This is a genomic window from Desulfitispora alkaliphila, from assembly GCF_050433185.1.
GTDB classification, from domain to species: Bacteria; Bacillota; Desulfitisporia; order Desulfitisporales; family Desulfitisporaceae; genus Desulfitispora; species Desulfitispora alkaliphila.
The window spans coordinates 1-50,590 of sequence record NZ_JBNPXS010000021.1 but is presented as its reverse complement, the minus strand read 5'-3'; the positions used below and the strand labels follow the sequence as shown (position 1 = coordinate 50,590).

Here is a 50,590-nt window from a genome sequence, read left to right as displayed (position 1 = left end):
AGGAGGGTAAGCGACCATGAAACTAGTGGAGACTATAAGCACGGTCATACCATTACTTCCAAACATAACCAGTTTGGCAGATAGGATGGACTTTACCCTGTAAAAAAATGATAGATATAAGATATCTATCCAGTTCCTGAGGCTGACCCACTGTTAGGTGATAATGAAATACTGAGAATGAGTGAGTATTAAAGAGAAATATTAACTTTATAGAAGGAGGATAAAATATGGAATACAATGAAACTCTAAATTTACCAAAAACTGAATTCCCTATGCGAGGCAATTTGCCTAAGCGAGAACCTGATATTGTGAAAAAGTGGGAAGAAATTGATATTTATCAGAGAGTGAAAGAAAACAATAGTGGTAAGCCAAAGTTTATTTTGCACGATGGTCCTCCCTATGCCAATGGTGATATCCACTTGGGTCATACCTTAAACAAAGTTTTAAAGGATATGGTTGTCAAGTATAAATCCATGGCTGGGTACGATTCGCCTTATGTACCTGGTTGGGATACCCATGGGTTGCCTATCGAACAGCAGGCTATAAAAAACTTAGGCTTAAATAGAGAGAAGGTAGATGTAGTCGAGTTTAGAAGGCAGTGTAGGGATTATGCCCTTAAATTTGTAGACTTGCAAAAGGACCAATTTAAACGACTAGGCATTCGAGGAGATTGGGACAATTCATATGTTACATTAGATCCTAAATTTGAAGCTGAGCAAATAAAAGTTTTTGGTGAAATGGCTAATAGAGGCTATATCTACAAGGGGCTAAAACCTGTGTATTGGTGTAGTGATTGCCAAACTGCATTAGCAGAAGCAGAAGTAGAATATGGTGAAAAGCGGTCACCATCAATTTATGTTAAATTTCCATTGAAAGACGGTAAAGGTATTGTATCAGAGACAAATACACACGTTGTAATTTGGACTACAACTCCATGGACGCTTCCTGCCAATGTGGGAATTTCCTTACACCCTGAATACAAATATACACTGGTGGAAGCTGATGGAGAAAACTTAATTTTAGCAGAAGAGCTTTATGAACAAGTCCTGGATAAATCAGGATATGAGAAGTGGAATGCAATAAAAGTGTTCACGGGCAGTGAACTTGAAGGTATTATTTGCACAAATCCGCTGTTTGAAAGAGATTCGCTAGTTATCCTAGGTGACCACGTAACATTAGAGCAAGGGACTGGCTGTGTTCACACAGCTCCTGGGCACGGACAAGAAGACTACGAAGTAGGAAAAAAATACGATTTACCAGTTGTTTCACCAGTAGATGACAAGGGTGTCTTCACTGAGGAGGGACATCAGTTTGAAGGGCTACAGTATGATAAAGCTAATAAAGCAATTACTGAAGAGTTAAAAGAAAATAATTATTTAATGCATTTAGAATTTACTAAACACTCATACCCTCATTGTTGGCGCTGTAAGGACCCAATTATTTTTAGAGCAACTGAACAATGGTTTGCTTCTATTGATGGATTTAGACAAAATGCATTAGAAGAGATTAACAAGGTTAAGTGGATTCCAGCATGGGGCAGAGACAGAATTTATAACATGATTGCTGATAGAGGAGATTGGTGTATATCAAGACAGCGGACATGGGGAGTGCCAATTCCTATTTTTTACTGTTTTGACTGTAATGAACCTATTATAAACCAGGACACTATAGAACATATATCCAATTTATTTAGAGAGCACGGTTCTGAGGTGTGGTTTGCAAAGGAGGCTAGTGAATTAGTACCGTCGGGACTTAAATGTAAGTGTGGGCATGCTGAGTTCAGAAAAGAAAAAGATATCATGGACGTATGGTTTGATTCTGGTTCTAGTCATGCAGCTGTATTAGAAACTAATCCAGAACTGCAATGGCCAGCGGACTTATATCTTGAAGGCAGCGATCAGCACAGAGGTTGGTTTAACTCGTCGCTATCAACAGCAGTTGCAACTAAAGGACAAGCCCCGTACAAAGCTGTTTTAACACACGGCTTTTTAGTGGATGACAAAGGTAGAAAAATGTCTAAATCAATGGGGAATGGAATAGATCCCCTAGATGTGATAAATAAAATGGGTGCTGATATATTGAGATTATGGGTGTCTTCAGCTGATTATAAAGTAGACGTGGCACTTTCTCAGGGTATTTTAAAGCAAATTACAGAGGCTTACAGAAAGATTAGAAATACATCAAGATACTTGCTTGGCAACCTATACGATTATGACAATGAGCAACATGCAGTGGCATATGAAGACCTTAATGAGTTGGATCGCTGGGCTCTTATACGGTTACACAAACTTATTGATAAGGTGACAAAAGCCTTTGAAAACTATGAATTTCACGTAGTATATCATGCCATTCATAATTTCTGTGTGGTAGACATAAGTGCTTTCTATTTAGATGTGGTCAAAGATAGATTATACACGCAACCTGCTGACTCCACAGACAGGAGAGGTGCTCAAACAGTCATCTATCAAATAATGGATGCTATGACTAAATTAATTGCACCGATTCTAACATTTACAGCAGAAGAAATTTGGCAACATATACCTAATACTAAAAAGGCTGAGAGTGTTCAGTTGAGCCAGTGGCCTAAAGTAAACAAAGATTACCTAGACGAACAATTAGAAGCTAAATGGAATAAACTATTAGACATCCGCGAAGAGGTTGCTAAAGTGCTAGAGGCAGCTAGACGGGATAAAGTAATAGGTCATTCCCTAAATGCGGAAGTTAAACTTTTTGTGGATCAGGACTTAAGAGATTTCTTTGAAGAGTTCAAGGTGGATTTGGCCACATTGCTAATTGTTTCTAAAGTAAGTATTCATGATTTGGGTAAAGCTACAGAGGGAGTAGGGGAAGTGGCAGGGTTAGATAACTTTAAAATAGCTGTGGCCTCAGCACCTGGTGACAAGTGCGAGCGCTGCTGGAAATACAGCGAAACCATAGGTCAAGCCAGTGACCACCCTACTATTTGTTCTTCATGTTATGAAGTAATAAAAAAATAATGGAATAAAAGCAAAGTAGTCAGAAAACTTTGCTGGCTACTTTGTGGTATAATACATAAAACAAACTAGAAAAAGGGTGAAATTGATATGAAGAAAAACAACAGGATTGTAGTTACAGTTTTAGGGAAAGACCGTGTGGGCATTATATCAGGTGTAGCGAATGTTTTAGCAGATGCAAATGCCAACATTGCAGACATTAGTCAAACTATCATGCAAGATTTCTTTACAATGATTATGATTGTGGATATTGCCGGGTGCAACATTGACTTTAATCATCTAAAGAGTAACCTACATAACTTAGGCGAAGAATTAGGTGTTAAGATAACTGCTCAAAATGAGCAAGTTTTCGACTATATGCATCGGATATAATTTGGAGGGAGAATAGAAATATGCCAGTTTATTCAGTTTCAAGTCAGGAAATATTAGAAACCATACGCATGGTTGAGATGGAAAACTTAGATATTAGAACAATAACAATGGGTATAAGCTTAAGAGATTGTGCCCATGCAAATGCTAAGGTTGCTCAAGAGAGAGTTTACGACAAAGTGACTAGATTAGCTTCTAACTTAGTCAAAGTAGGTAATAAAATTGAAGTGGACTATGGTATTCCCATAGTTAATAAACGTATATCTGTGACACCAGTTGCTATGATAGCGGAGAGTTCAGATGTGGAAGACTATGTTGGCTTTGCAGAAGCGTTAGATCGCGCTGCTAAAGAAGTTGGAGTTAACTTTATCGGTGGTTTCTCAGCACTTGTACACAAGGGCTTTACAAAAGGAGATCAAATCTTAATTGATTCAATTCCCGAGGCACTTAGCCGCACTGAAAGAGTATGTTCGTCTGTTAATGTGGGAACAACTAAGGCTGGAATTAACATGGATGCAGTACTAAAAATGGGACAAATTATTAAAAAGACTGCAGAAGCTTCAGCTGATCAAGATGGTCTAGGATGTGCGAAGCTAGTTGTCTTTTGCAATGTTCCTGAAGACAATCCATTTATGGCAGGTGCTTTTCATGGGGTCGGAGAACCTGAGTGTGTTATCAATGTAGGGGTTAGTGGTCCAGGAGTAGTACTGAACTCTATCAAAAAGAACCCTGATGTAGACTTTGGCCAGTTAGCTTCAATAATCAAGAAAACATCCTTTAAAATTACTAGGATGGGTGAATTAGTAGGTAGAGATGCATCAAATCGCCTTAATGTGCCCTTTGGGATTGTAGACCTATCCTTGGCACCTACACCAGCTATTGGAGATAGTGTGGCAGATATATTAGAAGCAATTGGACTTGAGCGGTGTGGAACTCACGGTACAACAGCTGCCCTAGCTATGCTAAATGATGCCGTGAAAAAAGGTGGAGTTATGGCATCTTCCTACGTAGGTGGGTTAAGTGGTGCATTTATCCCTGTAAGTGAAGATGCTGGAATGATTGAAGCCGTTGAGGTAGGTGCACTTAGTATTGACAAGCTAGAAGCTATGACTGCTGTGTGCTCTGTTGGACTAGACATGATTGCCGTTCCTGGAGATACTAGCGCAGAGACATTAGCCGCTATTATTGCCGATGAATCTGCAATAGGTATGATTAATAAAAAGACTACTGCCGTAAGAATAATCCCAGTTCCAGGAAAAGAAGTAGGAGAAATGGTTGAATTTGGTGGTTTACTTGGACGAGCACCAATAATGCCAGTTAATAAGTACAACTCAAATGTATTTGCAAGAAGAGGTGGTAGAATACCTGCACCACTTCAAGCATTTAATAACTAATAGAAAAAGCCTTCTTAAGAAGGCTTTTTTTGCATTTTGTGGAAGTCAATACGTATATTTTCATAAGAGTATCTGGGAAAATATAATAAAGAGAGGGGGAATAATTATGAAAGATGATAATCAAACTATAAAAGAGTTAAATAAAAAAATTGAAGATTTGGCGGTAAAAATAGAAAAAATGAAAATAGCTGAATATGTTGACCTATTGCATAGTCCTAGGAGATTGCTGCTAGTAAACTTTATGGCGGGTTTAGCTCGTGGATTAGGAATAGCAGTTGGTTTTACAATTTTAGGAGCTATACTTATTTATTTTCTACAAAGATTAGTGGTGCTTAACTTGCCCTTGATTGGGGACTTTATTGCAGAAATAATAAAAGTAGTTAATCAGCAGATGGGGACAGGAGTCAGATAACGCCGCCAAATCACAATATGTAGGAGGCTTCCCATGGATACTAAAAACAACAATCAAAAAATAAAAACTGAACTGGAAAAAGAAAGAAAAGAGCTAGAAGCTCAGCTCAAACACATGGAGGAATACAAAGAATTAGAAATGGGAGAATCAATTGCTGAGTTAGCAACCTATGATAATCACCCTGCAGATATAGGTAGCGAGTTATACGAACGGAGTAAAGACATTGCCCTTGCAGAAGGAATTAAACATAAGTTACAGCATGTAGGGAATGCTTTGGATAAAATTAATACCAACAACTATGGTATTTGTGATATGTGTGGTAAAGAAATTTCTGCTGATAGATTAGAAGCTATGCCTAGCACAACTTTGTGCTTAAAATGTAAAGAACTTAAAGAAAGTGAAACTGATAATAACAGGCCCGTTGAGGAAGAGGTTTTGAATATGGTACCTCAAAACTATAAAGGGCTAGATAACATGTATGATGGGGAAAACGTATGGAGGGATTTAGCTAGATATGGAACATCCGACACTCCTCAAGATAGCGAGAGGCCAGGTGAATATCAAGATCTGATTGAAGATAATGAGGATGATGGACTTGTAGAAAAAATTGAGGGAATACCTTATGTTTCAAAAAAGGATGGAATGTTTTATGAAGAAACATATGGTGTGGACGAAAAAGAAAAACTAGATGAGTAACTTGTTGAAACTTTGAGTGCTATGTGCTAAAATTATTTGGAAACTTTTATATATGGAGTTGAACAAATGATATTTTGGATTATAGCTTTTTCAATATTAGTAATAGATCAGTTAACCAAGCACATAGTAAAAGCAAAGATGGAATTATCTCAGTCTACCCCGATTATTGAGAATGTTTTTCACATTACCTATGTAGAAAACCCTGGAGCTGCTTTTGGTATTCTTGCTCATCGAACAGTGTTTTTTATAATTATAACGGCAGTAGTCGGTTTAGCTATAATATACTTCAATTCTAAGTTACCTAAAGACAAGTGGTTAGTTAAATCAGCTTTAGCTATGCAATTAGGTGGAGCAGTGGGTAACTTAATTGACCGAGTTAATACCGGGTACGTTGTGGATTTTTTAGATTTTCGTATATGGCCAGTATTTAACATAGCAGATATAGGAATTGTAGTGGGGGTCATCCTATTGGCCATATTGTTGTGGAACGATGAAAATGTTTTTATTACAGACAAATAGAGGATGAAGAGAAATGAGTACGGAAAATAGAGAATTTTTATTTCCTGTTGCTGAAACAGAATTGGACATTAGAATTGACAACTTTATTACAGAAAAATTAGATATATCTCGCACTAATGTCCAAAAATTAATTAAAAATCAGAATGTTACAGTAAACGGAAAAAAAGTAAAATCTAATTATAAAGTTAAACCTGACGAAATTGTTGAAGTCAGAATGCCTGAGCCAGAAATGCTTGATGTAGCTCCAGAAAAAATGGAATTAGATATAGTATTTGAAGATGATCATCTGATAGTTATTAATAAGCCTGCTGGCCTAGTGGTTCACCCGGCACCTGGTAATTACTCAGGTACGCTTGTAAATGGATTGCTTTATCATTGTGGTCACAATCTTTCAGGCATAAATGGAGTTATCAGGCCTGGAATTGTACATAGACTTGATAAAGATACATCTGGGCTAATAGTAGTTGCGAAATCAGACTTAGCGCATAACGATTTGGCACTTCAAATAAAGGAAAAACAGGCTAAAAGGGGTTATATGGCTTTAGTTCACGGTGTCATAAAGGAGCCTGCTGGGAGGATTGATGCTCCTATAGGTAGAGACACTGTAGACAGAAAGCGTATGGATGTAACGGACAAAAACTCAAAAGCAGCTGTGACAAAATATAAAGTAATTGAGCGCTTTAACCAGTATACACTTATAGAAGCGTGGCTGGAGACAGGTAGAACCCATCAAATTAGGGCTCATTTTAAATATCTATCCCATCCGGTAGTAGGAGACCCTCTTTACGGTCCACAAAAAGCACATTTTGATTTAAATCGACAGTTACTTCATGCAAAAGTATTAGCATTTAAACATCCGATTACTAAAGAGAAGATGGAGTTTAGCTCACCTTTACCTTCAGTATTCGTCAAAGTGATAAATAAATTGCAAGACTAATGTCTGGGAATAATATGTTGACAAGAGTTGAAATTTAGGTTAAACTTACAATAATAAAAAATGGAACCTTTAAAATAGTCCCGTGAGACTATAAAGGGTTTGGTGTTCGAATAAGCTTCCGAATACATGTTTACCTGCACTCACGGAAGGCAGGTTTTTTTATTAGGGGGGGGTGAATTTTTTGACCAAATACAAAGAGAAAGCGCTAATAATGGATCAAGACAAAATTAGAAGAGCCTTAACTCGTATTGCTCATGAAATAATAGAGAAAAATAGAGTAATTGAAGATATAGCTTTAGTGGGAATTAGAACTAGAGGCGTACCCCTAGCAAAGCGCTTAGCTGAAAAAATCAATGAAATTGAAGGTAAGGAAATTAAAATAGGAGTACTGGATATTACTCTTTATAGAGATGACTTGACAACGTTATCACACCAACCAGTGTTACACAAAACTGAAGTTCCTTTTTCTGTTGAGGGCAAAAATGTAATCCTGGTAGATGACGTTCTTTATACGGGAAGAACTGTTAGAGCTGCATTAGATGCCTTGATAGATTTAGGACGACCCCAAAAAATACAATTGGCAGTTTTAGTAGATAGGGGGCATCGTGAATTGCCAATTCGCGCAGACTATATTGGTAAAAATGTACCCACTTCAGGAAAAGAAGTTGTATCAGTTTACTTAAATGAAACTGATAAGAGTAATGAAGACAGGGTTGTAATAAAAGAGAAAACTGAATAAGAAATACCCTTTAACTTAGTCCTGTGAGGCTAAAAAGGGAGCAACTTCTAGTTAGTATCTAGAGGTCTACCTTCCTATGGCTTTCACAGGCATGGGAAGGTTTTTTTATACTTATAAAAGGAGGATTATTCAATGAGCTTAAAGAGAAAAGATTTACTTGGCTTAAGGGATATGAATAGTGAGGAAATTGAACTTATTTTACATTCATCAGAAAGCATGAAAGAGTTTATAAAACGCAAAGTAAAAAAATTACCTACTTTGAGGGGTAGATCAATAGTAAACCTATTTTACGAGTCCAGTACTAGGACAAGAACATCATTTGAGTTAGCGGGAAAGTACTTAGGAGCAGACACGGTTAATGTAGCTACCTCCACTAGTAGTGTGACAAAAGGAGAGAGCTTAATAGATACAGGTAAAACAATTGAAGCCATGGGAGTAAATACTATTGTTATTAGGCATCCCATGGCTGGTTCAGCAGATTTATTAGCAAGGAACGTTAGCTCATCTGTAATTAATGGCGGCGATGGTATCCATGAACATCCTACCCAAGCACTTTTAGACATGTTTACCATTAAGCAAGTAAAAGGGAGTCTAGAGGGATTAAAAATAGTCATAGTTGGCGATGTCCTCCACAGTAGAGTAGCTCGCTCTAATGTATGGGGTATGACTAAGCTGGGAGCGGAAGTAACTTTAGTAGGTCCCCCAACCCTTTTGCCAGAGAGGCTTTTTGGAAATTTAGGAGTAAAGTACAGTTATAACCTAACAGAGGCCTTAAAAGATGCAGATGTAGTTGTGGCTTTGCGTATTCAAAAAGAGAGACAAGAAGCCGGATTAGTTCCTAGTATGAGGGAGTACGCTCAACAGTATGGAATAACTCAAGACAAGATTAAGTTAGCAAAACCAAATGCACTTGTGCTACACCCAGGTCCTATGAATAGGGGAATAGAAATAGACAATGAAGTTGCTGATGGTGTTGCATCCCTTATTCAGGAACAAGTTACAAATGGGGTAGCCGTAAGAATGGCAATTCTCTATCTACTCAACGGAGGTGAAGACAGTGAATATATCAATTAAAGGAAGCAAGATTTTTTATAATGGGAAGTTTCAAGAGGGAAATTTATTGGTAAAGGATGGTACTGTAGAAACCTTGCAGCCTAAGGACTATAAAATCTCAGAGAAATACAAAGTGATAGAAGTAGGAGATAATTTAGTTGTACCAGGACTTGTGGACATGCATGTTCACTTAAGAGAGCCGGGATTTGAAGCTAAGGAAACAATTGCTACGGGTACTAGAAGTGCTGCTGCAGGTGGCTTTACCAGTGTAGCTTGTATGCCTAACACTAACCCAGCCATAGATAATAAAGGTATAGTGGATACAGTGATAAATAAAGCAAAGCGAGAAGGAGTTGTTCGCACATACCCTGTGGGTGCAATAACGATACAGAGAGCTGGGAAAAAACTAGTGGAAATGGTAGACATGAAGCAGGGAGGAGCGGTAGCTTTTTCTGATGATGGTAATACCCTAATGAATGCAAACTTAATGAGAATGGCATTGGAATACAGCAAGGCTATTGATGTTCCTATAATTGCTCATTGCGAAGAAGAAAGCATGCTAAGTGGAGGAGTCATGAACGAGGGGCATAACTCTTGTATCTTAGGTTTACCCGGTATCTCAAACCAGGTGGAAGATATAATTGTAGCTCGAGACCTTATGTTAGCTGAAATGACTAATGCAAAACTTCATATAGCACATGTTAGCACAAAAGGAGCGGTCGAGTTGATACGTCAAGCCAAGGTAAGGGGCGTGAAAGTAACAGCTGAAGTTGCTCCTCATCACTTAACTTTAACTGATAGTTCTGTGATAGGGTATGATACCAACACTAAGGTAAACCCACCACTGAGAACTCAGGAAGATATAGAGGCATTGATTTCTGGATTAAAAGAAGGGGTAATTGATTGTATAGCTACAGATCATGCACCCCATACTAAAGACGAGAAAAATGTGGAGTATGCAAATGCACCCTTTGGAATGGTTGGGTTGGAAACAGTGCTTTCCATTGTTGCTACCAAATTAGTTGAACCAGGTCATTTAACCTGGGAAGAAGTTATAGAAAAGATGTCCACTAAGCCATGTGAGGTTTTAAACATTCCAGGTGGAAAGCTTGAGAATGGTACAAATGCCGATATAACAATTATTGACCCTAATCATGAGTGGACAATAAATAAAGATGAATTTATTTCCAAAGGCAAAAATACCCCCTTTGACGGTTGGAAAGTTAAAGGGAAAGCAATTATGACAATAGTAGCAGGTCAGATTGTAATGGAAAAGGGAAAAATTATTGAGTAAAAAGGGGGATTTAAATGCGAGCTAGATTAATTTTAGAAGACGGAAACCAATTTGTTGGGACAGCTATAGGTAGCAAGAAGAGCTGTGAAGGAGAAGTTGTTTTCACTACAGGAATGACAGGATATCAGGAGACTATAACAGATCCTTCTTATTGTAAGCAGTTAGTTGCATTTACTTATCCATTGATAGGAAATTACGGTATAAACTTAGATGATATGGAAGCAATTAGACCATACTTATATGGAGTAATCACTAGCGAGATTTGTACTGACCCTAGTAACTGGAGGAAGCGTGTTTCATTAGACCAATACTTAAGTGACTGTGATATTACAGGAATTTCTGGGATAGACACGCGTAAGCTCACTAAATTAATTAGGCAAAAGGGGACAATGCGCGGAAAAATTTCAACTGGAAATGAAGACTTTTCAGATATTTATAAGGACTTGGGAGTTGTAGAGGCGGTAACTACAAAGCAAACCTATATTATACCTGGAGGAGAAAAACGTATAGTAGTAATTGACCTGGGTATAAAAAGAGGAATTTTGGAACAGTTAGCAGTTAAAGGGATCACGGTGATAGTGGTGCCTGCGTTTAGTTCTGCTGAAAAAATTCTTAGCTATAAACCCCATGGAGTATTAGTTTCTAATGGACCTGGAGATCCCAAGGATGTAGGACAAATAGTAAAAAATATAGACAAACTAATAGGAGAGGTGCCTCTTTACGGGATTTGCCTAGGACACCAAATCTTGGGTCTAGCTATGGGAATGGAAACATTTAAAATGAAGGTTGGTCACCGAGGTGGCAATCATCCTGTTAAAGATCTAGAAAACGGCCGGGTCTATATCACATCTCAAAATCACGGATATGTACTAAATAACAACAATATTCCTCAAGATGTTGCAGTAACCCATGTCAACCTGAATGACAATACTGTTGAGGGAATTAAACATAAGAGCTTGCCTATATTCTCTACTCAATACTATCCAAAGGCAAACCTAGAATTGCGAGAGAGTAGAGATTTACTTGATAAGTTTATTGTAAACATTGATAACTGGCAGAAAGGGAGGGTGAGCTAAATGGCATTAGATCGAGAGTTGAAAAAAGTAATGGTGATTGGTTCCGGTCCAATAATAATAGGACAAGCTGCTGAGTTTGATTACGCGGGAACGCAAGCCTGTGCTGCTCTGAAGGAAGAAGGCTTAGAAGTTGTTCTAATTAATTCAAATCCAGCTACGATTATGACAGACAGAGATACTGCGGATAAAGTTTACCTTGAGCCATTAACTTTAGAGTTTGTGTTAAAAGTCATTGAGAAGGAGAAGCCAGATGGTATTTTACCCACATTAGGAGGACAAGTTGGTCTAAATATGGCTTTGAAATTAGCTGAAGGGGGGTACTTAGAGAAGCTTGGAGTTAAGCTTCTGGGAACCTCTTTAGAGACAATAAAAAAAGCAGAAGACAGAGAGTTATTTAGAAGTACTATGTTAGAAATTGGAGAGCCAATTCCTGAAAGTACTATTGTTTCATCGGTAGAGCATGCAGAAGCATTTGCTGAAAAAATAGGTTATCCAGTAATTGTGAGACCAGCTTATACTTTAGGTGGCACAGGTGGTGGTGTTGCATCTAACAGAGATGAACTGAAAGCAATAGCAGCAAATGGAATTCGTAGCTCTTTGATAGAACAGATATTGGTGGAACGTTGTGTTTCTGGGTGGAAGGAAGTAGAGTACGAAGTTATTAGGGATGCAGCAGATAACTGTATAACCATTTGTAATATGGAAAACATCGACCCTGTAGGAATTCACACTGGTGATAGTGTGGTTGTAGCCCCCACACAAACACTGACTGATAAAGAACACCAAATGCTTAGGAATGCCTCACTAAAGATTATCAGGGAATTAAAAATTGCTGGAGGCTGTAATGTACAATTTGCATTAGACCCTGATAGCTATCAATATTATGTTATTGAAGTTAATCCTCGCGTCAGCAGATCTAGTGCTCTGGCATCAAAGGCTACTGGATATCCCATTGCAAAAATAGCCTCTAAAATTGCCATAGGATACACACTAGACGAATTGAAAAATCAAGTAACAGGTAAAACTTCAGCCTGCTTTGAACCTACGCTCGATTATGTAGTAGTAAAAATGCCCCGTTTCCCCTTTGATAAGTTCAACATGGCAGATAGAAAATTGGGTACTCAGATGAAAGCCACTGGTGAAATAATGTCAATTGCTAGAAGCTTTGAAAATGCATTTATGAAGGCTCTGAGGTCAATGGAAATGGATATAGAAGACTATCTAGAAACTGATCTTACCCGAGCTGAATTACTAGAGAGAATCTCTCAGGTAACTGATGAGAGAATTATGTATTTGCTACCTGCAATGGAAAAGGGAGCGAAGGTTGATGAACTAGCTAAATTAACAAAAATAGATAAATTTTTCTTGAATAAATTACAAAACATTGTTCAAATAAAAGCTGAACTGAGAAACAACCCTGTAACCACAGAGTTACTTGATAAAGCTAAGAGGATAGGATTAGATACACAGACCATAAATAAGCTTTCTGGTTTAACAGAGAACGAGCAAAAGGAAATGCTTCAAAGCAGTAACTTTAGTACCGTTTTTAAAATAGTTGATACTTGTGCCGCTGAATTTGAAGCTGCTACCCCATACTACTACTCTAGCTATGGAGAAGAGGATGAGGTTAGAATAGACCAACAAAAGAAAAAAGTTGTGGTCTTGGGATCTGGCCCTATTAGAATTGGACAAGGGGTTGAGTTTGATTACTGTTCTGTTCACTCAGTGCAAGCTATTAAGGAACTGGGATACGAAGCAGTTATTATCAACAACAACCCTGAAACTGTAAGTACCGATTTTAATATCTCCGATAGACTTTACTTTGAGCCCTTGACCGAAGAAGATGTACTTGAAGTTGTGAAAAGAGAGGATCCAATTGGTGTAATAGCTCAATTTGGAGGGCAGACTGCAATAAACTTAGCACAACCATTAGCTAATAGAGGCATAGAGATAATCGGAACATCAGTTGATAACATGGATCAAGCAGAGGATAGAGACAAATTTGAAGAACTTATGGAGCGAATGAATGTAAAAAGACCTAAGGGCAAGACTGCTATCAGCGTAAACGAAGCAATAGCCATCGCAGAAGATATAGGATATCCAGTACTGGTTAGGCCCTCATACGTTTTAGGTGGCAGAGCCATGGAGATTGTTCATTCACAAATCGATTTGGAGAATTACATGAGTTGGGCTGTAAAAGTTTCTCCTAAGCATCCGGTGTTAATTGATAAGTTCTTAGTTGGCACTGAAATAGAGGTGGATGCAGTATCCGATGGAGAGAATGTATTAATACCTGGCATAATGGAGCATATAGAGAAAGCTGGAGTTCACTCAGGAGACAGTATGGCATTGTACCCTGCTAAATCACTAGGTAAAGAAATGATAGCAGAGATAGAGACTAAAACTACACAGTTGGCGCAAGCACTAAATATAGTGGGAATGTTAAATATTCAATATTTAATTCACGAAGGGGAACTTTATATAATTGAAGTAAATCCAAGATCTTCGCGAACAGTACCCTTTATGAGTAAAGTCACAGGTTTACCCTTAGTAAAGATTGCTACAAAGGCAATGTTAGGACAATCTATTACTGCACAAGGATATAAGGTGGGGTTAGTTCAAAAGCCTGACTTTTACGCTGTTAAAGCTCCTGTATTCTCCTTTGCTAAATTGACGAAAGTAGACACTACCTTGGGTCCAGAGATGAAATCAACTGGTGAGGTAATGGGAATTGATAATAGCTTAACCAAAGCCCTTTATAAAGGTATACTGGCCTCAGGACTAGAATTAAACAAGAACGGAAAGGTATTAGTTACAGTTGCGGATAAAGATAAGCTAGAAGTACTGGAATATATGAAGAGATTTGCCAGCCTAGGCAGAGAAATTATAGCTACAGAGGGGACAGCTGCTTATCTCAAAGAGAAAGGATTAAACGTTACTGCCATAGCTAAAATTGGTCAAGAAACCCCAGATATCTTGGATTATATAAAGAGAGGGGAAATTAGCTTAGTAATTAATACTTTCACCAGGGGGAAGGAGCCAGCTAGAGACGGCTTTAAGATAAGGCGTGCAGCTGTAGAAAACGGTGTTCCCTGTTTAACTTCACTAGATACTGTTAGGGCTCTGTTGCAAGCAGAAGAATTGCTTGCTGCAGGAGAAGAGAGTACCGTAAAAGCACTACAGGAATACGTTCCAGAGGGGGAATAATAATGTGGCATGAAACAGTAGGGACTATTATAACTAATGAACAACTAACAGCAGAAGATTACCTAATGGAACTGCATTGTAAAGATATTGCTACAAATGCAAAGCCGGGACAGTTTGTCAATGTGGCTTGCACCAGTGGTTTAGATCCATTACTTCGGAGACCTATCAGTATTCACCAGGTGGATAAAGTTAAAGGAACTATCAGCCTACTATTCAAGGCGGTGGGAAAGGGTACAAAGCTTTTGACAGCTAAAGCTAATGAACAGGCTGTCAAGCTAACTGGCCCTCTGGGAAAAGGCTTTCATATTCCTAGCGGAGAAAAAACCTTAGTTGTAGGTGGTGGTATGGGTGTTGCTCCACTCTACTTTCTTATAAATCAATTATGTGATGCGGGAAATGATGTAACTGTGGTACTGGGAGTTAAAGACGGAACTTGGCAGCCCATATGCAATTTGTTTGAAAACAGAAATTGTTCTTTATACTTTGCCAGTGAAGATGGGAGCATTGGACAAAAAGGTCTAGTAACTGATGTAGTTAAAGAGATAATAGAAAAAGAAAGCATAACTCACTTATACACCTGTGGACCGGAACCAATGATGAAAAATGTAGTTTTATTAGCCGAAGGGAAAAATATAAAAACACAAGTATCTATGGAAAGAACAATGGCGTGTGGAGTAGGTGCTTGCTTAGGTTGTACTTGTGAGAAAAAAGCAGGGGATCAAGTTGTTTTTAAGAGAGTATGCACTGATGGACCTGTCTTTTCTGGAGATGAGGTGATATGGAATGGTTAATATGGCAGTCGACTTTGCTGGCATAAAGATGAAAAACCCCGTAACTACAGCTTCGGGCACTTTCGGTTTTGGTTTTGAATATGCCCCAGTTGTAGATCCAACAGAGCTAGGTGCAGTTGTGGTAAAGGGAACTACATTAAAACCTCGACAGGGGAATCCAGGTGTCAGATTAGTAGAAACTTCAGGTGGTATGTTAAATTCAATTGGTTTACAAAACCCAGGAGTAGATTATTTTATAGATCAGATACTTCCTACCCTAAAGGATAAAGGTGTAACGGTAATTGTTAATATATCTGGAAGCACAACCGATGAATACGCTGAGTTGGCAGAAAAACTTTCCCAAACAAAAGCTGTTAGTGGCCTAGAAATCAATATCTCTTGCCCAAATGTTAAAGAGGGTGGAATCGCATTTGGAACAGATCCGGAGCAATCTTATAAGGTTGTATCTGCAGTAGTCAAACACTCTCAAATTCCAGTTATTACAAAACTTAGCCCTAATGTAACTGACATAAGGGAAATTGCTTTGTCTGCAAAAGAAGCTGGAACTGATGGGTTGTCCTTAATTAATACTGTTACAGGCATGGCTATCGATATCAATAGTTGTGACCCAAAGTTAGGAAATAAAATAGGTGGTTTAAGTGGACCTGCAGTTAAACCCATAGCAGTAAAGGCTATTTGGGATGTGGCCCAGGCTGTGGACTTACCAATAATGGGGATGGGTGGAATTGTTCATTGGAGTGATGCGGTAGAAATGATGTTAGCAGGCGCTACAGTGGTAGCTGTAGGTACAGGAAACTTCATCAACCCCAAAGCTACCTTAGAAGTTATTGAAGGTATAGAAAAGTATTGTCAGGATAAAGGAGTAGCTAGTGTAAGTGAATTGATAGGCTTGAGTTGGAGGCGAGATAAATGAGTGGTAAGGAAAAAATAATTATTGCATTAGATGTGGAGGATAGTCAAAAGGCTCTTAGTGCAGTTGAGCAACTAGGAGACTGGGTTGAATACTACAAAGTGGGAATGCAACTATACAATAGTGCCGGGCCAGATTTAATAAAAAGGTTAGTAGAAAAAAATAAGAATGTTTTTCTGGATCTCAAGTTTCACGACATCCCCAATACGGTGGCAGAAGCTGGGAAGGTAATGGTACGACTAGGGGTTCAAATGTTTAATGTCCATGTTTCTGGCGGATATGACATGATGGTCAAGACAGTTACATCAGTTAAGGAAGAGGCAGAAAAATTAAATGTACCGACGCCCCTAATATTAGGAGTAACAGTGCTAACAAGCATCAATCAAGAGCAATTTAATAAAGAAATTGGTTATCCAGGTTTGATTGCTGATAAGGTGCGAGACTGGGCTATTTTAGCTGAAAGGTCGGGGTTAGATGGTGTGGTCGCTTCAGCTCAAGAAGCAAAGATTATAAGAGAAGCATGTAGTGATAACTTTGCTATTGTAACACCGGGAATTAGGCCAGAGTGGTCTAGTACCGATGACCAAAAGCGAATTACTACACCAGCAGATGCTTTTAGCAATGGAGCTAGTCACATAGTAGTTGGGAGACCGGTGTTAAAGAGTGAAAATAAAGTTGAAGCCATCAAGAAGATAATATCAGAAGTGGAGGGTATAAGATAATGGATAGAGAAGAAGTTCTTAATATATTAAAAGAATCAGGAGCTTTGTTAACAGGACACTTTTTATTAACCTCAGGAAAGCACAGTGACAAATATATTCAGTGTGCTCAAGTATTAAAGTACCCAGAATATACTGAAAGATTAGTTGCGGGGGTCGTTAAGCAGTTAAAGGGAAACTACGATTTAGTAGTAGGACCGGCCATAGGGGGAATTATTGTAGCTTATGAGTTTGCCCGACAACTAAAAGTTCCCGCCTTATTTACTGAGCGAGAAAATGGTGAAATGGCCTTACGCAGAGGATTTGAAATACCTGAAGGGGCAAACACACTAGTTGTTGAGGATGTAATAACGACTGGTGGGTCTGTTAAAGAGGTAATTGATATAGTTCGAGCTAATGGAGCTGTGGTTAATGATGTGGCTGTGTTAGTGGATAGAAGTGCTGGAAAAGCCAAGTTTGATGGTGCTAACTTGACTTCACTTCTACAAACTAACATTCAGACTTATGAAACTGATAAATGCCCATTATGTAAAGGAGATGTGTCAATTATTAAGCCTGGTAGCCGAAGTAAAAAATAAGCTTAAGGGTTTTCCTTTGGGCTTACATAGAGGTTATGAGTGCCATCCAAGCTTGCTAATAATACGCTATCATAACTATCATAGCCTTGTCTAAGAAGCTCTTTTTGAAGCCATTCTTCGGTTATACTTGAATTTTCGAGGTTTTCCCTGTCAAGTTGGCCATCTACTATTAAAGCAAGAGGTAATCCAGGATATTCTGTGTTCAGGTTTAAATCTTCCGGAGTAACTGGGCGTTTATTGGATTTGGGGATAACGCTTAATTTTCCCGATATCTCCAAAATAGCGTATTCAACATCAGCAATATTGCTGATGTTTTTTTCTCTGAGCTGAGATAATAAATCATTTATATTTAAACGTAGCTTGCGCATTTCATTCTCAATAATAAGACCTTTTTCTATTACTATACTAGGTCTACCATTAACAAAAGCTCTTACTTTTTTACTTTTTAAACTTACAAAAGAAAAGATAATTTCTAAAATCACTATAGTGAAAATAGGTACTAATCCCATTATCAGAGGAATAGAGGTGTCCTCCATGGGGATAGCTGCCAATTCTGCTATCATAATTGCTACAACTAAGTCAAAAGCAGATAGTTTTCCTACTTCTCTTTTACCCATGACACGGATAAAAAAAAGTACAGTTAGGTACAAAATTGTTGTACGGTACAGTGTTTCTAAAATTTCCGTTGACATTTTACATAACCTCCAAAAAAATCCTTAAAATTGCAGGGTTTTGCCACCATTATGTCGAAGAATTCCTTATTAGTACTTAAGGTGGTGATTATTTGAATAAACATAATAATCCGGCGTGTAATGGATGCACTTACGATAATGGTAATCAATGTCTTTCAAAAGTAAAAGATAAGAAGTTAAACTTTAAAAAAGTTCTTGATGGAGATACAGTACACTTTATTTTAATTGAATGTGACCAAAGGTCTGTTAAAATTGCAACCAGTTAAACCTTGTTATATAAGACAAGGTTTTTCTTTTTGATCATTTTCTATGCATCAAACCTCTAATACAAGCATAGCTTTAAAATAAAGAGGTGATAAGTAATGACCAAGAAACTATTATTTTTATTTCCATTTTTATTTGCTTTTATAATAGTTAGCATTAACCATACCTTCGATTATTATAACGTCCGTTCAGTAACTGGAGGCATGGTTACTCAAACCGTAATTATTGACCCTGGACACGGGGGGAGAGATCCAGGTGCAGTTCATGAAAACATTCATGAAAAGGAAATTGTTTTAGATATCAGTTTAAGAGTTCGGGATAATCTTGAAAAAAGAGGAATCACTGCAAATATGACTAGAGATATTGATACAGATTTGGTTTCAGAAGAAATGAAAGGATCTACTCGTCAGCAGTCCTCTTTACTTGAGAGGTTAGATATTAGTAGCAGTAGTGAGGGTGAAGTATTAGTAAGTGTTCACACAAACAGTAGTGAAGACGAAAGATTTTTTGGCACACAAACGTATTTCAAAGAGGGAGACTCACAAGGAAAGCTTCTTGCTGAGTGTATTCAAGCTGAGTTGAAAAAAGTAAGAATGTCTTCGCGAGAGGCCATTCCAGGTTCCTTTTATCTATTAGACCACAGTGATAAGCCAGCTGTAATTGTAGAGGTAGGGTTTGTATCAAACGAAGAAGATAGGAGGCTATTAGCTCAAGAAAAGTTTCGGATTCTGTTAAGTGAAGCAATAGCCAATGGAATAGAGCAATATATAACTGCCAGGTAATCACCTGGCAGTAGCATTATTCTAGATTAAATTTTTTAAGGAAGTCCTCAGAAGGTGAGGCGAAGATTGTTTTTTGATTTGTATAAATAACCATGCCTGGTTTTGCACCAGAAGGCTTATGGACATACTTTATTTGGGTAAAATCAACAGGTACTTGATTTGAATACTTTGCTTTGCTGAAATATGCTGCAAACATAGCAGCTTCATTTACAGATTCCTGATCAATATCCTCTTGGCCTTGTCGTGTGATTACTACGTGAGCACCTGGAATATCCTTTGTGTGGAACCATAAATCTTCTTTATTACTAGCTTTTAAAGTGAGCCAATCATTTTGTTTATTATTTTTGCCTACTTTGATTTCTAGACCACTAGACGAAAAAAATTGATAGGGAGAGTACTCGATTTTTTTCTTTTTTACATTAGTTTTTTCACTAATAGGATTATAAAGTTTTTGTTCTCTCATCTCAAGTTCGATTTCGCTTAAGTCTGTTAAATTTTCTGCTTGGTCAAGTGAGTGCTTAAGAGATTCCAAATAATTAAAATGACTTTCGATAATGTTTTTTTGTTGGGCTGCCATGTGTGCAGCCTTCTTTTTTTTGTTGTAGGTTTTAAAATATTGTTGAGCATTTGCTGAAGGAGTTAATTCAGGCTTTAATTCTATTTCCATTTCACCCTGTTCTGGATCATAGAAGTTAGTTACATTAATTTTTTTTGTTCCAGGTTTAATTTGATATATATTAGAAGTGATCAATTCACCCATGATTCTATATTTGTCTGCTGTTTTTGAATTTGATATAACCTCGTTTTGTATTGACAACTTCTTTTTAGACTTATCCAACTCAGATTTTACTATCTGACTAAGTTTATGGTGAAAGCTATTAAACTTGCTTTGTCTTTTCTTAAGGAAATAAACTTCACTTAACAATTCATTGGTGCTATTAAATTGCTCTACTTGATATGAAGGATTTAAGTGAGTTAAAGCTATACAAGAAAAAGCTTTTGGTTCCTTTCGCTTAAGCGCAATAGTTGGTGTATATTGCTGTTTTTCAACGATACTCTTTAAAGCAAGTAACTGTTGATACAATTTTGAAATTTCAATTTGGCCACACTTATCCATTGGCGTATGAATATATAGGCCAGCACGATATACTACCTCGGTTGCCAATAGGGGGCTAAAACCTTCAAAAATATTTACTAGACATTTGCTTAAGGGTGTATCTATGGGTAGCTCTAGCAACCTTGTACTAAACTCTTCCTCTGAAAAAAAACTAGTCAGCAACAACTTTGCTTCTTTTTGGGGGGCAGTATAGGTCACCCCTGGCAATATTTGACGTCTGCTACTAATACTTGGTGGAATACGCTTGATACTATCGATTATGGTATTTTTACTTTTATCAGCCAAGATTATGTTGCTATGTTTCCCCATAAATTCGCATATGAGCTCCACATATTTTGTATGTCCCATTTCGTCGTGAGCTTCAATTGATATAATTAAAACCCTATCTAAATATAATTGCTTGAAATCGACAATTTTACCACCCTGAAGGTGTTTTCGCAAAACCATACAAAATAAGGGAGGGGATAAAGGATTGTCAGTTTTTTTATTTGTAGTAAATAATCCAGAGTTTTGGGGGGAGATAGATATCATCAAGTTATTTCCAGCCCCCCGTTGTCTTAGCTGTAAGATTACTTCTGAATTATTAGGCTGATAAATTTTATCTATTTTGCTATTAACCTGTTTTTTTAATTCTGATGTTAATGTGTGAAGAACAATTCCATCAAAAGCCATGTTTTTCCCTCCTCTGCACAACAAGTATAGCACAAGATAAATGTCATCTCAAAGTGGTCATTTTTTTTAATTTATTGAATATGTTTTAAACAAGCATAACAAGCCTGCGAGGAGGAGTAAAATGAGTAGTGATAAATGGTATCGGTTTTCAAATGACAAAGTTATGGAAAAAATGAAAACTACAGAACGAGGTCTCGACAAAATAGAAGTAGATAAAAGGCTGAATAAGTACGGTTTAAATCAGCTAGAAGAGCAAAAAAAGAAGTCAGCTATCCAAATGTTCCTAGCTCAATTTAAAGATTTTATGGTTGGAGTACTAATTGCGGCAACACTTATTTCAGGTCTCTTGGGAGAGTATGCTGATGCAGTGACTATTATGGCAATCATATTTATAAACGCAATATTAGGTTTTATTCAAGAGCGAAGAGCAGAAAAATCCATGGAAGCCTTAAAGCAACTTACAGCTCCAGAAGCTTTAGTGATTCGTGATGGAGAAGAGGTCTATATTCCAGCAAAAGAGATAGTACCCGGTGATATTGTTATTCTGGAAGCAGGGACTAGGGTACCAGCTGATTTACGAATATTAGAAGCAAATAATATGGAGATAGACGAAGCATTGCTAACTGGTGAGTCCATGCCAGTAAAAAAGATAAACAAAGAACTAGACAAAGGAACCACTGAATTAGGACTTGGAGATAGAGTTAATATGGCTTTTTCTGGAACTGTGGTTACTAGAGGTAGGGGCAGGGGAGTAGTAGTCGCTACAGGTATGAAATCTGAGATGGGGCAAATTGCTGGCTTAATGCAAGGTGTAGTGGAAGAAGATACACCTTTACAAAAGAGGCTAGAGCAGCTGGGAAAAGTATTAGTGGCAGTGTGTTTACTTATAAGTGCCACTGTAGTGGGGCTGGGAATATATCAGGGTAAACCAGCTTTTCAAATGTTCTTAGCAGGAGTGAGCTTAGCCGTAGCTGCAATTCCTGAAGGGTTACCTGCTGTAGTTACTATAGCACTGGCAATTGGCGTTCAAAAAATGATAAAGCGAAATGCCATTATTAGAAAACTACCGGCAGTTGAAACTTTAGGTTGTGCCACAGTAATTTGTTCAGATAAAACAGGTACACTAACGCAAAATCAAATGACTGTGAGGCAAGTAGTTACTGGAAAAATGCAGTTAGATGTGACTGGGCAGGGATATGATCCAAGAGGAGATTTTATCCAAACTGATTCCGGAGAATTGATTAGAGGCGATGGAGATTTAGAAGAACTTTTGAAAATATTCTCCTTGTGCAATAATGCTGTTTTAAAGAAAGGCAATATGGCAGTAGGAGGGATGTTTAGAGGAGAAAAGGATAATAAAGGCTGGGAAATTAGTGGAGACCCTACAGAAGGAGCATTATCAGTTTTGGCGGCAAAAGGTGGCTTCTGGAAGGAACAGATAGAGCGTAAGGCTAAAAGAATTCAGGAATTTCCTTTCGACTCAGAACGAAAGATGATGAGTGTTGTTTATCAGGAAAGTGGGGAAAAACATGCCTATGTCAAAGGAGCAGCAGATGTAATTATTAAGCAGTGTAAATATATTTTAATGGATGGTAAAACAACAGTGTTGACAGAGGCGATTAAGGATGATTTGATTAAACAAACCGACCAAATGGCAAAAAATGCATTGAGAGTATTAGCAGGTGCTATTAAGCCCATAAATAGTCAAGGAGAATTATCTCAGGAAGATGCAGAAAGCGATATGGTTTTTGTGGGACTGGCAGGAATGATTGATCCTCCTAGGCCTGACGCCAAAACGGCTGTGACAAATTGTTCAAAAGCGGGAATCAGAACAGTTATGATTACAGGGGATCATCAGGTTACAGCTGCTGCTGTAGCTAAGGAGTTAGGTATAATTTCAGGGAATGAAAGAGTACTAACTGGCGTTCAGTTAGATGAGTTAGATGACAAAAAGTTAGAGAATAGTATTGATGATGTAGCAGTTTTTGCTAGGGTTTCACCAAAGCATAAGTTGAGGATAGTAAAAGCACTTAAAAATAAAGGTCATGTGGTTGGAATGACTGGGGATGGAGTGAATGATGCACCAGCTGTAAAGGAAGCTGATATAGGAATTGCCATGGGAATAACGGGAACTGATGTAACAAAGGAAGCATCGGCTATGGTATTGAGTGACGATAATTTTTCAACTATTGTAGCTGCAATTGAGGAAGGTAGGGGTATCTATGATAACATCCGGAAATTCATTCGCTACTTACTCTCGTGTAATGTAGGCGAAGTGCTTACTATGTTTTTAGCTGCACTGGCGGGTTTACCCTTACCATTGCTACCTATACAAATATTATGGGTTAACCTGGTTACAGATGGTTTACCTGCTATGGCATTAGGTGTTGATAACAAAGACCCAGATGTTATGTCCAGAAAGCCCCGAAATCCAAGGGAGAGTGTGTTTAGTAGAGGTCTTTCTCGCAAAATAATTGTTCGTGGGTTGCAAATAGGAATAGGAACATTGATCGTATTTGTTTTAGGCATGATGATAAGCGATGGGAATTTAGACTATGCTAGAACAATGGCATTCACAACATTGGTTTTTTCTCAACTGTTTCATGTTTTTGAGTGTAAATCAGAGCGCTACTCTGTTTTTCAAGTAGGGGTATTCTCTAACCCTTATCTCATAGTAGCTGTTGCTATCTCAACTTTGATGCAACTAACGGTTATATATACACCATTTTTCCAAAATGTGTTTAGCACAGTGGCGCTAGATGCAATAGATTGGGGTATTATTTTAATAGTTGCTGGCTGGAAGACTATGATAGCAGCGGTAGTACATTTCTTAATAAAACCCATATGGAAAAGAATAACTTTCAGAAACGCATAAAGAAAAAGTGGGATCAAAGTTGATCCCACTTTTTTAAAACCAATAAAAGGGTTTGGAAAATATTAATAGAATATTTATTTTTGATGCTATTGGTAAACAATAAAGTGGAATAAAGCTAGGAGGATTTACAAATGATTAGGAGCATGACCGGTTTTGGTAGAGCGGAAATAAGCAATGAGAATATAAGCTTAAGGTTAGAACTTAAAGCTGTTAATCATCGCTATGGTGAGGTTAATGTGCGGATGCCTAGACAATTGTCTAGTGTAGAGGATAAAATAAGGTCATCGGTCTTAAAAAAATTATCCCGAGGCAGAATTGAAATTTATATAAATTTAGAGGAAACGGGCGATAGACAGCGTATAGTTAAGGTTGACAAAGAATTAGCATTAGCTTATCATAATAGTTTGAAAGATTTAGCTAATATGCTAAATTTGGACTATAAATCAAACTTAGAGCAATTGACAGCATATCCAGAAGTGCTATCTGTTAAAGAACAGGAACTTAATGTAGAGCAAGCCGAATTATTAATTGAAGAAGCCCTAGCTGAGGCATTAAAGCAAGTTGAAAAGATGAGAATATTAGAAGGACAGAAGCTAGCTGAGGACTTAATGAACCGAATTAAATTAATAGAAGAGCTATTGGGAAAAGTAGAAGCAAAAGCCCCGGAAGTAGTAAAAAATTATAGAGAAAAATTAAGTAAACGTTTATCAGAGTTAGTAGATCAAACTGTAGATGAGAACAGACTGGCTTTAGAAATAGCGATTTTTGCTGATAAGGCAAGCATAGATGAAGAAGTAGTTCGCCTTTACAGCCATATAGCACAATTTAAAGAAAGCTTAGGAGAAAATGTTCCTATAGGCAGAAAATTAGATTTCTTAATTCAAGAAATGAACAGAGAAGTTAACACAATAGGATCAAAAGCAAATGATTTAGATATTTCCCATGTAGTAGTTGACTTAAAAAGTGAACTGGAAAAGGTAAGAGAGCAAATTCAAAATATAGAATGATATAAAGGGGGCAGAATGATGATCAAACTTATAAACATTGGTTTTGGAAATATAGTTTCAGCAAACCGAATTGTATCAATTGTAAGTCCAGAATCAGCACCAATAAAGAGAATTGTACAAGAAGCAAGAGATAGAGGAATGCTAATCGATGCTACCTATGGTAGAAGGACTAGAGCGGTAATAATTACTGATAGTGATCATGTTATCCTATCTGCGGTGCAACCAGAAACAGTAGCACAAAGACTTATTGCTAAGGAACCACAACTAGAGGAATCAGGAGAATAGATTGGAGCGATAAATATATGACAGACACAGGGTTACTCATAGTAATTTCAGGCCCATCAGGGGCTGGGAAGGGAACAATCTGTAGTGAGTTGCGAGCCCAAAGTCCACAACTGCGATATTCAGTGTCGGCAACTACTAGAGATCCTAGACCAAGTGAAAAAGAGGGAGTTAATTATTACTTCACAAAAAAGGAGAAGTTCCTTAAAATGATTGAAGATGATGAACTCTTAGAATGGGCACAAGTTTATGACAATTACTATGGAACTCCACTAAGAAAAGTACAAGAAAATTTAGCAAATGGATATGATGTTATTCTTGAGATTGATATTCAAGGTGCCCTGCAGGTAAAGGAAAAATATAAAGATGGTGTATTTGTATTTATTCTACCGCCTTCTTTAGAGGAATTGTGTAGTAGGATAACTGGAAGGGGAACTGAGACTGAAGATGCTATGGCTAAAAGGCTCAATAGTGCCAAAGGTGAGATAACCTATGCAGATAAATACGATTATATCATAATAAATGACAACTTAGAAAAAGCTGTAGAGAACTTTAAGGCCATAATTAAGGCCGAAAAGTGCAGAGCACATAGAAATGTACCAAAACTAAACCAGATAATAATGGAGGGATAGAGATGAAGCAACCATCATTAGATAAGATGATGGAACTAGTTGATAGTAAGTACACTCTTGTAGTTGCATCAGCTAGAAGAGCAAGAATTATAACAGAAACTAAAGAGTCACTTGTGGAGGGGGATTTTGTAAAGCCTGTTACTAGTGCTATGCATGAGTTAGTTAATAAAAAAGTTATATGCAAGCAACTAGAGGGCAGCCCTGAAAACACCTCAGACCACACAGAAATTGAACAAGAACAGGTGGAAGATGGTGAGTAAGGCAAAAAGCATAGTTGTTGGGGTTACTGGTGGCATAGCCTGCTACAAGGCTGCTGACTTAGTAAGTAGTTTAACAAAAGCTGGTATGGATGTACATGTTATTATGACTGAGGCAGCAACTAAGTTTATAAAACCACTGACCTTTCAGACATTGTCAAACAACAGGGTGATTGTAGACATGTTCGCAGAGCCAGACTACTGGGATGTAAAGCACATTTCTTTGGCTACAAAGGCGGACTTATTTTTAATTGCACCTGCAACAGCTAATTTTTTAGGTAAGGCCGCAAATGGTATTGCTGATGACATGTTGACCACAACTATTTTAGCTACAAAAGCACCTATTGTAGCTGTTCCTGCTATGAACAACAATATGTACCTTAATAAAATGGTGCAAGATAATATTCAAAAGTTGAAAGCCTATGGATTTCAATTTGTCGAGCCAGGTGAAGGTAGACTGGCTTGTGGAACAGTAGGTAAAGGAAGGTACCCTGATAATGAAGTAATAATTAATAAAGTAGAAGAACTGTTAAACGGAAAGCCTCAAGACATGCAAGGCAAAAGGGTTTTGGTAACTGCGGGGGGAACTAGAGAGCCTATTGATGCTGTTAGATACATAACTAATAAGAGTTCTGGAAAAATGGGATATAAAGTAGCAGCTGCAGCTAAAGCAAGAGGGGCAGATGTAACGCTAATATCAGCCCCCACATCTCTAGAGCCTTTGCCTGGAATATATACAATTAAAGTGGAGACAGCAGCAAAAATGCACCAAAAATGCCTAGAATTATTTCCTCAAAGTGATGTAATAATTAAAGCAGCAGCTGTTTCGGACTTCAAGCCTAACAAAGCAGCAGAGAATAAAATTAAAAAAGAACAGGGTTTAACTATTAACTTGGAAAAAAATCCAGATATACTAGCTGAAATGGGAAAAATGAAAAAAAATCAAATATTAGTGGGCTTTGCAGCTGAGACTGAGGAATTGCACAAAAATGCGCTAAAAAAAATACACAACAAAAATTTAGACCTTATAGTGGCCAATGATGTAAGTCACCCTCAAGCGGGTTTTGATGTAGATACAAATATAGCCACCTTGTTTTTTAGGGACGGAAAAAAAGTTGATTTGCCATTGCTTACAAAAGCTGAGTTAGGGGAAAGAATAATAGAAGAAGTATCAAAACTCTTATATGATGGAGTGAAAGGTAGAACAAATTAATAATCTTTTATAAAAGTCAAGGTTAAAAAATTACCTTGGCTTCTTAATTTTATCACATTTTTTTGCTATAATAACCATAGCAAAAGGGAGGAAGGCGGTGTTTAGTTGGCAAGAGCAATATATGCAGAAGTAATTGTTGATATAAGCCACTATAAAGTAGATCAAATTTTTCATTATAACATCCCTCCCAAACTAGAAAAAGAGATAAAGGTAGGAATTCGAGTAAAAGTACCCTTTGGGAATAGTCATGTAGTAGGGTACTTAGTTGGCATATCTAGTACATCACCTGTGGATAGAACTAAGGATATTATAGAAGTTCTAGACCAGGAACCTATAATTAGTAATGAGCTTATTGAGTTGACAGAATGGTTATCATACTACTATTTGTGCAATAGAGTACAGGCCTTAAAGTGTGTTTTGCCTAATAAAATCAAGCAATTTAAGGGTAATACTCAAAAAAAATATAGATTACTGGATAGTATTGAAGTAGAATATGAGAAGATTAAAAAAAGGGCTCCTAAACAAGCTCAAATAATTGAACTATTAAAATCCAAAGGCTTACTTTCTACTGCTGAAATGAAAAAGATAATCCCTTTGTCCCAGAGTTCTCTTAAAGCACTTTTGGAAAAAGGACTAATAGAGGTAGTTGATACTAGTGTGGATTGTGATCCATACAAAAGTAGGTCATTTAAGGAAGATAGACCTCCTGAGCTAACAGCGGATCAAAAAAATGCCCTTGCAGAAGTCTCTAAACCCATAGCTAAAGGTGAACACGATGCATTTCTCTTGCACGGTGTAACAGGTAGCGGGAAAACAGAAATATACTTAAATGCCATACAGAAAGTGCTCGAAAATGAAAAGCAAGCTATAGTTTTAGTGCCAGAAATTGCATTAACCCCTCAGATTGTTGAGAGATTTAAAGCTAGGTTTGGTGACAAAGTAGCTGTAATGCACAGTAGACTTTCTGATAGTGAAAAGTATGATCAGTGGTGGAGAATTAACAAAGGTCTAGCCAGTGTGGTGATTGGTGCTAGGTCAGCGGTATTTGCTCCTTTTAAGAAATTAGGTCTGATAATTATAGATGAAGAACATGAAAACTCATACAAACAAGAGGAGAGTCCCAAGTACCATGTGCGAGAGGTAGCCTTAAAGCGTGCTGAAATGACTAATTCGGTATTAATAATGGGTTCTGCAACCCCTGCTATAGAAACATACTGGAAGGCTAGCAGAGGGAAATTTAAAATACTTCAACTACCAAATAGAGTTCAACAGGCGGAGATGCCTGAAGTAACAATTATTGATATGAGAAATGAATTGAAAAAGGGTAATAAGAGTATTTTTAGTAGTGTTTTATACCATCAGATTATGGATAAAATAGCTAAAAGACAGCAAGTTATTCTGTTTCTAAATAGGCGTGGGTACAGTACTTTCGTTATGTGCCGACAGTGTGGGTTTGTTGCAAAATGTGATCATTGCTCTATTTCTCTTACTTATCATCAAAATAAAGATAGGCTTAAGTGTCATTACTGTAACTATAGTATTGGCTCTCCTAAGCTGTGTCCTTCGTGTAATAGTAAATACATCAGGTACTTTGGAATTGGTACCCAGAAAGTCGAGGAGGAAGTTAAAAGAACCTTTCCTCATAGTCGCATACTGAGAATGGATGTGGACACAACAACCAAAAAGGGAAGTCACGAGAAAATTTTTAATTTGTTTAAAAGTGGTAGAGCTGATATATTGATAGGCACTCAAATGATTGCAAAAGGACTGGATTTTCCTAATGTGACATTAGTAGGTGTGCTAGCAGCAGATTCATCACTTAATCTTCCTGACTTTAGAGGGTGTGAGCGTACATTCCAATTATTAACACAGGTTTCAGGGAGAGCAGGAAGAAGTATTTTAAAGGGAGAAGTAATAGTCCAGACATATGAGCCAAATAATTATGCCATTAAAGCTGCTAGTAATCACGATTATGAGTCATTCTTCAACCGAGAAATAGAAGAGAGAAATATGCTTAAGAACCCACCCTTTTCAAGTTTAATTAGGGTAGTTATTACTGGTACTTCTCAAAGTCAGGTTGAGCTAAGAGCAAAGCAAGTAAAAGAGCTATTTAAACCCAACTCATACGTTAGCATTTTAGGTCCAGTTGTGGCTCCCTTGGGAAGGATAAAAGATCGTTTTAGATGGCAGATAATACTGAAAGGAAATCTTTCTAATCTCCATAAAATGGTGAGAGACAATTACAAATCTATTTTAGAATTACAAAATGAAGTTTCAATTAACATAGATGTTGAACCATATAATATGATGTGAATGGAGGCAGAGAAAAATGGCAGTATACAATATTTTAAAATCAAATGATCCATTGTTAAGAGAAAAATCAGTAAAGGTAAATAAGATTAATAGTAGTATAACAAAGCTACTGGATAATATGGCTGATACAATGTATGATGCTGAGGGTGTAGGCTTGGCAGCACCACAAATAGGTGTTTCAAAAAGAGTTATAGTTGTAGATGTAGGTGAGGGACTAATCGAACTGATAAACCCTGAAATTATTAAAACCGATGGACAGCAAAATGGTATTGAAGGCTGCCTCAGTGTACCTGGAGTCCAAGGAGAAGTGGTCAGACCTGATACTGTTGAAGTGGAGGGGGTAGACAGAAATGGTAAAAAGATTAATATAATGGGTAGTGGATTATTGGCTAGGGCTTTATTACATGAGATAGATCATTTAAATGGTGTGCTCTTTGTAGACAAAGCTGATAAAATTAATAAGGAGTGATTAAGTGCGAGTAGTATTTATGGGAACTCCTGAGTTTGCTGTTCCCAGTTTAAAAGAGACAATTAAATCACAAGAAGTTGTAGCAGTTTATACGCAACCTGATAGACCTAGGGGAAGGGGAAAAAAGGTCACGTACTCTCCAGTAAAGGAATGTGCCTTGAGTAATAATATTCAAGTAGAACAACCAATCAGCCTTAAGTCTAATGAAGAGTTAGAGAGATTAAAAAAGTACGCCCCGGATGTTATTGTAGTGGTTGCTTATGGCAAGTTGCTACCTAAAGATATTTTAGAATTACCCAAGAATGGCTGTATCAATGTTCACGCTTCCCTCCTTCCAAAGTATAGAGGAGCAGCTCCTATCCATTGGGCTGTAATGAATGGGGAGTCTAAAACAGGTGTAACAATAATGAACATGGTAGAAAAGTTAGATGCAGGGCCTATGTTATTAAAAAGTGAGATTCCTATCCAACCACAAGATACTACCGGCGAGATTCATGATAAGCTTATGGATTTAGGTGCAGAAGCTTTGAGTGAAGTTCTTAAAAAGCTTGAGACAAATGACTTAAAGCCTGTAATGCAGGAGGAAATGGAAGCGACGTATGCTCCTATGATAGAGCAAAAACATGAAAGAGTCAGTTGGGATAATGATGCTCAGCTTATAGTAAATCAAATTCGCGGGTTAAACCCTTGGCCTGGAGCTTATACCATGTACAGAGGTAAGAGAATGAAGCTATGGCAAGCAAAGCTGGGAAATAATTTTAATACAGAAATGGAGCCAGGAAAAATTGTAGATGTAAATGCATCTGGAGTTGTAGTACAAGCAGTTAGCAATCAGGTAATTATTACAGAATTACAACTAGCAGGTAAGAAGAAAATGAATGCCACTGAATTTGTCAAAGGATATCAGGTGAAAAAAGGAGAAATTTTAGATATTGGGTGTGATTAAATGGAAGTAGAATCCTACACCAGAAAGAGAATTTTTATTGGCCTAATTGGATTGAGCTTATTATTTCTTTTGGGAATGATAGTTGCCTTATGGCTAGTAATTACTAATAAGTTACCTGCACTGCAGACATTTTTTCTTGTTGCAGTGGGGGGGATTAGTGCAATTTTCATTTTAGTAGTAGGACTGGGCTTGTTTTTTCTAGTATGGAGCCTATGGCATGGCAAGTCTTTTCCAAAGTTACAGAGCTTAATGCAAACTTCTACCGAATGGCTATTTCCTATCGCCTTACGATTAGGTGTCCTTATGGGGATTGATGAGGATAAAATAAAAAGTTCTTTTATAAAAGTTAATAATCAGCTGGTGGAAGCGAATAAGATAAGTGTAGAAGCAAATCAAATATTAATCTTAGCCCCCCACTGCCTTCAGAACAGTCAATGTCCCCATAAAATCACCATGGATGTAGATAACTGCAAGCGTTGTGGGAAATGTACTGTGGATGATCTAATAAATATTGCAAATAAATACGGTGCAAAATTTGTAGTAGCTACTGGTGGAACCTTTGCCAGGAAGTTCATAAAGGAGTATCGTCCCAGGGCAATAGTAGCTATTGCATGTGAAAGAGACCTCACGTCGGGAATTCAAGATACTAATAAATTACCTGTAATTGGTGTTTTAAATGACAGACCAGAGGGGCCATGCTTAAATACTCTTGTAGATGCTAAAAATGTAGAAAAGGCAATTCAAAATTTAGTACATTAAATTATCAGACAAAAAGAGGAGGAGAACAAATGACATTAATTTTATTGATTATTGCTATTCTTTTGCCGTTATATGCACAGTTTAAGGTTAAGTCTACTTTTAACAAGTATGTTAACGTAGCTTCTGAGAAAGGTTATAATGGAGCGCAGGTTGCCAGATCTATACTAAATGAGCAAGGACTTCACACTGTAAATATTGAGATGACTAACGGGGAGTTAGATGATCATTATGACCCCAAAAGTCAAACGGTAAGATTGTCACCAAAAGTATATCAGGGAACATCTTTAGCTTCATTAGGTGTTGCTGCCCATGAGGTAGGTCATGCAATTCAACATGCCGATGGATATTTCCCACTAGAAATTAGAAGCACACTAGTTCCAGTTGCAAATATTGGCTCAAAAGCAGCATTCCCTTTGATTTTATTAGGTATATTTATGAGTCAGCCAGCTTTACTACAGTTTGGCATTTACGCTTTCACAGCAATAGTGTTATTTCAATTAGTTACACTACCAGTAGAATTTAATGCATCTAGTAGAGCAATGGGCATATTAGAGGGCAGTGGTTTCTTAAACAGGAATGAAGTTAAGCCTACTAAAAAGGTTTTAGATGCAGCTGCTTTCACATATGTTGCAGCAGCACTTGTGGGAATCCTTGAGTTAGTTAGACTAGTTCTTATTTCGAGAATGCTTGGAGATGACTAATTTTGACTATCAACACAAGAGAATTAGCTTATCGAATTTTACACAAGATAGATGTAGATAAAGGGTATGCAAATATAACTGTTAACAAATTTTTGGAGCGGAAAGATATAAGCAAGGCTGACCGCTCCTTTATAACACAAATAGTATATGGTGTATTGCGCCATAAAGGAACTTTGGATTGGGTTATTCATCAGTTTACAAAAAACAAGTTTAAAAAAATTAAGCCCAATGTATTAATTATACTGCGTATAGGGCTTTATCAGATTATGTTTATGGATAGGGTTCCAGTTAGTGCAGCTTGTAACGAAAGTGCTAAGCTCGCCCGGAGTTTTGCTCACGAAGGGATTGTAAAGTTTGTTAATGGAGTCCTAAGGAATATTTCTAGGAATATAGGCGATATAAAATGGCCTGACTATGACCAAGACCCAGCTTCCTATATTGCAGTAAAATTCTCTCACCCAAAATGGTTGGTAGAGAAATGGATAAAGCAATTTGGGGTTGAGGCAACAAAGGGTATCTGTGAAGAAAACAACAAACCAGCTACTACTTGGATTAGATGCAATACTATGAAAACAAATAGGGTCCAGTTGTTTGAGTGTCTAGAAGCTAATGGGGTCAAGTGCATTGAGAGTGAACTTGTGCCAGAGGGGATAGCAATTTCTGGATACGATTCACTGGGGAGAATAGATCAATTTAAAGAGGGCCTGTTTACTGCTCAAGATGAAAGTTCAATGATAGTAGGTCATGTTTTGGCGCCTAAACCCGAAACAGTTGTCATTGATGCTTGTAGTGCGCCTGGTGGAAAGACTACTCATTTAGCTCAGTTAATGCAAGACAAGGGGAGTATCCTGGCGTATGACATTCATCCTCATAAAATAGATTTAGTAAACCAGAATGCTCAAAGGCTGGGATTATCGTCAATTAAAGTTGAAGTGGCAGATGCTACAGAGTTACACAATAAGGTTACTAATCAAGTAGATTATGTTTTAGTAGATGTACCTTGTAGTGGTACCGGAGTAATAGGGCGAAGGGCTGATGCTCGATGGAACAAAACTCTAGATTCAATTACAGAAGTAACCAAACTGCAATATAATATCATTACCTCTGCTAGTAAATGTGTTAAACCTGGAGGTGTACTAGTTTATAGTACCTGCAGCATAGAACCTGAAGAGAACTTAGAGCTGGTAGAAAGATTTTTAAGAGAGAATAAAAACTTTAAAATGGAAAACATAATAGAGCTATTAACATTTAATCCTAAAGAAGAAGACAAAATAATGGCTAAAAAAGGTTACTTTCAGTTTTTGCCACATAAACATAAGACTGATGGCTTTTTTGTCTGTAGACTTAGGAAAATATAATTTAAGAGCAGACTTCCTGTCTGTTCTTTTTGATGTTGGGATATATTAAAAAGAGGAAATAATGAAAAATGATAGAATAAAAGGAGTAGAATTTATTGTGAAAACTGTGGAAAGCATCTGTGATTTTACTGTTTCTGAACTTTCAAGAAAATTAAAGAGCATAGGCTCTCAACCCTTTAGAGCTAAGCAAATATATAATTGGGTCTATAAACATGGATCTGAATCCTTTGAGGACATGCTCAATCTGCCTAAGGAAATGAGAAAAAAGCTAGCTAACCACTTTATCGTTAACAGCATGAAAATAGAAAAGGTGCAAAGCTCTAAAGATGGTACAAAAAAATATTTGTTTAGACTACATGATAATGAGACTATAGAAACTGTATTAATGCAGTACGACAAAAGTAGTGGTAATAAAAGATTTACAGTATGCGTTTCCACCCAAGTTGGTTGTAATATTGGGTGTAGTTTTTGTGCTACTGCAAAAGGTGGGTTTAAACGAAATTTAAGTTCAGCAGAAGTTGTAGAACAGGTCTTACTGATACAACGGGAATTGTGGAAACAGAATGACCAGCACCGTGTTAGTAATGTGGTTTTTATGGGTATGGGTGAACCCCTAGCTAATTATGAAAATGTATTTAAGGCTATTGATATTTTTACGACTGAAGCGGGTTTAAATATCTCTTTGAGAAAAATTACGGTTTCTACTAGTGGATTAATTCCACAAATAAAAAGGCTTTCAGAGGAGAACACTCCAATAGTTTTGGCATTATCACTTCATGCTTCAAATGACTCATTAAGAGACAAGCTGGTTCCAATAAATAAAGTGTACCCATTAAATGATTTAATGGATGCTTGTAAAGATTATATAGAAGAGACTAACCGACGTATTACCATAGAATACATTATGTTGAGGGATGTGAATGACAGTAAAGAAGATGCTGTGCAATTAGCAACACTACTAAAAGGAATGTTAGTAAACGTTAATCTAATTCCCTATAACTCTGTTGACTTGACTGAGTTTGCAAGAAGTGGTAAAGGAAGAATAAGGGCATTTCAAGAGGTACTTACTAGGAATGGAGTTGAAGCAGTAGTCAGAGAAGAAAAGGGAACAGATATACTAGCTGCATGTGGTCAATTAAGGCAAAAAAACAGCGACTTATAACGAGGTGAAGTATGAAAGCATACGGCTTAACTAATAAGGGTTTAGTGAGAAAAGGGAATGAAGATGATTATTTATGCTGTCAAGATAGAGGGTTATTTGTAGTTGCTGACGGTATGGGTGGACATGCTGCTGGAGAAGTAGCAAGTTCTTTGGCAATCCAAGAAGTCAAAAAATATATTTGCACTGATAAGGAATTAATTATACCTGAAGACTTAGAAAGAGCTGTATTAAAGGCGAATGAGGCCATATACAATAAATCAAAGGAAGAAGAAGAATGCAACGGAATGGGTACTACGCTAACTGTGGCAAAGATACACCAAGCTAAGCTCTGGGTTACTCACGTGGGAGACAGTAGGATTTATCTGGTTAGGAATAATGAAATAAAGCTTTTGACTGAAGACCACTCTTTAGTGGCAGAATTAGTAAAAAAGGGTAAAATAACAGAATCAGAAGCTAAGCTCCATCCCCAAAAAAATATGTTAACTAGAGCTATTGGAACTCAAGCAATAGTAAATGTGGATGTTTTTAGTCATGAAATCCAAAAAGAAGATTTAATCATATTGTGCACAGATGGCCTTTCCAATCTAGTGGACTCTCAGCAAATGATGGAAACTCTTTTAAATCAGTCAATCGAAAAAGGTGTTAAAAAGCTTGTAGATAAAGCCCTAGATAGAGGTGGGCATGACAATATCACTCTTATAGCAGTAGAATATTAATGACGGCTCAGGAAAGAGAGGTGCATTAAGTGCTTGGAAAAAAGCTTGGAAATAGATATGAAATTCAAGAAAAACTGGGTGGAGGAGGTATGGCTTTAGTCTATAAGGCTAGGGATACACTTCTAAATAGGGTTGTAACTATAAAAATGTTGCGAGATGAGTATGCCCATGATGAGGAGTTTGTAAGGCGATTTCGACACGAGGCTCAAGCCGTAGCTAGTTTATCTCACCCAAATATAGTAAATATTTTTGATGTGGGTTATCAGGATGAGACACATTATATAGTTATGGAATATGTAGAAGGAAAAAATCTTAAAGAAATCATAAAAGAGAAAGCTCCTATGGACACTAGTAATGTAGTGGATATAGTTAAACAAATATGTGATGGAATTGAACATGCCCATGAAAATGGCATTATTCATAGGGATATAAAGCCCCATAATATTCTCATTACAGAGACGGGAAGAATAAAGGTAGCCGATTTTGGATTAGCTCGGGTTATAAGTACTGCTACAGTAACGCATACAAAAACAGTAATGGGATCCGTTCACTACTTTTCACCTGAACAAGCTAAAGGTGAATTAACTGACGAAAAATCCGACATATACTCTTTAGGAGTAGTTATGTACGAAATGTTAACAGGGCAAGTTCCTTTTGCAGGAGGAGAAAGCCCCATTTCAATTGCACTAAAGCATATTGAAACTAATCCGGAGCCTCCTAGGAGTCTCAATCCTGAAATGCCAGAATACATGGAAACCATAATACTACGAGCTATGGCAAAAAATATTGTAGATCGGTATGCAAGTATTAGTGACTTAAAGCAGGATTTAGAAAAAAGAGAATCAGAGCCTTTCATACCGACGAAGAAATTAGACAATCAGAATGATAAAAACGAAGAGACAATTGTGATTGAGCCTGTAAAAGAGACAGAGGAATATGATAAGAACAAGAAAAATAGGAAGTTAAAACCAATTGCATATGTTCTTATAGCATTAGCTTTGATAGGAGTTATTGGAATTGGGTTCTTAGGTGCTAGAGCTATATTAACTGTGGAAGAAGTAGAAGTGCCAGATGTAGCTGGACTACCACTATTCGAAGCTAGTCAGAAGTTAAGTCAACAAGGGCTGAAAATGGAAGTGGGAGTTCGCAGAAATCATCCAGAGATTGAAAAAGATCGTATTATTAGCCAAAGGCCAGAAGCGGGAAGTGTGGTTAAAGAAAATAGAGTGATAACTGTGGACGTAAGCGAAGGGCCGGTATTAAAAAGTGTTCCTGATGTTGTGGGAGGTACTGGTTTAGAGGCCACCATTAAGTTGCAAAACATGGGTTTTGAAGTGATAGAAGAGAAGGTATATAGTAACACTGTGGAGCGAGGAAAGGTAAGAAGACAAACGCCGAGACAGGGCACCATGCTTTCTCAAGGATCAGAGGTTATTATTGAAGTTAGTCAAGGAATTGAGCCTCAATATATTCCAATGCCAGATTTAACTGGATTACAACTTAGTGAAGCAGAAGAAAGGTTAACAGAGCTGCATCTCGAATTGGGGTCGGTGTCATATGAAAGTAGCAGAAGTGCTTTTGAAGGACAAGTTATTAGACAAGACAAGGCTGCAAATAACCTTATCCTACAGGGAGAAGATGTGAACCTGACAATCAGCTCGGGACCTGGACCAGCTCCTTCTGGAGCAGATGTGAGAATACCTCTTCCCAGAGGAGAGGATGAATATGAAGTTAAAATAGTGGTAAATGATATCAAGGGTGAAAGAGTAGTATACCAGGAGAACCATCCGGGAGGCCGGAGTATTAGACAGCGAGTTGAATTTTATGAAGAGGGAATTATTAGCATATACAGAGATGGCGAGCTAGTTTTAGAGCAAGAAGTTCCATAGGAGGTCGATGAATGGAAAAAGGTAAAATTCTTAAAGGCTTTAGTGGTTTTTATTATGTTGATATAAAGGGAGAAGAAATTGAATGCAGTTTGCGTGGTAAATACAGAAGAAAAAAACAAGACTTTTTGCCAGGAGATGAGGTTGAAATTTCAATTATTGCTGATAACAAAGGTGTTATTGAAAAAGTAATACCAAGGAAGAATCAACTAGTAAGACCTCCAATTGCAAATATAGATCAGGTTATTATTGTAATGGCTGTTAAAGAGCCAGAGTTACAATTAACTTTTTTAAATAGGCTTTTGGTTTTAGCTGAATACAAAGAAATTAGGCCAATTATATGTTTAAATAAAGCTGACTTGCTTGATGAGAACGAGCAAGAAGAAGTTAAAGATATAATAAGGGACTATGAAACTATTGGCTACAAAGTTATTTTAGTAAGTGCAAAACAAAACTTGGGTATTGAAGAATTTAGGGAAGAACTCCAAAACAAGACTACTGTTTTTGCCGGACTATCAGGAGCAGGAAAATCTAGTCTACTTAATAAGATCCACCCTGGACTATCCCTTAAGGTGGGGGAAGTAAGCAAGAAAATAAAAAGGGGAAGACATACAACTAGGCATGTAGAACTTATGCCCCTATCTACTGGGGGAATAGTTGCTGATACACCGGGTTTTAGCAATTTGGAATTAAGCGAAATTCCCAGTAATTACCTAAGCTATTGCTTTCCGGAGATTGAAAGAAAGCAAGTGGACTGTAAATTTACTGGTTGCAGGCATATAAAAGAAAAAAGCTGTGCAATTAGAGATGCGCTAGAAAAAAATGAAATTTTAGAAAGTAGATATAATGATTATATGCATTTTTTAGAGGAAATTGAGGAGACTGAAAGGAGATACAAATAATATGACAGCTATAGCACCATCTATTTTATCAGCAGACTTTAGTCAATTAAAACAGCAAATAGAAATTGTAGAAAGCGCAGGTGCTGAATACTTGCACATCGATGTAATGGACGGTCATTTTGTTCCAAACATCACAATCGGGGCTCCAGTGGTTAAAGCCATCAGGCCTCATTCTCAGATGAAATTTGATGTCCACTTAATGATAGAGAATCCGGATAACTACATCAAAGACTTTGCCGATGCAGGTGCTGATTTAATTACCGTTCACGTAGAGGCATGCCCACATTTACATCGAACACTACAAAATATAAAGCAAAACAATAAATTAGCTGGGGTAGCTCTAAACCCCAGTACACCCTTAGAAACTATTAAGTACGTATTAGGTGAAATTGACTTAATATTATTGATGACAGTAAACCCTGGTTTTGGAGGGCAAGCATTTATACCTGAAGTTATTACAAAGATAAATGATTTAAAGAAATTAATGGAGAGTAACAACCTTTCTATTCCAATTCAAGTGGATGGGGGTATAAATAAAGAAACCGGTGCTAAAGTAGTGGCAGCAGGAGCAGAAATATTAGTAGCCGGTTCTGCAATCTTTAAAGCTGAAGATATTGCTAATGCAGTAAATGAATTAAAAAATATAAAATAAAAAATTTGAAATACCTAAGGGGTGTGATTAGTGCATAAGGTTGGTTTGATTACATCAAGTGATTATCTCTTACATGACACACAAGTGCATCCAGAAAGCAAGAAGAGGATTATTGAGATTGAAAAGCACGCAAAAGAAAATAACTTGTGGGATAGGTTTGTCTTTTTTGAACCGGAGAAAATAACTTTGGATCAGTTAACCAAAATACATACCCCAGAATATGTATCATGTTTAGAAAGGTTTGCTGCTAGTGGAGGGGGAAGATGGGATCCAGATACAGTTGTCTGTGATAAATCCTATGAAATTGCCCTATTATCCTGTGGAGGTGCTGTAAAGGCTGTAGACCTATTATTAGAAGGAGAGGTTTCAAAGGCTTTTGCTTTAATTCGTCCTCCAGGACATCATGCCGAAAGAGATAGGGGGATGGGATACTGTCTTTTTAACAATACAGCCATGTCTGCAGTTTCTGCAAAAAATTATGATGACATAGAAAAGGTTGCTATTATAGACATAGATGCTCATCATGGCAACGGAATTGAAAAAATATTTTACGAAGATGCAACAACCTTATACCTTTCAATTCACCAGAGTCCTCTTTTTCCTGGGACTGGCTTTATTAGGAATTCAGGCAGTGGTGATGGAGAGGGGTACAATATAAACATACCAATTCTTAAACAAACTGGCTACTCGGGTTACTATTTCGCTGTTAAAAAAATAATTGAGCCTATTTTAAATCAATATAAACCTAATCTGATTATAGTAGCTTTAGGTTTAGATGCCTATTACATGGATCCACTTACCAACCTTTCATTGGACGCAAAGGGATATGAAATGCTTACAGATGAAATTTTAGCTATATCTGAAAAATTGTGTGATGGGAAAGCCGCTTTTATTTTGGAGGGAGGCTATAGCATTCCAGGTGTTGGAAAACCTGCAGCAGCTGTCATGAGCAGATTAATGAATGTTAAGCTTAAAGATGCTTTTTATGAAGAGAAATGTGATAATAGCTTTAGTCCAGAAGCAAGAGAAAGGCTAGATAGTGTTATTAAATGGCAAAAAAGGTATTGGCAGTTATAAAAAAATTATGATATAATAAATTTACATTTCCTTCGGGGTTAGGTGAAATTCCTTACCGGCGGTAGAGCCCGCGAGCCACTTATGTGGTTGATCTGGTGTGATTCCAGAGCCGACAGTAAAGTCTGGATGAGAGAAGGGGGGCATAAGGGGTTATTGTGTCTTTTTAGCCTGGGGGATGTATAACATCTTTCAGGCTTTTTTGTATTTAAAGGGGGCATAAATACTTTGGAAGAACAATTAATGAAAAGAACAATTAAACTTGCAGTGAAAGCAAAGGGAAGAACCTCACCAAACCCCTTGGTAGGAGCTATAATTGTCAACAATGGTAAAATAGTAGGTGAAGGGTACCACAAAAAAGCTGGTACACCCCATGCAGAGGTTAATGCTCTAAAGGAAGCAGGTACTAAAGCTAAAGGAAGTACTGTTTATGTTAATTTAGAGCCTTGTTCTCATTTTGGAAAAACATCTCCCTGCGCTGACGCATTAATAAAAGCAGGTGTAAAAAAAGTAGTCGTGGCTATGGTCGATCCAAATCCTAAAGTTGCCGGCAGGGGAATAGAAAAGTTAAGAGCAAATGGAGTGGAAGTAGAGGTTGGCCTACTTGAGGCTGAAGCAAAAGCATTGAATAAATATTTCATTAAGCGGCAAGTGACTAATATTCCTTATATAATTTATAAAACAGCTATGACATTAGATGGTAAAATTGCCACAGAAACAGGGGATTCAAAGTGGGTCACAGGCAGTGAAGCAAGGCATAGGGTACATCAACTGCGGGATGAAGTGGATGGCATCCTAGTAGGAATAAATACGGTGCTTCAAGATGATCCCCAACTGAATACTAGACTTCCCGAAGGTGGAGAGAATCCTGTAAAAATTATTTTAGATTCATATTTAAAATTACCCATTAATAGTAAAGTGGTTACCTTAAATTCAAAATCTGACACGATAGTTTTTTGCAACCGAGAAGTGAGCAAAGTTAAGTTAAAAGAACTAACCGACGCTGGAGTTAAAGCGGTACCAGTTTCTGGGAGCGGAGAAGTGAAGTCAGAATTAGACTGGGTACTTAAATGGCTTGCAAATCATGGTTTAAATAGTATACTAGTTGAAGGTGGCGCAACAATTGCTGCATCCTTTGTGACAGAAGGTTTTGTAGATGAAATATGGTGGTTTATAGCCCCGAAACTAGTAGGCGGAAGTAAGGCCTTTTCCCCAATTGGAGATATGGGTATAACTAAAATGGAACAAGCTGTACCAGTGGAAGTTGTTTCTACTGAGGTATTAGGAAAAGATATTTTAATTAAAGGCAATATTAAACGAGGAGAGAACAAACCATGTTTACAGGTTTAGTTGAGGAGTTAGGTAAGGTTGAAAACTTAAAAAAAGGTGCCAAATCTGCCAAGTTAACACTCAAAGCGGATAAAGTCTTAACAGATGTTAAGTTAGGTGACAGTATTGCCGTTAATGGCATTTGTTTAACTGTTGTGGAATACAGTAGAGAATTTTTTGCTGTAGAAGTTATGTCTGAAACTTTACAAAAGACAGGGCTGGAAAAATTGAAAAGGGGAAGTGTAGTTAATCTAGAAAGGGCTTTACGAGTTGGGGACAGGCTTGGTGGACATCTAGTTACAGGACACATTGATGGAACGGGGAAGATAATCAATAAAGAGCAACTTGATATTGCGATTTTAATAGAGATTGAAGCGCCTGAAGCTGTAATGAAATACATACTACCGAAAGGATCAATCGCCATAGACGGTATAAGCTTGACTATAGTAGAGCACAAAGAAAACAGCTTTACAGTTTCCATTATTCCTCATACTGCCAAGGAGACGACTTTAGGACACAAAGACACTGGAGAGGTAGTTAATTTAGAAGGGGATTTAATTGGAAAATATGTGGAGAAATTTACTTTAAATAAAGAAGAAACTAAAAATACTCAGAGTAAAGTTAATAGAAACTTTCTAATGGAACACGGATTCTATTAAAAAGAAGGGGTGATGGGCGTGGTTTTTAATACAATCGATGAAGCGTTAGCTGATATAGAAATGGGTAAAATGATAATAGTTGTAGATGATGAGGATCGAGAAAATGAAGGCGATCTACTGATGGCGGCAGAAAAAGTAACTTCGGATCATGTTAATTTTATGGCTACATATGGTAGGGGATTAATCTGCATGCCAGTGACTGGAGATAGGTTAGACCAATTAAAGATCGAACCTATGGTTACAAATAATACAGACAATATGGAAACAGCATTTACTGTATCTGTAGATGCTGTAGAAACTACTACAGGTATTTCTGCTCAAGAAAGGGCTCTTACAATCAAGAAAATACTAGATGATAAAACAAAACCTGAGGACTTAAGAAGACCAGGTCATATTTTTCCGTTGAGAGCTAAAGAAGGTGGAGTACTGAGGAGAGCTGGACATACAGAAGCCGCAGTAGACTTTGCCAAAATGGCAGGGCTATATCCAGCAGGAGTTATATGTGAAATCATGAATGATGATGGTACTATGGCCAGGGTAGAGCAGTTAATTCCATTTGCTAAAAAGCATGATCTAAAAATAGTTACTATTGCTGATCTTATTACCTATAGGCGAAAAACAGAAAAGTTAGTTCAACAAGTAGTAGATGCAGAAATGCCTACTAAATATGGTGAATTTAAAGTAGTAGCCTATGAAACAGAATTAAGTGGGGAAGCGCACTTAGCGTTAGTAAAAGGTGAAATTGATCCAAATAAACCAGTTTTAGTTCGAGTCCACTCAGAGTGTTTAACAGGAGACGCTTTTGGTTCAATCAGGTGTGATTGCGGAGACCAACTAGCTACTGCATTGAATGCTATAGAAGAGGAGGGGACCGGTATCCTACTATATATGAGGCAAGAGGGCAGAGGTATTGGCTTAATTAATAAGATGAAGGCTTATAAGCTTCAAGACCAGGGTAAGGATACGGTGGAAGCTAATGAAATACTAGGTTTTCCAGCAGACTTACGTGACTATGGCTTAGGAGCTCAAATTCTTTCTGATTTGGGAGTAAAGAAGATAAAGCTACTTACAAATAACCCGAGGAAAATCAAGGGATTAGAAGGGTATGGGATGGAAATTGTGGAGAGAGTTCCCCTAGAAATTGTTCCAGTAGAATCTAATAAAAAGTATTTAAATACAAAGCGATGTAAGTTAAACCATCATTTATCAATTTAATAATAGTGAAAGGGTGATTGTTTTGAACAAAGTATATCAAGGTAATTTAATTGGAGAAGGCTTAAAAGTTGGTATTGTTGTTGGACGTTTTAACGAGTTTATAACTTCAAAATTATTATCAGGAACTTTAGATGCTCTAGAGCGACATGGAGTCAAGAGTGGTGATGTTAGCGTTGCATGGGTGCCAGGGGCCTTTGAATTACCTCTAGTGGCAAAAAAAATGGCAGCTAAAAACTTCGACGCTGTAATTTGCTTAGGGACAGTAATAAGAGGGGCAACACCTCATTTTGAATATGTGTGCAGTGAAGTCAGTAAAGGGATTGCAAAAGTTAACCTAGATAGTGATGTTCCAACAATTTTTGGTGTACTGACCACGGATACAATTGAACAAGCCATTGAACGAGCTGGAACTAAAGCTGGAAACAAAGGTTGGGACGCAGCGGTAACGGCAATTGAAATGGCTAACTTAATGAAAAATATGGACATAGAATAGGACCACAAACTACCATGGCTTTTCCCCTCAAACAACAAAAGGTATTTAGACTTTTTAGTCGAACTTTGTAACTAAGAAGTTAAATAATAGGGGGAAAATCATGGAACAACAAAAGCAACCAAAGGCGCGCAAGGATTCTGTGCTAATTCTAGCAATGATATTCTTCATATCAATAGCAGGTTTTTTTATTTACTTTATTGCAGAGGGAAAAGAGCATCCCAATGAGCAACCTGTAGAAAAGATAGAAGAAAAACATCCTAGTGAGGAAACAGTTTTACCTAAAGATGATGAGGAAGATGGGGAATTAGAAAGTGAAGAAGAAGTAATAACAACAAATACATACAATTTTGAGTATCCAGATGCAGTTAGAGGAATCTATGTCACAGGTAATACTGTGGGTGTTTCCAGGTTTGATAGATTGATAGACCTAGTTAATAGTACCGATTTGAATGCTATGGTTATTGACATTAAAGAAGACCACGGATACATTACCATGAAGCTTGAGGGAACAGATTACGATGACATCAGTAAAAACTATATTAAAGATGCTCAGAAGATGATGGAACAACTAGAGGAACATAATATATATCCAATTGCCAGGATAGTAGTATTTAAGGATTCTGTTTTGGCCGCTAAGCGACCGGATCTTTCATTTACACAAAATGGACATGTTTGGAAAAATAGACGTGATGAAGCTTTTGTCAATCCTTTTCTAAAAGAAGTATGGTATTACAATATTGAAATTGCAAAAATGGCTGCAGAAATGGGGTTCCAAGAAATTCAGTTTGATTACGTTAGGTTTCCTGAAGGATTTGAAAACAGAGATACATCTTTGCAGTACTCTAAAGGTGATTATTCAGAGGAAAAACTGTTACCTAAGCTTATAGAACAGTGGAGGAAAGAAGTAAGCTCTAATGTAATAGGTGAAGAAAATTTTGATGATGTAAAGAATTTGAAGGTGCCAGAATATAGCAATGGTTTAGCTAGAGTAACAGCTGTTACTGACTTTGTTGAATATGCTTATAAAGAGTTACAACCCTATGGTGTGGATGTATCTGTAGATATTTTTGGATATGCAGCCATTCGACCTGCAGCATATGGTATAGGCCAGGATTTTAGAAAAATAAGCAGCAATGTAGACGTGATTTCATCAATGATTTACCCAAGCCACTGGGGCCCAGGTAACTTTGGTCTTGCTAGACCAGACACTGAACCATATGAATTAATAAAAAGATATATACAGTTAGAAAAAGAAATACTAAATGAATTAGAAAATCCACCTACCTCTAGGCCGTGGATTCAGGATTTTACTGCACCATGGTTAGGAAGAGGCAACTACATTAGATATGGAAAAGAAGAAGTAGAGGCTCAAATCAGGGCGTTAAATGAAGAAGGGGTACATGAATATTTACTGTGGAATGCAGGTAACAGTTACACTGAAGGAGTAGATTATACTACAGGAATGGAAGATTAAAAATTTAAAGGATATATAAAAAAACCGCCAAAGGCGGTTTTTTTTATACTGCTCGTACAACTTTACCTGAACGCAAGCAACTTGTACAAACTTTTATTCTTTTTGGTGAACCATTTACAATGGCCTTTATTTTTTGTAAATTAGGAGACCATGTTCTTTTTGTTCTAATATGTGAGTGACTTAACTTAATGCCAGTACTAATTCCTTTTCCACAAACCTCACATTTTTTTGCCATAACTTCCACCTCCTCAAAAGCATGTCACAATAACTTATATTATTATACCAGAATGATTTAATATAAGCAAGAAAATTACAATGCATTTTGGGGAATAATACTGTAATATATAATTATACTTATAAGCAGGAAAGAGTTTATGCGGTGTCGAAAAAGGTAGCAAAGGTATAAGAGGGAGGGTACATAATGAAAAGTATACAAACAAATGAACTTGGACATATCAATGTATCTGAAAGCGTGATAGCCATGATTGCTGGACACGCTACAGTTCAATGTTACGGTATAGTGGGAATGTCTTCGCGGAAGCTAAAAGATGGCTTTGCAGAACTCTTGGGAAGAGAGGCGTTGGCAAAAGGTATTTATGTTAATACTAGCGACGATAGCTTAACTATCGAAGTACATATTATTGTCAGTTATGGCACAAAAATATCTGAAGTTGCTCAAAATGTAATGGATAGAGTAAAATACGATGTAGAAGCTATGACTGGTGTAACTGTTGAAGCAGTTAATGTATTAGTTCAAGGTGTAAGAGTTACTGAATAAGGGGGATTATGTTTTGGAAGCTTTGAGTGGCAAGGAACTTAAAAATTTCATATTAGGTGGTTTCAAAAATCTAGAGGCACAAAAGGCAGAAGTGGATGCCTTAAATGTTTTTCCTGTACCAGACGGCGATACGGGAACTAATATGTTTTTGACTTTTCAATCAGCTATAAATGAAATAAATAAAATACCTGAAACAGATTTAAATATAGCTAATGTAGCTGAAGCTCTTTCAAAGGGTTCCTTAATGGGAGCGCGGGGTAATTCAGGAGTAATTTTGTCTCAAATATTTAGGGGCATGGCTCAAAAGCTAGTGGCAGCAGAAAATAATCAAGTTAAATCTAAAGAACTAGCAACTGCGTTTCAGGCTGGGGTTAAAACAGCTTATAATGCTGTAATGAAGCCTGTGGAAGGTACAATTTTGACCGTATCTAAGGAAGTGGCAGCAGGGGCTGTCTCCGGTGCCAAGGAGACAGATAATATTTTATCAACCTTAGCTACAGCTATACACACTGGTGAGGTAGCACTAAAAAAGACGCCTGAACAATTACATGTTTTAAAGCAAGCTGGAGTAGTAGATGCAGGAGGAAAAGGCTTCCTGGTAATTCTTGAAGGTGGAATGAGAGGATTACAGGGAGAGGAGTTTGACTTTGCTCCTGTGCATCAAACTGATGCTGTTGAACGCATTAGTAAAGCAGTATCAGGGCCGATAGAGTACAGGTATTGTACAGAATTTCTTGTGACAGGTGGAAGTTTGCCTTTAGAAAGTATTAAGAATGAGCTGACTAATTTAGGTGATAGCCTTCTAGTTGTAGGCGACCAAGACATGTGCAAAGTCCATGTTCATACAAATCGGCCTGATCAAGCTCTAGAACTCTGTATTAAATATGGCGAATTACATGAAATTAAAATAGATAATATGGCTGACCAAAGTATTGAAGCAGAGCAGCCAGAACCTTTACAGGATGAACTAAAAGAAATAGGAATTGTAAGTGTTGCTACTGGAGATGGATTAATTGAAATACTTGATAGTATGGGTGTGGACAATATTGTGACTGGGGGACAAACTATGAATCCCAGTACAGAAAACCTACTAGAAGCTGTTGAAGAGGTCAATGCTAAAAAAGTTATAATCTTACCTAACAATAGCAACATAATATTAGCTGCAGAACAGACAAAAGCCCTATCAGAGAATAAAGAAGTTGGCATTGTGCCCACTAAATCTATACCTGAAGCTGTAGCTGCACTTATTGCCTATAATCCAGAGGCCAGCTTAGATGAAAACATTGAAACAATGACAGAAGGGGCCAAAACCGTTAAGACTGGTGAAATAACGTATGCTGTTCGCGATTCCAAGTACGATGATCTGGAAATTAAGGAAGGAGAGATACTTGGATTAGTAAGTGGCAAAATAGTTATTCAGAGTAGTGATATAAACGAAGCAGTTTTAAAAACTGTTCAAAACATGGATGCTCATGAACATGAAATTATAACCTTATTTTACGGAGAAGAGGTAAACTTCGAGCAAGCAGATCAACTTCGACAACAGTTGGTAAAGGAGTATCCTGAAGTAGAGGTTGAAATGCATTATGGAGGGCAATCACTTTATTACTATCTGATATCTGTCGAATAGAGGTTTAAAATGATATTAAGTGAGAGAACATCTATTTTGAAAAGTATTGGACCTAAGAGAGAGACTAAGCTTAAAGAGGCTGGTATTTATAATATTTATGATTTGATTAATTATTTTCCCAGGACGTATATAAATTATGAAAACGTAATGAATATAAATCAAATAGCTGTTGATAGTAAAGCAGTTATAAAGGGAACAGTGTTAGCTTATAAAGAAAAGAAGTTAAAAAGACATTTAAAGCTATTAACAATTACTACTCTTTTTGTGGAAAATGGACTTGAAGTTCAACGAGATATCTCAAAATTCTATAATACCTATCACAAGGTTAGCTTAATTGTGGGTAAAGAATACTTTTTTTACGGTACTGCAAAATTGTTTCGTGGCAAAAAGGCATTTACGGCTGAAGAAATTGTAGAGACAAAGACAAAAAAATTAATACGGCCTGTTTATTCAGTGATAGGTAAAGGAAGAGCTCAGTTAGGACAAAACTTTTGGGAAAAATCTATACAAGAAGCACTTATATATGCTAATGAACAAATAAGCAATAAAGGGAGTATGTACTCCCTTTATCATAATTTAACACAAGAATTGGAATTACTTCCTTTAACTAAAGCCTATGTGGGAATTCACATTCCTAAAAATATCAGTGAATTGAATGCAGCCGTAATTACTATTAAGCACTGGGAAGCTTTTAAGGCTAAAATTGATGCCAGCATTTCTCGAACCAATAGGTTGAAAAAACAATGTGATATCTCTGTTCAGGAAAAAGGAATCGAACTAGTTAAGAATGCAATTTCTAATCTTCCTTTTGCTTTAAGGGATAGTCAGATTAAAGCGCTTGCAGAAATACAAAAGGATATGTGTTCTCCTTATCAGATGTATAGACTATTACAAGGTGATGTAGGCAGTGGAAAAACAGTGGTAGCTATATTAGCCATGCTACAATCTATAGGTAGTGGTTTGCAAGCTGCTATGATGGTGCCAACAGAAATGTTAGCTAGTCAACATATTAAAGCTGCAGAAAAGATTTTTAAAGATTTAGGGAAGAAAGTATATCTTCTAACAAGTTCCACTGAAAATAGTGTCAGAAAAGAAATATTAGCTAAATTGAAAACAAAAGAACCGATAGCATTAATAGGAACTCATGCCTTATTACAAGAGGATGTTATTTTTAGCGACCTAGGTTTAATAGTCATAGACGAGCAACACAAGTTTGGAGTTAAGCAAAGAGAAACACTAATGCAGAAAAAGCATTTAGTAGATACTCTTTATATGAGTGCGACTCCTATTCCTAGAACAATGGCCTTTGCAATTTATAGAGAGTTAGATATTTCCACATTAGAAGCAAGTTCTAGAGTGGGAAAAGTAAAATCTTATTTTGTACCTGAATACAAAAAGACCGACCTTTATAATTATCTAAAGGTTGAGTTGGAGCAGGAAAATCAAGCCTATGTAATCTGCCCTTCTATAGAAAATACGCATAGTGATAATAATGAAAGTAGTCCAATGGTGGCAGTATTAAATTTAAAGTCAGAGTTAGAAGAGATCTTTAAAGATTTTAATGTAGTTGCTATTCATGGAAAATTAAAAGAAAATGAAAAGCACGAAATTATGACTAAATTTAATGAAGGTGAAATCGATTTATTAGTGGCTACTTCATTAGTTGAAGTAGGTATTCATAATCCAAATGCTAATATTCTTGTTATAAACAACTGTGAGAGGTTTGGATTGTCCCAGTTACACCAATTTAGGGGTAGAGTTGGAAGAGGAAAGGAAAAAGCTCAGTGTTTTTTAATGGGCAACATTACAGGAGAATTAGCTAAACAGAGAATAAAGTTTTTTTTAGAAACTGACGATGGTTCTAAATTAGCGGAGTACGATTTTAAACTTAGAGGAGCAGGAGAATTATCAGGAGTTAAACAGCATGGAAAATCCGAATTTAGGATTTTAAATCCAGTTGAAGATAAAGAAATTTTTAATAATGTTATTGATTTTATTGAAAAAGAGCGAATCTAGTTCGCTCTTTTTTTGGTTTATCTTTACTGGTATTCTTTAAGCCATTTTTGTTTAAAATAACTACTGACTAAACGAAATAAGATTTACTGGCGCGTCAAAGCACAATTTCGTTTAGGCAAATACTACTAGTATAGCTCAATAAGTTAGAAGCCATACTAAAAATAAATCAAGAAAAGGAGGTGATTACAAGATGCCAAGAAACAACAACAAAGTACTTGTTCCTGAAGCTAGGCAAGCACTTGATCAGTTGAAGTATGAGACTGCTCAAGAGCTAGGTATCTCTAACTACCAAGGCTACAAAGGAGACCTGCCTTCTAGAGTGAATGGTAGCGTTGGTGGAAGTATGGTAAAGAAAATGATCCAGCAATATGAGCAATCAGCTGCTAATCAATCACCTCAGCAGTAATGAATGTTACCTATCCAGCCCCATCTAGCTGGATAGATAATATAGAGCCTAAAGCCAAGTAAGTTATCTTACTTGGCTTTTTTATGTGTGCCCGGCACGGGCGGTAACTTGGCGGTGAAAGTCCGCTGTGGGCTTGGTAGTGGGAACCACTAGCCAATGACAAGGGTGTCCA

48 protein-coding genes and 1 riboswitch are annotated in these 50,590 nt (G+C 37.2%); of the genes, 45 read left to right on the top strand and 3 right to left on the bottom strand.

What is annotated here, in order from left to right; all coding sequences use genetic code 11:
• Positions 1-227: 227 nt before the first annotated feature.
• The 16 genes from ileS (at position 228) to pyrE (ending at position 17,687) form a co-directional block, all read left to right on the top strand.
• Positions 228-2,996, top strand: a complete 2,769-nt coding sequence (gene ileS / locus GGQ84_RS09060) for an isoleucine--tRNA ligase (protein WP_429161886.1) — start codon at positions 228-230, stop codon at positions 2,994-2,996.
• An 87-nt stretch (positions 2,997-3,083) separates the two neighbouring features.
• Complete coding sequence (locus GGQ84_RS09055; protein ID WP_429161884.1) at positions 3,084-3,365, top strand: ACT domain-containing protein; 282 nt, start codon at positions 3,084-3,086, stop codon at positions 3,363-3,365.
• 20 nt (positions 3,366-3,385) lie between these two features.
• Complete coding sequence (locus GGQ84_RS09050) at positions 3,386-4,756, top strand: PFL family protein (RefSeq protein WP_429161883.1); 1,371 nt, start codon at positions 3,386-3,388, stop codon at positions 4,754-4,756.
• A 106-nt stretch (positions 4,757-4,862) separates the two neighbouring features.
• Positions 4,863-5,168: a DUF5665 domain-containing protein gene (locus GGQ84_RS09045; RefSeq protein ID WP_429161881.1), complete on the top strand. Its 306-nt coding sequence runs from the start codon at positions 4,863-4,865 to the stop codon at positions 5,166-5,168.
• A gap of 33 nt (positions 5,169-5,201) precedes the next feature.
• Positions 5,202-5,864, top strand: a complete 663-nt coding sequence (locus tag GGQ84_RS09040; protein ID WP_429161879.1) for a TraR/DksA C4-type zinc finger protein — start codon at positions 5,202-5,204, stop codon at positions 5,862-5,864.
• A 66-nt stretch (positions 5,865-5,930) separates the two neighbouring features.
• Complete coding sequence (gene lspA / locus GGQ84_RS09035; protein WP_429161877.1) at positions 5,931-6,383, top strand: signal peptidase II; 453 nt, start codon at positions 5,931-5,933, stop codon at positions 6,381-6,383.
• 13 nt (positions 6,384-6,396) lie between these two features.
• Positions 6,397-7,320, top strand: coding sequence for an RluA family pseudouridine synthase (locus GGQ84_RS09030; RefSeq protein WP_429161876.1), 924 nt, complete (start codon positions 6,397-6,399; stop codon positions 7,318-7,320).
• Positions 7,321-7,501: 181 nt separating this feature from the next.
• Positions 7,502-8,059: a bifunctional pyr operon transcriptional regulator/uracil phosphoribosyltransferase PyrR gene (gene pyrR / locus GGQ84_RS09025; RefSeq protein WP_429161874.1), complete on the top strand. Its 558-nt coding sequence runs from the start codon at positions 7,502-7,504 to the stop codon at positions 8,057-8,059.
• 132 nt (positions 8,060-8,191) lie between these two features.
• Entirely contained in the window at positions 8,192-9,133 is a 942-nt protein-coding gene (locus tag GGQ84_RS09020; protein WP_429161872.1) for an aspartate carbamoyltransferase catalytic subunit, read from the top strand.
• Positions 9,117-10,406 carry a dihydroorotase gene (locus GGQ84_RS09015; protein WP_429161869.1) on the top strand — a complete coding sequence of 430 codons (1,290 nt, stop codon included), beginning with the start codon at positions 9,117-9,119 and terminating at the stop codon, positions 10,404-10,406. The genes GGQ84_RS09020 and GGQ84_RS09015 overlap by 17 nt, the downstream gene beginning before the upstream one ends.
• A gap of 14 nt (positions 10,407-10,420) precedes the next feature.
• Positions 10,421-11,482: a carbamoyl phosphate synthase small subunit gene (locus tag GGQ84_RS09010; protein ID WP_429161867.1), complete on the top strand. Its 1,062-nt coding sequence runs from the start codon at positions 10,421-10,423 to the stop codon at positions 11,480-11,482.
• On the top strand, positions 11,483-14,689 hold the full coding sequence (gene carB, locus GGQ84_RS09005) for a carbamoyl-phosphate synthase large subunit (protein ID WP_429161865.1): 3,207 nt from the start codon (positions 11,483-11,485) through the stop codon (positions 14,687-14,689).
• A gap of 2 nt (positions 14,690-14,691) precedes the next feature.
• Positions 14,692-15,480: a dihydroorotate dehydrogenase electron transfer subunit gene (locus GGQ84_RS09000; RefSeq protein ID WP_429161863.1), complete on the top strand. Its 789-nt coding sequence runs from the start codon at positions 14,692-14,694 to the stop codon at positions 15,478-15,480.
• Complete coding sequence (locus tag GGQ84_RS08995; RefSeq protein ID WP_429161861.1) at positions 15,473-16,393, top strand: dihydroorotate dehydrogenase; 921 nt, start codon at positions 15,473-15,475, stop codon at positions 16,391-16,393. The genes GGQ84_RS09000 and GGQ84_RS08995 overlap by 8 nt, the downstream gene beginning before the upstream one ends.
• Positions 16,390-17,112 carry an orotidine-5'-phosphate decarboxylase gene (gene pyrF, locus GGQ84_RS08990; RefSeq protein WP_429161859.1) on the top strand — a complete coding sequence of 241 codons (723 nt, stop codon included), beginning with the start codon at positions 16,390-16,392 and terminating at the stop codon, positions 17,110-17,112. Before GGQ84_RS08995 ends, pyrF begins: the two co-directional genes overlap by 4 nt.
• Complete coding sequence (pyrE, locus tag GGQ84_RS08985; RefSeq protein WP_429161857.1) at positions 17,112-17,687, top strand: orotate phosphoribosyltransferase; 576 nt, start codon at positions 17,112-17,114, stop codon at positions 17,685-17,687. The genes pyrF and pyrE overlap by 1 nt, the downstream gene beginning before the upstream one ends.
• A gap of 2 nt (positions 17,688-17,689) precedes the next feature.
• Here the strand turns inward: pyrE and GGQ84_RS08980 are convergent, their stop codons facing one another.
• A complete protein-coding gene (locus GGQ84_RS08980; RefSeq protein WP_429161890.1) occupies positions 17,690-18,367 on the bottom strand; it encodes a DUF421 domain-containing protein in 678 nt (225 codons plus the stop codon).
• Positions 18,368-18,471: 104 nt separating this feature from the next.
• On the opposite strand from GGQ84_RS08980, the gene GGQ84_RS08975 reads away from it, so the two are divergent.
• Both GGQ84_RS08975 and GGQ84_RS08970 read left to right on the top strand, forming a co-directional pair.
• Positions 18,472-18,645, top strand: coding sequence for a hypothetical protein (locus GGQ84_RS08975; RefSeq protein WP_429161855.1), 174 nt, complete (start codon positions 18,472-18,474; stop codon positions 18,643-18,645).
• Positions 18,646-18,741: 96 nt separating this feature from the next.
• The gene (locus GGQ84_RS08970) at positions 18,742-19,425 is read left to right on the top strand and encodes an N-acetylmuramoyl-L-alanine amidase family protein (RefSeq protein ID WP_429161853.1); all 684 of its coding nucleotides are present in this window, start codon (positions 18,742-18,744) and stop codon (positions 19,423-19,425) included.
• A gap of 16 nt (positions 19,426-19,441) precedes the next feature.
• On the opposite strand, the gene GGQ84_RS08965 is transcribed toward GGQ84_RS08970, so the two are convergent.
• Complete coding sequence (locus tag GGQ84_RS08965; RefSeq protein WP_429161851.1) at positions 19,442-21,214, bottom strand: Rqc2 family fibronectin-binding protein; 1,773 nt, start codon at positions 21,212-21,214, stop codon at positions 19,442-19,444.
• A 121-nt stretch (positions 21,215-21,335) separates the two neighbouring features.
• Between GGQ84_RS08965 and GGQ84_RS08960 the strand changes: the two genes are divergently transcribed.
• The 23 genes from GGQ84_RS08960 (at position 21,336) to GGQ84_RS08850 (ending at position 45,588) form a co-directional block, all read left to right on the top strand.
• Positions 21,336-24,089, top strand: a complete 2,754-nt coding sequence (locus GGQ84_RS08960) for a calcium-transporting P-type ATPase, PMR1-type (RefSeq protein ID WP_429161849.1) — start codon at positions 21,336-21,338, stop codon at positions 24,087-24,089.
• Between the two features lie 131 nt (positions 24,090-24,220).
• Positions 24,221-25,096, top strand: coding sequence for a YicC/YloC family endoribonuclease (locus GGQ84_RS08955; RefSeq protein WP_429161847.1), 876 nt, complete (start codon positions 24,221-24,223; stop codon positions 25,094-25,096).
• Positions 25,097-25,111: 15 nt separating this feature from the next.
• The gene (gene remA, locus GGQ84_RS08950; RefSeq protein WP_429161845.1) at positions 25,112-25,381 is read left to right on the top strand and encodes an extracellular matrix/biofilm regulator RemA; all 270 of its coding nucleotides are present in this window, start codon (positions 25,112-25,114) and stop codon (positions 25,379-25,381) included.
• A gap of 17 nt (positions 25,382-25,398) precedes the next feature.
• Complete coding sequence (gene gmk, locus GGQ84_RS08945; RefSeq protein WP_429161843.1) at positions 25,399-26,010, top strand: guanylate kinase; 612 nt, start codon at positions 25,399-25,401, stop codon at positions 26,008-26,010.
• Between the two features lie 2 nt (positions 26,011-26,012).
• Positions 26,013-26,270, top strand: coding sequence for a DNA-directed RNA polymerase subunit omega (rpoZ, locus tag GGQ84_RS08940; protein WP_429161841.1), 258 nt, complete (start codon positions 26,013-26,015; stop codon positions 26,268-26,270).
• Complete coding sequence (gene coaBC, locus GGQ84_RS08935; protein ID WP_429161888.1) at positions 26,260-27,480, top strand: bifunctional phosphopantothenoylcysteine decarboxylase/phosphopantothenate--cysteine ligase CoaBC; 1,221 nt, start codon at positions 26,260-26,262, stop codon at positions 27,478-27,480. The genes rpoZ and coaBC overlap by 11 nt, the downstream gene beginning before the upstream one ends.
• 105 nt (positions 27,481-27,585) lie before the next feature.
• Positions 27,586-29,793 (top strand): primosomal protein N', encoded by a 2,208-nt coding sequence (gene priA / locus GGQ84_RS08930; protein WP_429161840.1) that lies wholly within the window; start codon positions 27,586-27,588, stop codon positions 29,791-29,793.
• Between the two features lie 16 nt (positions 29,794-29,809).
• Positions 29,810-30,262: a peptide deformylase gene (def, locus tag GGQ84_RS08925; RefSeq protein ID WP_429161838.1), complete on the top strand. Its 453-nt coding sequence runs from the start codon at positions 29,810-29,812 to the stop codon at positions 30,260-30,262.
• Positions 30,263-30,266: 4 nt separating this feature from the next.
• The gene (gene fmt / locus GGQ84_RS08920; protein WP_429161836.1) at positions 30,267-31,208 is read left to right on the top strand and encodes a methionyl-tRNA formyltransferase; all 942 of its coding nucleotides are present in this window, start codon (positions 30,267-30,269) and stop codon (positions 31,206-31,208) included.
• Positions 31,209-31,967 carry a DUF116 domain-containing protein gene (locus tag GGQ84_RS08915; protein WP_429161834.1) on the top strand — a complete coding sequence of 253 codons (759 nt, stop codon included), beginning with the start codon at positions 31,209-31,211 and terminating at the stop codon, positions 31,965-31,967.
• Between the two features lie 29 nt (positions 31,968-31,996).
• The gene (locus tag GGQ84_RS08910) at positions 31,997-32,668 is read left to right on the top strand and encodes a zinc metallopeptidase (RefSeq protein WP_429161833.1); all 672 of its coding nucleotides are present in this window, start codon (positions 31,997-31,999) and stop codon (positions 32,666-32,668) included.
• Positions 32,669-32,670: 2 nt separating this feature from the next.
• The gene (gene rsmB / locus GGQ84_RS08905) at positions 32,671-34,026 is read left to right on the top strand and encodes a 16S rRNA (cytosine(967)-C(5))-methyltransferase RsmB (protein ID WP_429161831.1); all 1,356 of its coding nucleotides are present in this window, start codon (positions 32,671-32,673) and stop codon (positions 34,024-34,026) included.
• 61 nt (positions 34,027-34,087) lie between these two features.
• On the top strand, positions 34,088-35,188 hold the full coding sequence (gene rlmN / locus GGQ84_RS08900; RefSeq protein WP_429161829.1) for a dual-specificity RNA methyltransferase RlmN: 1,101 nt from the start codon (positions 34,088-34,090) through the stop codon (positions 35,186-35,188).
• Between the two features lie 11 nt (positions 35,189-35,199).
• Positions 35,200-35,904: a Stp1/IreP family PP2C-type Ser/Thr phosphatase gene (locus GGQ84_RS08895; protein ID WP_429161827.1), complete on the top strand. Its 705-nt coding sequence runs from the start codon at positions 35,200-35,202 to the stop codon at positions 35,902-35,904.
• A gap of 29 nt (positions 35,905-35,933) precedes the next feature.
• Positions 35,934-37,793: a Stk1 family PASTA domain-containing Ser/Thr kinase gene (pknB, locus tag GGQ84_RS08890; RefSeq protein ID WP_429161825.1), complete on the top strand. Its 1,860-nt coding sequence runs from the start codon at positions 35,934-35,936 to the stop codon at positions 37,791-37,793.
• An 11-nt stretch (positions 37,794-37,804) separates the two neighbouring features.
• On the top strand, positions 37,805-38,692 hold the full coding sequence (gene rsgA, locus GGQ84_RS08885) for a ribosome small subunit-dependent GTPase A (protein ID WP_429161823.1): 888 nt from the start codon (positions 37,805-37,807) through the stop codon (positions 38,690-38,692).
• Between the two features lies 1 nt (position 38,693).
• Positions 38,694-39,344 (top strand): ribulose-phosphate 3-epimerase, encoded by a 651-nt coding sequence (gene rpe / locus GGQ84_RS08880; RefSeq protein ID WP_429161822.1) that lies wholly within the window; start codon positions 38,694-38,696, stop codon positions 39,342-39,344.
• Positions 39,345-39,374: 30 nt separating this feature from the next.
• A complete protein-coding gene (locus tag GGQ84_RS08875) occupies positions 39,375-40,421 on the top strand; it encodes a histone deacetylase family protein (RefSeq protein WP_429161820.1) in 1,047 nt (348 codons plus the stop codon).
• Positions 40,422-40,445: 24 nt separating this feature from the next.
• A riboswitch (FMN riboswitch) is annotated at positions 40,446-40,563 on the top strand.
• Between the two features lie 83 nt (positions 40,564-40,646).
• Positions 40,647-41,768 (top strand): bifunctional diaminohydroxyphosphoribosylaminopyrimidine deaminase/5-amino-6-(5-phosphoribosylamino)uracil reductase RibD, encoded by a 1,122-nt coding sequence (gene ribD / locus GGQ84_RS08870; RefSeq protein WP_429161818.1) that lies wholly within the window; start codon positions 40,647-40,649, stop codon positions 41,766-41,768.
• Positions 41,753-42,406, top strand: coding sequence for a riboflavin synthase (locus GGQ84_RS08865; protein ID WP_429161816.1), 654 nt, complete (start codon positions 41,753-41,755; stop codon positions 42,404-42,406). The genes ribD and GGQ84_RS08865 overlap by 16 nt, the downstream gene beginning before the upstream one ends.
• Positions 42,407-42,418: 12 nt before the next feature.
• Positions 42,419-43,621, top strand: a complete 1,203-nt coding sequence (locus tag GGQ84_RS08860; RefSeq protein ID WP_429161815.1) for a bifunctional 3,4-dihydroxy-2-butanone-4-phosphate synthase/GTP cyclohydrolase II — start codon at positions 42,419-42,421, stop codon at positions 43,619-43,621.
• Positions 43,622-43,643: 22 nt separating this feature from the next.
• Positions 43,644-44,114: a 6,7-dimethyl-8-ribityllumazine synthase gene (ribH, locus tag GGQ84_RS08855; protein WP_429161813.1), complete on the top strand. Its 471-nt coding sequence runs from the start codon at positions 43,644-43,646 to the stop codon at positions 44,112-44,114.
• 100 nt (positions 44,115-44,214) lie between these two features.
• Positions 44,215-45,588 (top strand): putative glycoside hydrolase, encoded by a 1,374-nt coding sequence (locus GGQ84_RS08850; RefSeq protein ID WP_429161811.1) that lies wholly within the window; start codon positions 44,215-44,217, stop codon positions 45,586-45,588.
• A gap of 43 nt (positions 45,589-45,631) precedes the next feature.
• Here the strand turns inward: GGQ84_RS08850 and rpmB are convergent, their stop codons facing one another.
• Positions 45,632-45,823: a 50S ribosomal protein L28 gene (gene rpmB, locus GGQ84_RS08845; protein WP_429161809.1), complete on the bottom strand. Its 192-nt coding sequence runs from the start codon at positions 45,821-45,823 to the stop codon at positions 45,632-45,634.
• Between the two features lie 186 nt (positions 45,824-46,009).
• Here rpmB and GGQ84_RS08840 point away from each other — a divergent pair, with 186 nt between their 5' ends.
• The 4 genes from GGQ84_RS08840 to GGQ84_RS08825 all read left to right on the top strand — a co-directional run bounded on the left by GGQ84_RS08840 (position 46,010) and on the right by GGQ84_RS08825 (position 50,418).
• The gene (locus tag GGQ84_RS08840) at positions 46,010-46,366 is read left to right on the top strand and encodes an Asp23/Gls24 family envelope stress response protein (protein WP_429161807.1); all 357 of its coding nucleotides are present in this window, start codon (positions 46,010-46,012) and stop codon (positions 46,364-46,366) included.
• Between the two features lie 13 nt (positions 46,367-46,379).
• Positions 46,380-47,996: a DAK2 domain-containing protein gene (locus GGQ84_RS08835; RefSeq protein ID WP_429161805.1), complete on the top strand. Its 1,617-nt coding sequence runs from the start codon at positions 46,380-46,382 to the stop codon at positions 47,994-47,996.
• A 9-nt stretch (positions 47,997-48,005) separates the two neighbouring features.
• A complete protein-coding gene (locus tag GGQ84_RS08830) occupies positions 48,006-50,012 on the top strand; it encodes an ATP-dependent DNA helicase RecG (protein WP_429161804.1) in 2,007 nt (668 codons plus the stop codon).
• Positions 50,013-50,202: 190 nt separating this feature from the next.
• Positions 50,203-50,418: an alpha/beta-type small acid-soluble spore protein gene (locus GGQ84_RS08825; protein ID WP_429161802.1), complete on the top strand. Its 216-nt coding sequence runs from the start codon at positions 50,203-50,205 to the stop codon at positions 50,416-50,418.
• Positions 50,419-50,590 lie beyond the last annotated feature (172 nt).

Excerpts from the sequence above, each read along its gene's own strand:
- pyrF (WP_429161859.1), top strand. The coding sequence starts at position 16,390 with ATGAGTGGTAAGGAAAAAATAATTATTGCATTAGATGTGGAGGATAGT.
- GGQ84_RS09020 (WP_429161872.1), top strand. The coding sequence starts at position 8,192 with ATGAGCTTAAAGAGAAAAGATTTACTTGGCTTAAGGGATATGAATAGT.
- GGQ84_RS08895 (WP_429161827.1), top strand. The coding sequence starts at position 35,200 with ATGAAAGCATACGGCTTAACTAATAAGGGTTTAGTGAGAAAAGGGAAT.
- gmk (WP_429161843.1), top strand. The coding sequence starts at position 25,399 with ATGACAGACACAGGGTTACTCATAGTAATTTCAGGCCCATCAGGGGCT.
- GGQ84_RS08915 (WP_429161834.1), top strand. The coding sequence starts at position 31,209 with ATGGAAGTAGAATCCTACACCAGAAAGAGAATTTTTATTGGCCTAATT.
- GGQ84_RS09030 (WP_429161876.1), top strand. The coding sequence starts at position 6,397 with ATGAGTACGGAAAATAGAGAATTTTTATTTCCTGTTGCTGAAACAGAA.
- rsgA (WP_429161823.1), top strand. The coding sequence starts at position 37,805 with ATGGAAAAAGGTAAAATTCTTAAAGGCTTTAGTGGTTTTTATTATGTT.
- GGQ84_RS08825 (WP_429161802.1), top strand. The coding sequence starts at position 50,203 with ATGCCAAGAAACAACAACAAAGTACTTGTTCCTGAAGCTAGGCAAGCA.
- rlmN (WP_429161829.1), top strand. The coding sequence starts at position 34,088 with ATGAAAAATGATAGAATAAAAGGAGTAGAATTTATTGTGAAAACTGTG.
- GGQ84_RS09050 (WP_429161883.1), top strand. The coding sequence starts at position 3,386 with ATGCCAGTTTATTCAGTTTCAAGTCAGGAAATATTAGAAACCATACGC.
- lspA (WP_429161877.1), top strand. The coding sequence starts at position 5,931 with ATGATATTTTGGATTATAGCTTTTTCAATATTAGTAATAGATCAGTTA.
- rpmB (WP_429161809.1), bottom strand. The coding sequence starts at position 45,823 with ATGGCAAAAAAATGTGAGGTTTGTGGAAAAGGAATTAGTACTGGCATT.
- GGQ84_RS08840 (WP_429161807.1), top strand. The coding sequence starts at position 46,010 with ATGAAAAGTATACAAACAAATGAACTTGGACATATCAATGTATCTGAA.
- GGQ84_RS08910 (WP_429161833.1), top strand. The coding sequence starts at position 31,997 with ATGACATTAATTTTATTGATTATTGCTATTCTTTTGCCGTTATATGCA.
- GGQ84_RS08965 (WP_429161851.1), bottom strand. The coding sequence starts at position 21,214 with ATGGCTTTTGATGGAATTGTTCTTCACACATTAACATCAGAATTAAAA.
- pyrE (WP_429161857.1), top strand. The coding sequence starts at position 17,112 with ATGGATAGAGAAGAAGTTCTTAATATATTAAAAGAATCAGGAGCTTTG.
- GGQ84_RS08850 (WP_429161811.1), top strand. The coding sequence starts at position 44,215 with ATGGAACAACAAAAGCAACCAAAGGCGCGCAAGGATTCTGTGCTAATT.
- GGQ84_RS08865 (WP_429161816.1), top strand. The coding sequence starts at position 41,753 with ATGTTTACAGGTTTAGTTGAGGAGTTAGGTAAGGTTGAAAACTTAAAA.
- GGQ84_RS08955 (WP_429161847.1), top strand. The coding sequence starts at position 24,221 with ATGATTAGGAGCATGACCGGTTTTGGTAGAGCGGAAATAAGCAATGAG.
- GGQ84_RS08960 (WP_429161849.1), top strand. The coding sequence starts at position 21,336 with ATGAGTAGTGATAAATGGTATCGGTTTTCAAATGACAAAGTTATGGAA.
- def (WP_429161838.1), top strand. The coding sequence starts at position 29,810 with ATGGCAGTATACAATATTTTAAAATCAAATGATCCATTGTTAAGAGAA.
- rpoZ (WP_429161841.1), top strand. The coding sequence starts at position 26,013 with ATGAAGCAACCATCATTAGATAAGATGATGGAACTAGTTGATAGTAAG.
- GGQ84_RS08995 (WP_429161861.1), top strand. The coding sequence starts at position 15,473 with ATGGTTAATATGGCAGTCGACTTTGCTGGCATAAAGATGAAAAACCCC.
- GGQ84_RS09045 (WP_429161881.1), top strand. The coding sequence starts at position 4,863 with ATGAAAGATGATAATCAAACTATAAAAGAGTTAAATAAAAAAATTGAA.
- GGQ84_RS09055 (WP_429161884.1), top strand. The coding sequence starts at position 3,084 with ATGAAGAAAAACAACAGGATTGTAGTTACAGTTTTAGGGAAAGACCGT.
- GGQ84_RS09010 (WP_429161867.1), top strand. The coding sequence starts at position 10,421 with ATGCGAGCTAGATTAATTTTAGAAGACGGAAACCAATTTGTTGGGACA.
- remA (WP_429161845.1), top strand. The coding sequence starts at position 25,112 with ATGATGATCAAACTTATAAACATTGGTTTTGGAAATATAGTTTCAGCA.
- GGQ84_RS09040 (WP_429161879.1), top strand. The coding sequence starts at position 5,202 with ATGGATACTAAAAACAACAATCAAAAAATAAAAACTGAACTGGAAAAA.
- GGQ84_RS08970 (WP_429161853.1), top strand. The coding sequence starts at position 18,742 with ATGACCAAGAAACTATTATTTTTATTTCCATTTTTATTTGCTTTTATA.
- ileS (WP_429161886.1), top strand. The coding sequence starts at position 228 with ATGGAATACAATGAAACTCTAAATTTACCAAAAACTGAATTCCCTATG.
- rpe (WP_429161822.1), top strand. The coding sequence starts at position 38,694 with ATGACAGCTATAGCACCATCTATTTTATCAGCAGACTTTAGTCAATTA.
- carB (WP_429161865.1), top strand. The coding sequence starts at position 11,483 with ATGGCATTAGATCGAGAGTTGAAAAAAGTAATGGTGATTGGTTCCGGT.
- GGQ84_RS09000 (WP_429161863.1), top strand. The coding sequence starts at position 14,692 with ATGTGGCATGAAACAGTAGGGACTATTATAACTAATGAACAACTAACA.
- coaBC (WP_429161888.1), top strand. The coding sequence starts at position 26,260 with ATGGTGAGTAAGGCAAAAAGCATAGTTGTTGGGGTTACTGGTGGCATA.
- GGQ84_RS08830 (WP_429161804.1), top strand. The coding sequence starts at position 48,006 with ATGATATTAAGTGAGAGAACATCTATTTTGAAAAGTATTGGACCTAAG.
- GGQ84_RS08860 (WP_429161815.1), top strand. The coding sequence starts at position 42,419 with ATGGGCGTGGTTTTTAATACAATCGATGAAGCGTTAGCTGATATAGAA.